Origin of the sequence: Lysinibacillus fusiformis (assembly GCF_002845985.1) — a bacterium.
GTDB lineage: Bacteria > Bacillota > Bacilli > Bacillales_A > Planococcaceae > Lysinibacillus > Lysinibacillus fusiformis_D.
Window position 1 is genome coordinate 1 of record NZ_PDFK01000006.1, and the last position, 57,463, is coordinate 57,463.

The 57,463-nt window shown below is 37.1% G+C and carries 66 protein-coding genes and 1 other annotated feature (1 of these 67 cut by a window edge); of the genes, 42 read left to right on the forward strand and 24 right to left on the reverse strand.

Going from position 1 to position 57,463, the window contains the following annotated elements:
* Positions 1–302: 302 nt before the first annotated feature.
* Positions 303–1,253 (reverse strand): ABC transporter substrate-binding protein, encoded by a 951-nt coding sequence (locus CRI88_RS17110; RefSeq protein WP_058843865.1) that lies wholly within the window; start codon positions 1,251–1,253, stop codon positions 303–305.
* A 159-nt stretch (positions 1,254–1,412) separates the two neighbouring features.
* Positions 1,413–2,597 (reverse strand): MFS transporter, encoded by a 1,185-nt coding sequence (locus CRI88_RS17115; RefSeq protein WP_058843866.1) that lies wholly within the window; start codon positions 2,595–2,597, stop codon positions 1,413–1,415.
* Positions 2,598–2,706: 109 nt separating this feature from the next.
* Here CRI88_RS17115 and CRI88_RS17120 point away from each other — a divergent pair, with 109 nt between their 5' ends.
* Positions 2,707–3,090, forward strand: coding sequence for a winged helix-turn-helix transcriptional regulator (locus tag CRI88_RS17120; RefSeq protein ID WP_036128717.1), 384 nt, complete (start codon positions 2,707–2,709; stop codon positions 3,088–3,090).
* A 55-nt stretch (positions 3,091–3,145) separates the two neighbouring features.
* On the opposite strand, the gene CRI88_RS17125 is transcribed toward CRI88_RS17120, so the two are convergent.
* Positions 3,146–3,991, reverse strand: coding sequence for an aldo/keto reductase (locus CRI88_RS17125; RefSeq protein WP_058843867.1), 846 nt, complete (start codon positions 3,989–3,991; stop codon positions 3,146–3,148).
* A 351-nt stretch (positions 3,992–4,342) separates the two neighbouring features.
* Between CRI88_RS17125 and CRI88_RS17130 the strand changes: the two genes are divergently transcribed.
* The 9 genes from CRI88_RS17130 to CRI88_RS17170 all read left to right on the forward strand — a co-directional run bounded on the left by CRI88_RS17130 (position 4,343) and on the right by CRI88_RS17170 (position 12,124).
* Positions 4,343–4,783: a VOC family protein gene (locus CRI88_RS17130; RefSeq protein WP_058843868.1), complete on the forward strand. Its 441-nt coding sequence runs from the start codon at positions 4,343–4,345 to the stop codon at positions 4,781–4,783.
* 280 nt (positions 4,784–5,063) lie between these two features.
* Positions 5,064–5,732, forward strand: coding sequence for a response regulator transcription factor (locus CRI88_RS17135; protein ID WP_101966882.1), 669 nt, complete (start codon positions 5,064–5,066; stop codon positions 5,730–5,732).
* The gene (locus CRI88_RS17140) at positions 5,729–7,111 is read left to right on the forward strand and encodes a sensor histidine kinase (RefSeq protein ID WP_101966883.1); all 1,383 of its coding nucleotides are present in this window, start codon (positions 5,729–5,731) and stop codon (positions 7,109–7,111) included. The genes CRI88_RS17135 and CRI88_RS17140 overlap by 4 nt, the downstream gene beginning before the upstream one ends.
* Positions 7,112–7,282: 171 nt before the next feature.
* On the forward strand, positions 7,283–8,194 hold the full coding sequence (locus tag CRI88_RS17145; protein WP_058843870.1) for an ABC transporter ATP-binding protein: 912 nt from the start codon (positions 7,283–7,285) through the stop codon (positions 8,192–8,194).
* Positions 8,191–8,901, forward strand: coding sequence for an ABC transporter permease (locus CRI88_RS17150; RefSeq protein WP_036128706.1), 711 nt, complete (start codon positions 8,191–8,193; stop codon positions 8,899–8,901). The genes CRI88_RS17145 and CRI88_RS17150 overlap by 4 nt, the downstream gene beginning before the upstream one ends.
* Entirely contained in the window at positions 8,901–9,638 is a 738-nt protein-coding gene (locus CRI88_RS17155; RefSeq protein ID WP_089933701.1) for an ABC transporter permease, read from the forward strand. The genes CRI88_RS17150 and CRI88_RS17155 overlap by 1 nt, the downstream gene beginning before the upstream one ends.
* Positions 9,639–9,658: 20 nt before the next feature.
* Entirely contained in the window at positions 9,659–10,921 is a 1,263-nt protein-coding gene (locus CRI88_RS17160; protein ID WP_231745009.1) for an erythromycin esterase family protein, read from the forward strand.
* Between the two features lie 69 nt (positions 10,922–10,990).
* Positions 10,991–11,875 (forward strand): helix-turn-helix transcriptional regulator, encoded by an 885-nt coding sequence (locus CRI88_RS17165; protein WP_058843872.1) that lies wholly within the window; start codon positions 10,991–10,993, stop codon positions 11,873–11,875.
* A 90-nt stretch (positions 11,876–11,965) separates the two neighbouring features.
* Positions 11,966–12,124 (forward strand): DUF1540 domain-containing protein, encoded by a 159-nt coding sequence (locus CRI88_RS17170; RefSeq protein WP_004231699.1) that lies wholly within the window; start codon positions 11,966–11,968, stop codon positions 12,122–12,124.
* A gap of 48 nt (positions 12,125–12,172) precedes the next feature.
* Here the strand turns inward: CRI88_RS17170 and CRI88_RS17175 are convergent, their stop codons facing one another.
* Entirely contained in the window at positions 12,173–12,418 is a 246-nt protein-coding gene (locus tag CRI88_RS17175) for a hypothetical protein (protein WP_036128699.1), read from the reverse strand.
* A gap of 73 nt (positions 12,419–12,491) precedes the next feature.
* The gene (locus CRI88_RS17180) at positions 12,492–13,829 is read right to left on the reverse strand and encodes an aminotransferase-like domain-containing protein (RefSeq protein ID WP_058843873.1); all 1,338 of its coding nucleotides are present in this window, start codon (positions 13,827–13,829) and stop codon (positions 12,492–12,494) included.
* Between the two features lie 118 nt (positions 13,830–13,947).
* Here CRI88_RS17180 and CRI88_RS17185 point away from each other — a divergent pair, with 118 nt between their 5' ends.
* Both CRI88_RS17185 and CRI88_RS17190 read left to right on the forward strand, forming a co-directional pair.
* Complete coding sequence (locus CRI88_RS17185; protein ID WP_058843874.1) at positions 13,948–14,856, forward strand: DMT family transporter; 909 nt, start codon at positions 13,948–13,950, stop codon at positions 14,854–14,856.
* On the forward strand, positions 14,856–15,710 hold the full coding sequence (locus tag CRI88_RS17190; RefSeq protein ID WP_058843875.1) for a DMT family transporter: 855 nt from the start codon (positions 14,856–14,858) through the stop codon (positions 15,708–15,710). Before CRI88_RS17185 ends, CRI88_RS17190 begins: the two co-directional genes overlap by 1 nt.
* 120 nt (positions 15,711–15,830) lie before the next feature.
* Here CRI88_RS17190 and CRI88_RS17195 read toward each other — a convergent pair whose 3' ends face one another.
* Genes CRI88_RS17195 through CRI88_RS17210 form a run of 4 tightly spaced genes read right to left on the reverse strand, consistent with a single transcriptional unit; the run spans position 15,831 to position 20,172 of the window.
* Positions 15,831–17,285 carry an MFS transporter gene (locus CRI88_RS17195; RefSeq protein ID WP_101966884.1) on the reverse strand — a complete coding sequence of 485 codons (1,455 nt, stop codon included), beginning with the start codon at positions 17,283–17,285 and terminating at the stop codon, positions 15,831–15,833.
* Between the two features lie 44 nt (positions 17,286–17,329).
* Positions 17,330–18,106: an ABC transporter ATP-binding protein gene (locus CRI88_RS17200; RefSeq protein ID WP_058843877.1), complete on the reverse strand. Its 777-nt coding sequence runs from the start codon at positions 18,104–18,106 to the stop codon at positions 17,330–17,332.
* A gap of 1 nt (position 18,107) precedes the next feature.
* Positions 18,108–19,166 (reverse strand): FecCD family ABC transporter permease, encoded by a 1,059-nt coding sequence (locus CRI88_RS17205; protein ID WP_036128690.1) that lies wholly within the window; start codon positions 19,164–19,166, stop codon positions 18,108–18,110.
* Positions 19,153–20,172 (reverse strand): ABC transporter substrate-binding protein, encoded by a 1,020-nt coding sequence (locus tag CRI88_RS17210; protein ID WP_058843878.1) that lies wholly within the window; start codon positions 20,170–20,172, stop codon positions 19,153–19,155. Before CRI88_RS17210 ends, CRI88_RS17205 begins: the two co-directional genes overlap by 14 nt.
* A gap of 130 nt (positions 20,173–20,302) precedes the next feature.
* Here CRI88_RS17210 and CRI88_RS17215 point away from each other — a divergent pair, with 130 nt between their 5' ends.
* Positions 20,303–20,950: a TetR/AcrR family transcriptional regulator gene (locus tag CRI88_RS17215; RefSeq protein ID WP_058843879.1), complete on the forward strand. Its 648-nt coding sequence runs from the start codon at positions 20,303–20,305 to the stop codon at positions 20,948–20,950.
* A 238-nt stretch (positions 20,951–21,188) separates the two neighbouring features.
* Positions 21,189–21,836 carry a uridine kinase family protein gene (locus CRI88_RS17220; protein WP_036128684.1) on the forward strand — a complete coding sequence of 216 codons (648 nt, stop codon included), beginning with the start codon at positions 21,189–21,191 and terminating at the stop codon, positions 21,834–21,836.
* A gap of 42 nt (positions 21,837–21,878) precedes the next feature.
* On the opposite strand, the gene CRI88_RS17225 is transcribed toward CRI88_RS17220, so the two are convergent.
* The 4 genes from CRI88_RS17225 to CRI88_RS23010 all read right to left on the reverse strand — a co-directional run bounded on the left by CRI88_RS17225 (position 21,879) and on the right by CRI88_RS23010 (position 23,907).
* A complete protein-coding gene (locus CRI88_RS17225; RefSeq protein WP_101966885.1) occupies positions 21,879–22,523 on the reverse strand; it encodes an SIMPL domain-containing protein in 645 nt (214 codons plus the stop codon).
* 47 nt (positions 22,524–22,570) lie between these two features.
* Positions 22,571–23,197: a DUF2238 domain-containing protein gene (locus tag CRI88_RS17230; protein WP_036128680.1), complete on the reverse strand. Its 627-nt coding sequence runs from the start codon at positions 23,195–23,197 to the stop codon at positions 22,571–22,573.
* A 110-nt stretch (positions 23,198–23,307) separates the two neighbouring features.
* Entirely contained in the window at positions 23,308–23,610 is a 303-nt protein-coding gene (locus tag CRI88_RS17235; RefSeq protein WP_036128672.1) for a YunC family protein, read from the reverse strand.
* Positions 23,611–23,784: 174 nt separating this feature from the next.
* Positions 23,785–23,907 (reverse strand): hypothetical protein, encoded by a 123-nt coding sequence (locus CRI88_RS23010; RefSeq protein ID WP_257982952.1) that lies wholly within the window; start codon positions 23,905–23,907, stop codon positions 23,785–23,787.
* A 252-nt stretch (positions 23,908–24,159) separates the two neighbouring features.
* Between CRI88_RS23010 and CRI88_RS17240 the strand changes: the two genes are divergently transcribed.
* Positions 24,160–24,897, forward strand: coding sequence for a polysaccharide deacetylase family protein (locus CRI88_RS17240; protein WP_036128670.1), 738 nt, complete (start codon positions 24,160–24,162; stop codon positions 24,895–24,897).
* Between the two features lie 65 nt (positions 24,898–24,962).
* Here CRI88_RS17240 and CRI88_RS17245 read toward each other — a convergent pair whose 3' ends face one another.
* The gene (locus CRI88_RS17245; protein WP_036128668.1) at positions 24,963–25,223 is read right to left on the reverse strand and encodes a hypothetical protein; all 261 of its coding nucleotides are present in this window, start codon (positions 25,221–25,223) and stop codon (positions 24,963–24,965) included.
* A 105-nt stretch (positions 25,224–25,328) separates the two neighbouring features.
* Between CRI88_RS17245 and CRI88_RS17250 the strand changes: the two genes are divergently transcribed.
* A complete protein-coding gene (locus CRI88_RS17250; protein ID WP_101966886.1) occupies positions 25,329–26,123 on the forward strand; it encodes a DUF2268 domain-containing putative Zn-dependent protease in 795 nt (264 codons plus the stop codon).
* An 18-nt stretch (positions 26,124–26,141) separates the two neighbouring features.
* Positions 26,142–26,654 carry a DNA-deoxyinosine glycosylase gene (locus tag CRI88_RS17255; RefSeq protein ID WP_036128664.1) on the forward strand — a complete coding sequence of 171 codons (513 nt, stop codon included), beginning with the start codon at positions 26,142–26,144 and terminating at the stop codon, positions 26,652–26,654.
* A gap of 13 nt (positions 26,655–26,667) precedes the next feature.
* On the opposite strand, the gene CRI88_RS17260 is transcribed toward CRI88_RS17255, so the two are convergent.
* The 3 genes from CRI88_RS17260 to CRI88_RS17270 form a co-directional block, all read right to left on the reverse strand.
* Entirely contained in the window at positions 26,668–27,462 is a 795-nt protein-coding gene (locus CRI88_RS17260) for a cytochrome c oxidase assembly protein (protein WP_036128662.1), read from the reverse strand.
* 13 nt (positions 27,463–27,475) lie between these two features.
* Positions 27,476–27,949: a DUF2243 domain-containing protein gene (locus tag CRI88_RS17265; protein WP_170829875.1), complete on the reverse strand. Its 474-nt coding sequence runs from the start codon at positions 27,947–27,949 to the stop codon at positions 27,476–27,478.
* A gap of 114 nt (positions 27,950–28,063) precedes the next feature.
* Entirely contained in the window at positions 28,064–28,921 is an 858-nt protein-coding gene (locus CRI88_RS17270; protein ID WP_058843883.1) for an endo alpha-1,4 polygalactosaminidase, read from the reverse strand.
* Positions 28,922–29,053: 132 nt separating this feature from the next.
* On the opposite strand from CRI88_RS17270, the gene CRI88_RS17275 reads away from it, so the two are divergent.
* The 3 genes from CRI88_RS17275 (at position 29,054) to CRI88_RS17285 (ending at position 32,221) form a co-directional block, all read left to right on the forward strand.
* Complete coding sequence (locus tag CRI88_RS17275) at positions 29,054–29,416, forward strand: hypothetical protein (RefSeq protein ID WP_080717174.1); 363 nt, start codon at positions 29,054–29,056, stop codon at positions 29,414–29,416.
* Between the two features lie 344 nt (positions 29,417–29,760).
* Entirely contained in the window at positions 29,761–31,392 is a 1,632-nt protein-coding gene (abc-f, locus tag CRI88_RS17280; RefSeq protein WP_058843884.1) for a ribosomal protection-like ABC-F family protein, read from the forward strand.
* A gap of 73 nt (positions 31,393–31,465) precedes the next feature.
* A complete protein-coding gene (locus tag CRI88_RS17285; protein ID WP_058843885.1) occupies positions 31,466–32,221 on the forward strand; it encodes a hypothetical protein in 756 nt (251 codons plus the stop codon).
* 25 nt (positions 32,222–32,246) lie between these two features.
* On the opposite strand, the gene CRI88_RS17290 is transcribed toward CRI88_RS17285, so the two are convergent.
* On the reverse strand, positions 32,247–32,738 hold the full coding sequence (locus CRI88_RS17290; protein ID WP_058843886.1) for an SRPBCC family protein: 492 nt from the start codon (positions 32,736–32,738) through the stop codon (positions 32,247–32,249).
* 119 nt (positions 32,739–32,857) lie between these two features.
* Between CRI88_RS17290 and CRI88_RS17295 the strand changes: the two genes are divergently transcribed.
* The 13 genes from CRI88_RS17295 (at position 32,858) to CRI88_RS17355 (ending at position 43,565) form a co-directional block, all read left to right on the forward strand.
* Positions 32,858–33,223 carry a nuclear transport factor 2 family protein gene (locus CRI88_RS17295; RefSeq protein WP_036128648.1) on the forward strand — a complete coding sequence of 122 codons (366 nt, stop codon included), beginning with the start codon at positions 32,858–32,860 and terminating at the stop codon, positions 33,221–33,223.
* 203 nt (positions 33,224–33,426) lie between these two features.
* Complete coding sequence (locus tag CRI88_RS17305) at positions 33,427–33,996, forward strand: nucleotidyltransferase family protein (RefSeq protein WP_058843887.1); 570 nt, start codon at positions 33,427–33,429, stop codon at positions 33,994–33,996.
* A gap of 18 nt (positions 33,997–34,014) precedes the next feature.
* Positions 34,015–34,359 carry a DinB family protein gene (locus tag CRI88_RS17310; protein WP_231745010.1) on the forward strand — a complete coding sequence of 115 codons (345 nt, stop codon included), beginning with the start codon at positions 34,015–34,017 and terminating at the stop codon, positions 34,357–34,359.
* Positions 34,349–34,480 carry a hypothetical protein gene (locus CRI88_RS23020; protein ID WP_255358797.1) on the forward strand — a complete coding sequence of 44 codons (132 nt, stop codon included), beginning with the start codon at positions 34,349–34,351 and terminating at the stop codon, positions 34,478–34,480. The genes CRI88_RS17310 and CRI88_RS23020 overlap by 11 nt, the downstream gene beginning before the upstream one ends.
* A 10-nt stretch (positions 34,481–34,490) precedes the next feature.
* Positions 34,491–35,321: a helix-turn-helix domain-containing protein gene (locus tag CRI88_RS17315; RefSeq protein WP_058843888.1), complete on the forward strand. Its 831-nt coding sequence runs from the start codon at positions 34,491–34,493 to the stop codon at positions 35,319–35,321.
* 203 nt (positions 35,322–35,524) lie between these two features.
* Entirely contained in the window at positions 35,525–36,505 is a 981-nt protein-coding gene (locus CRI88_RS17320) for an ABC transporter substrate-binding protein (RefSeq protein ID WP_058843889.1), read from the forward strand.
* 162 nt (positions 36,506–36,667) lie between these two features.
* Positions 36,668–37,675, forward strand: a complete 1,008-nt coding sequence (locus tag CRI88_RS17325; protein ID WP_058843890.1) for a FecCD family ABC transporter permease — start codon at positions 36,668–36,670, stop codon at positions 37,673–37,675.
* Entirely contained in the window at positions 37,668–38,699 is a 1,032-nt protein-coding gene (locus CRI88_RS17330) for a FecCD family ABC transporter permease (RefSeq protein WP_271911233.1), read from the forward strand. Before CRI88_RS17325 ends, CRI88_RS17330 begins: the two co-directional genes overlap by 8 nt.
* A 29-nt stretch (positions 38,700–38,728) precedes the next feature.
* Positions 38,729–39,511 (forward strand): ABC transporter ATP-binding protein, encoded by a 783-nt coding sequence (locus CRI88_RS17335; protein ID WP_036128674.1) that lies wholly within the window; start codon positions 38,729–38,731, stop codon positions 39,509–39,511.
* Positions 39,508–40,278 (forward strand): alpha/beta hydrolase, encoded by a 771-nt coding sequence (locus tag CRI88_RS17340; protein WP_036128638.1) that lies wholly within the window; start codon positions 39,508–39,510, stop codon positions 40,276–40,278. The genes CRI88_RS17335 and CRI88_RS17340 overlap by 4 nt, the downstream gene beginning before the upstream one ends.
* Positions 40,279–40,395: 117 nt before the next feature.
* On the forward strand, positions 40,396–41,949 hold the full coding sequence (locus CRI88_RS17345) for a BCCT family transporter (RefSeq protein WP_058843891.1): 1,554 nt from the start codon (positions 40,396–40,398) through the stop codon (positions 41,947–41,949).
* 367 nt (positions 41,950–42,316) lie between these two features.
* Positions 42,317–42,973, forward strand: a complete 657-nt coding sequence (locus tag CRI88_RS17350) for a hypothetical protein (protein ID WP_082673706.1) — start codon at positions 42,317–42,319, stop codon at positions 42,971–42,973.
* 79 nt (positions 42,974–43,052) lie between these two features.
* Positions 43,053–43,565: a YfiT family bacillithiol transferase gene (locus tag CRI88_RS17355; RefSeq protein WP_036128632.1), complete on the forward strand. Its 513-nt coding sequence runs from the start codon at positions 43,053–43,055 to the stop codon at positions 43,563–43,565.
* A gap of 82 nt (positions 43,566–43,647) precedes the next feature.
* Here CRI88_RS17355 and CRI88_RS17360 read toward each other — a convergent pair whose 3' ends face one another.
* Both CRI88_RS17360 and CRI88_RS17365 read right to left on the reverse strand, forming a co-directional pair.
* The gene (locus tag CRI88_RS17360) at positions 43,648–44,262 is read right to left on the reverse strand and encodes an exosporium glycoprotein BclB-related protein (RefSeq protein WP_058843893.1); all 615 of its coding nucleotides are present in this window, start codon (positions 44,260–44,262) and stop codon (positions 43,648–43,650) included.
* Between the two features lie 167 nt (positions 44,263–44,429).
* Positions 44,430–45,605: a hypothetical protein gene (locus CRI88_RS17365; protein WP_058843894.1), complete on the reverse strand. Its 1,176-nt coding sequence runs from the start codon at positions 45,603–45,605 to the stop codon at positions 44,430–44,432.
* 235 nt (positions 45,606–45,840) lie between these two features.
* Between CRI88_RS17365 and CRI88_RS17370 the strand changes: the two genes are divergently transcribed.
* The 4 genes from CRI88_RS17370 (at position 45,841) to CRI88_RS17385 (ending at position 48,224) form a co-directional block, all read left to right on the forward strand.
* Positions 45,841–46,479, forward strand: coding sequence for a BMQ_0737 family morphogenetic spore coat protein (locus CRI88_RS17370; protein WP_036128625.1), 639 nt, complete (start codon positions 45,841–45,843; stop codon positions 46,477–46,479).
* Between the two features lie 152 nt (positions 46,480–46,631).
* Positions 46,632–47,204 carry a hypothetical protein gene (locus CRI88_RS17375; RefSeq protein WP_036128622.1) on the forward strand — a complete coding sequence of 191 codons (573 nt, stop codon included), beginning with the start codon at positions 46,632–46,634 and terminating at the stop codon, positions 47,202–47,204.
* Positions 47,197–47,478: a hypothetical protein gene (locus CRI88_RS17380; RefSeq protein WP_036128620.1), complete on the forward strand. Its 282-nt coding sequence runs from the start codon at positions 47,197–47,199 to the stop codon at positions 47,476–47,478. Before CRI88_RS17375 ends, CRI88_RS17380 begins: the two co-directional genes overlap by 8 nt.
* Before the next feature lie 8 nt (positions 47,479–47,486).
* Positions 47,487–48,224, forward strand: coding sequence for a hypothetical protein (locus CRI88_RS17385; protein ID WP_257982953.1), 738 nt, complete (start codon positions 47,487–47,489; stop codon positions 48,222–48,224).
* A 336-nt stretch (positions 48,225–48,560) separates the two neighbouring features.
* On the opposite strand, the gene rpmG is transcribed toward CRI88_RS17385, so the two are convergent.
* Complete coding sequence (gene rpmG / locus CRI88_RS17390; RefSeq protein WP_036128616.1) at positions 48,561–48,710, reverse strand: 50S ribosomal protein L33; 150 nt, start codon at positions 48,708–48,710, stop codon at positions 48,561–48,563.
* A gap of 169 nt (positions 48,711–48,879) precedes the next feature.
* On the opposite strand from rpmG, the gene CRI88_RS17395 reads away from it, so the two are divergent.
* Positions 48,880–50,073, forward strand: coding sequence for a GTP-binding protein (locus tag CRI88_RS17395; protein WP_101966887.1), 1,194 nt, complete (start codon positions 48,880–48,882; stop codon positions 50,071–50,073).
* Between the two features lie 19 nt (positions 50,074–50,092).
* Here CRI88_RS17395 and CRI88_RS17400 read toward each other — a convergent pair whose 3' ends face one another.
* Together CRI88_RS17400 and CRI88_RS17405 are read right to left on the reverse strand one after the other, a co-directional pair.
* Positions 50,093–50,635, reverse strand: coding sequence for an isoprenylcysteine carboxyl methyltransferase family protein (locus CRI88_RS17400; RefSeq protein ID WP_101966888.1), 543 nt, complete (start codon positions 50,633–50,635; stop codon positions 50,093–50,095).
* Position 50,636: 1 nt separating this feature from the next.
* Entirely contained in the window at positions 50,637–51,719 is a 1,083-nt protein-coding gene (locus CRI88_RS17405) for a type III polyketide synthase (RefSeq protein WP_036128609.1), read from the reverse strand.
* Positions 51,720–52,121: 402 nt separating this feature from the next.
* Here CRI88_RS17405 and rsgA point away from each other — a divergent pair, with 402 nt between their 5' ends.
* From rsgA to metG, 4 genes are all read left to right on the forward strand, one after another.
* Positions 52,122–53,192: a ribosome small subunit-dependent GTPase A gene (rsgA, locus tag CRI88_RS17410; RefSeq protein WP_058843898.1), complete on the forward strand. Its 1,071-nt coding sequence runs from the start codon at positions 52,122–52,124 to the stop codon at positions 53,190–53,192.
* Positions 53,193–53,209: 17 nt separating this feature from the next.
* Entirely contained in the window at positions 53,210–53,635 is a 426-nt protein-coding gene (gene fosM, locus CRI88_RS17415) for a FosM family fosfomycin resistance protein (RefSeq protein WP_101966889.1), read from the forward strand.
* A gap of 15 nt (positions 53,636–53,650) precedes the next feature.
* Entirely contained in the window at positions 53,651–54,298 is a 648-nt protein-coding gene (locus tag CRI88_RS17420; RefSeq protein WP_101966890.1) for an HAD-IA family hydrolase, read from the forward strand.
* 96 nt (positions 54,299–54,394) lie between these two features.
* Positions 54,395–54,656, forward strand: a binding site (T-box leader).
* A gap of 57 nt (positions 54,657–54,713) precedes the next feature.
* Positions 54,714–56,348, forward strand: a complete 1,635-nt coding sequence (gene metG, locus CRI88_RS17425) for a methionine--tRNA ligase (protein WP_089933745.1) — start codon at positions 54,714–54,716, stop codon at positions 56,346–56,348.
* A 107-nt stretch (positions 56,349–56,455) separates the two neighbouring features.
* On the opposite strand, the gene CRI88_RS17430 is transcribed toward metG, so the two are convergent.
* Positions 56,456–57,463 carry the 3' portion of a 2-isopropylmalate synthase gene (locus tag CRI88_RS17430; protein WP_101966891.1) on the reverse strand. 564 nt of this gene lie beyond the right edge of the window, so the window shows 1,008 of its 1,572 coding nt (coding positions 565–1,572); its start codon lies beyond the right edge, outside the window; its stop codon occupies positions 56,456–56,458.

Here is a 57,463-nt window from a genome sequence, read left to right on the forward strand (position 1 = left end):
GATATGGAGAAGTGATGAATGACAATCATCCTCCATAAAATAAGTAGCAAACACCTTCACTTTATTTGAAAACCTTTGCTAAAAAGGTACCATTTTTGTGGGTTGGAGTGGAAGGCTACTTGACTCCCATGGGATAGCGAGACAGGCGAGCCCATGCACGGAGGAAGTGGCTCAGCGCTCGCCCACAGGAAAGCAAGTAGCCTGCAACGGAAATCCATTTTCATCTTTCACAAAAATTTTATGGATGGTTTTGTTTTTCAACGCTATGCAAAGAAAGCCCTCATAGAGCTTTCTTTTGAAAATTATTTCACGAACCATTTTTCAAGATCATCATATTTCAGCAGGTTAGCTGTGATAGCTCCAGACTGCCAATATGTTCGATCCGCAATATAGACATGCCCATTTTTAACAGCAGGTACTGTTTTCCATAGTGTACTATCTAACCATTTAATCGCTTCTTGATTTTCTTCAGAATCCCAAGTGCCATTTGAAGGGAAAAGGATGATATGATCCGCATCTAGCTCTGGAATAGCCTCTTCAGATAAGACTTCATGAAACTCTGTCATATCACGTGCTAACGGATGTGGTGTCAAGCCCGTTTCTGTGTAAATATAGCCAGTGTAGCGATTTTTAATGCCAAATAAAGCTAATGTATTATCTGCGACATTTAGACGTACAACAGCAACTGTTTCGTCTCCAATTGATTCATCTAATTTTGCTTTTAAATCGAATACACGTTGCTCATATTTGTCAACGATTTCCTTTGCTTTATCAGGAATATTTAAAACATCAGCTATTGTTTTTACAATTTCACGTGGATTTTGTAGAATATCTTCTTTTAAGCGGTAAGTAGGTGCAATCTTTGAGTATTCTTCATATTTTGCCTTATCCGCGGCGCCATCCACAATGATTAAATCAGGCTTAGCTTGTAGTAATGTTTCCATACTACCAGTAATGTCGAACTCAGGAACATCTAATCCTAAATAGTCCTGTTTACCCCATGATGGGTGATACCATTGCACAATAGGTTTTACATCCAAGGCAGTTAAATAATCCTCCATATAGATAGCAGCTACACGCTGTGGGTTTGTAGGAATTTCTACTTTTCCAAACTCATCTTCTACAATTCTTGTATCTTTAGTTGATTGATCTTCTTTCGCTGTATCCTCTTTTACTTCATTTGAGCCACAGGCACCTAACACGAACATTAGTGCAAGTAAAAGGACAAATGAAAAATATCGACCTCTACGCATTGCTATTCACTCCTATTAATTTACTAAAACAGTAAGAATGTCATCTTAACCTAGAATGATAATCATTCTCGTTTGATTCAAGTAAATTATAGGACACAACATATCAACAAACAATACACATTCTCTACTTCTTTTTTATACAAAATGAAATTTGACTTCCTATTGTTTTTTATTATCGAAAATGTACCAGACTAATGTAACAATTGCTGCAAGCATAACCATTAAAAATCCATACAAGGGAGTATGCGCTAATGATTGATGGTGAATAATAAAGCCCCCAATATAGGACCCTAAAAATATACCAATGTTGAAGGCAGAAATATTTAATGCTGAGGCCATAGAAATAGCTGATGGTACATATTTTTCAGACAGTAGAACAGCATATAGCTGCAATCCTGGGACATTCATAAACATAAATAAGCCCATTACTAATACCATGATTAATCCGATAATAGGTGATTCGAGCATGAAGCCAATGCCGAGCAACGCCAAGGCAAGTCCTACAAAAATAATAAAGATAGAACGTAGCGGATTATGATTAGCAAAATGACCACCTAATGTATTACCGATCGCAACGCAAATACCATAGACCACTAAAATAATGACTACTGCATGAGGAGAATACCCCATATATTGCTCTAAAATAGGTGAAATATATGTGTAGACAACAAAGGCACCACCGTATCCAATTGCGGTAATGAACAATATTAAAATCATGCGAATATTGCCTAATACTTTGCCAATATCACGAATAGAGATAGGATTGCTTTTCGACAATTGGTTAGGTACTAAGATCGCATTACTAATTAAACCGATAATCCCAATGACGACGATAAAGATGAACGACATCCGCCAGTCTGTTACTTGACCAATAAATGTACCAAGTGGAACACCTGTTACAGTAGCCAAAGTTAAGCCTGTAAACATAAAGGCAATAGCACTGGCTCGTTTATTTGGTTCCACTACATCAGCCGCTATGACGGAAGCGATGGACATAAACACACCGTGTGCTAATGCTGAAATAATACGTCCGATTAATAATAAAGAGAAATTAGGTGCTAAAGCGACTGCTAAGTTACCTACTATAAAGATGGTCATGACAAGCAATAATACGGTTTTTCGACTAAGGCGTGATGTTAAGGCTGTTAATAATGGAGCTCCAACAGTTACCCCTAGTGCATATATAGAAACGGTTAAGCCAGCTGTGCTTAGAGAGATACCAAAGTCATCTGTAATTAATGGTAGAAGTCCAACGCTGATAAATTCAGTGGAACCTATACCGAATGCACTGATTGCAAGAGCTAGTAAGGTTAATTTAGCACTTGACTCTTTTGATTTTGACATACTATTAAAATCTCCTTTGATTTTTTTTATTGTGTGTAGTACTATTCATACATACCTAAAAGATATGTACGGTACTTTTAGTTACTTTTGAATATTACAGGGGGTCACAATGCAAAAAGTTTATAATATTGGTGTTGAAGCTACGCTTGAAGTTATCGGCGGTAAATGGAAACCAGTCATTCTTTGTCATTTAAACCACCATGGTAAAATTCGAACAAATGAGTTTCGCCGATTAATTCCGGGTATTTCTCAAAAAATGCTTACAAGTCAATTAAGAGAGTTAGAGCAGGCTGGATTAATTCATCGAAAGGTCTTCAATCAAGTACCACCAAAAGTCGAATATTCATTAACGACCTATGGACAAGGGATGGAACCTATTCTGAACATGCTTTGCACTTGGGGCGAAAAGCATGTTGAATTATTACAGGATAAAGGTGAAGATGTACTGTTAAAACAACGTGATGAAGATATCGCAATGCAGCAAACATCGTAATGAGGGGAGAAAGAGACTGTCACATGTAAGACAGTCTCTTTTCCTCTTTTTATGCTTATAGAGCAAAGTCGAATTCATTTGGATTCGGTCCGACACGCTGTTCAAGATTCATCGCATTGATTGTAGCCATTTCTTCGTCTGTTAGAAGGAAGTCGAAGATATCAGCATTTTGTAGCATGCGTTCTCGACGCACAGATTTTGGAATCGCAATAATGCCGTTTTGTACATCCCAGCGCAAAATAACTTGAGCATTAGATTTTCCATATTTTATTGCGATTTTCGAAATCGTTTCATCTTCAAGAAGCCCACCTTGCATTAAAGGTGCCCAAGCCTCCAGTTGAATTTGGTGGTTATTACAGAATGAATGAAGCTCAGCTTGCTGTAAGCGTGGATGAAATTCCACTTGATTGATAACAGGCTTAATGCGAGCAAATGATAGTAAGTTTTGCAAGTGTGAGGCTGTGAAATTACATACGCCAATTGCTTTTATCTTACCTTGATCATATAAGTCTTCTAGAGCCTTCCAAGAGTCAGTATATTTATCTTTACCTGGCCAATGAATAAGATAAAGATCTAGATAATCTAAACCCAGTTTTTCTAAACTCTTTTCATAGGCTGTAATAGTTTCCTCATAGCTTAATCCATCGTTCCACACTTTTGATGTAATAAACAGGTCTTCACGTTGTAAACTAGTGGATGTTAGTGCCTGTTTAATACCTTCTCCTACACCTTCTTCATTGCCATAAATAGCAGCTGTATCGATGCTTCGATAGCCGACCTCGATGGCGTTTTTGACCATTTCTGCAGTAGCGCCATTCGCTACTTGGAAAACACCTAAACCCATACCAGGCATTTGTAAGCCATTATTTAATGTGATTGTATCTTGTAAATGAGTAATCATTTTTATTCCTCCAATATGTGAGTTTGCTTGATTGCTTTTTCATTATGATGTTTCGATAAGGTGAAAAAAAGTACGCACATTTTTGTTTCATAGAAACGTCGAGGTAACTTTTGTGAGTTGACAATGGTTAGAGGAATAAAAAATTTTGCTATTAAACAAAATGGTAAGCCCCTAATTGGTCACGCATCTTCTAATCAGAAAAATATGGGGCGCTATGGAATGACAATTGCCTGTACAAAGAGTATTTGGACTGAAGTAAATGAATGACTTTTTTTCTGTAATAAAGGGAATTTTTGTTGGATAGCGAATTTAAATTAAAAATAGTAAAACTTTATAAAGGGGAATTGGAAGATGAATCGGTTAAATTTAATCACATTAGGTGTTATAGATATGGTGGAATCACTAGCATTTTATCGAGAGGGGCTTGGCTTTGAGATAGTCGTGTACGGGGATGAAACGAATCCAGATGTGATGTTCTTTAATAATGGAGGAACGAAAATATCGCTTTTTCCAATTGAACGCTTAGTCAAAGACATCAATGAAGCCAACCCACCAGAAATTGGCCGTGGCTTTGGCGGAATTACACTTGCCTATAATGGTAAAACAAAAGAAGAAGTGGATCGTGTATTTGCATTAGCAAAAGAGGCTGGAGCGACAATTGTGAAAGAGCCAGAAACTGTGTTTTGGGGAGGCTATAGTGGCTATTTCCAAGATCCAAATGGCTACTACTGGGAAGTAGCCTATGGTGACATGTGGCAGTTTGATGAAAATGATATGCTGATTATTCAATAATAATCCAAAAAGAGAGCAAACTAGAAACATTAGTTTGCTCTCTTTTGCATGAACTGTTAAATATCCTAAGTTTTGAGCAGCTTTAGACAAGTAAAGAATCTTTTCATCCACAGGGCAGTAGGATTTTGTATGTATACCTGCCTATTCCCACAATTAATAAGATTTTACCCTATAATAACCATGTATGGGATTTATATTGTTTTTAATTTCTAATTAAATGTATAATGCAAAATATGGTATTTTAATATAATTTTTAATTAGTAAATAAGGAGGGTGACCATTGATTCGTATATTGTACATAGAAGATGAAAAAGAAATAGGGCAATGGGTCAGTAAGGAATTAACTGAAAGAGGCTATGAAGTAACCTGGTTAGAGTCTGGAGAAGGTCTTGAGCAACATATTGCCTCAAAGGATATTGCTATATTGGATGTGATGCTACCTGGCTTAGATGGTTTTTCCATTGGTAAAAGAATTAAACGAGAAAATAAGGACTTACCAATATTAATGTTATCAGCTCGAACGGCTATTGAGGATAAAATTGAAGGGCTCCACTTCGCTGATGATTATGTAACAAAGCCATTCCACCCCGATGAACTAGTAGCAAGGCTTGAAGTATTACTGAGAAGATATCAAAAAAATGATGATGTCCTAGCATTGCAGCACCTAAAAATTTATACGAAAGATATGCGAATTATCAATACATTGGATGAAGAAGAAATTCTTTTGACTGGTAAACAATTTTATTTATTGCAGTATTTTATACGTCACCTCAATCAAATTTTAACCAAGGAACAACTCTATGAGGGTGTTTGGGGTGAGAGTTATATAGAAGGTGATAAAACATTGATGGTACATATCCGTTACTTAAGAGAAAAGATTGAAGTAAATCCTGCAAAGCCTCTGATTATCGAAACAATTCGAGGTATAGGCTATAGGGTGAAGCTATGAAATTTTTCCGATCACTATTAGCAAAATATATGCTAATTATTTTATTAGCCATATCAATTGTGCAAATATCCTATCTGGGTGTTGCGATTTTCGTGTTAGGCATTACAAAAACAGCATCCGGAGAATTTTCAAGTGATGTTCTTCTGGAAAGTGAAATCGAGGAGCAATGGCATACAGAGGCCAACAGCATAAAACAAGCTTCAGATAATACTATTGCCGAGTTTTTTCAAAAATGGCAAGAGCAATATCCTACAGCCTCTATGTTTTGGGTAAGTGAAGAGGGCAATCTCCTGACTTCTGTCAATGTGAAGGAGCAGTTACCAACAAAATGGACACCAGCCTATACAACTCAATTTATAAAGGAACGCTATGGAGGTAATCCATTTACTGTTATGGCTTTCTTAGGCGGTGATGTATCAAATGGCTTTATTGTATTAGAGATTTCAAGGGAAGCCTTTAATCCACCGCTTATTAAGGTCTATGATAACTATGGTAGCTTCTTACTTTTTGGTGTAATTGCCGTTATTTTATTTTTTATTGTCGTTTCGCTTTTATTTTTCAAAGGAATCCGAAAAAGATTATTACATCTCCAAGAGGCCATGGAGATACGTGATGTAGACGGTCTACCTATTGAGATTCATGTGAAAAAGCGGGATGAAATTGGGCAATTAGAGCATAGCTTTAACAGAATGGTTTGCGAGCTGAGAGATAGTAAACAGCGTCAACAGAAGGAAGAACAGCTAAGACGGGAACTGATTGCCAATTTATCACATGATTTACGGACACCGTTAACAAAAGTAAGAGCTCAGTCCTATACGATTAGCAAAGAAACCTTGTCAGAGGAAGGCAAACAAGCTTTGAAGGCAATGGAAACATCGATAGTGAATATTGATGCTTTAATCGAAAATCTAATGTCCTATACATTGTTAATGGCAAGTAAATATAATTTCGAACCGAAAAACATCAATGTTATTCGGTTTGTGCGGGAACATCTAACAACCTGGTATCCAGTTTTTGAGCGAGAAAGTTTTACGATCGACATTGAACTGCAAGCATTTGAACCTAATGAATGGCGTGTTGATCCATTATGGTTAGGACGAATATTTGATAATATATTCCAAAATGTATTGCGTCACGCTAACAGTGGGAAGTATATAAAGGTGACAACGGAATCAACGGAGAGCTACAGAGCATTTCTGATTGAGGACCATGGTCAAGGGATGAAAAATGAATCGAATGCTAAGGGGGCAGGAATTGGTTTATCCATTGTCGATGTAATGGTAAAGGGTATGTGCTTAGAATGGGACATAAACTCCAATCACTTGGGCACAAAAATTATTATAAAAAATGTGATTCAATCTGCGAAGCTTGGGAAGTAAAAGCTCGCAGATTTTTTTATGTTGATGCAACAATTTTTTTGTATCGAAAGCGTTGCGGCAGAAAAAGAAAGGCTCTTATAAAAAGAGTAGAAGTTTTTTAAACAAAATTTAAACTTGGTCCATACCTGTTTTTAACCTTTTCTTCTTATGATAGTAAATGAGGTGAGAACATTGGAATATATCGTACAAACACAAAACTTATCAAAACACTTTGGGAAAGAGCAAGCTGTATCAAATATGAATTTACAAATACAAAAAGGTGAAATATACGGATTTTTAGGGCCAAATGGAGCAGGGAAAACGACTACCATTCGTATGCTTCTTGGTTTAATGAAGCCTTCCACAGGTACCATTAAAATTTTTCAAAAAGACATTACGAAGGAGCGTATTCAAATCTTAGCCAATGTAGGTTCATTAGTAGAGAATCCTTCCTACTACCCACACTTAACAGCATATGAGAATTTGGAGGCACTAAGAAAAATAGTAGGTGTACCGAAATCTCGAATCGATGAAGTTCTCGAAATTGTCCGTTTGAAGGAAGCTGCTAATAAAAAGGTAAAGGGCTTTTCGTTAGGGATGAAGCAACGTCTAGGTATTGCTGCTTCTCTACTGCATAATCCTGAATTACTTATTTTAGATGAACCAACGAATGGTCTGGATCCTTCAGGAATTATTGAAATTCGTAATTTAATTAAAAGGCTACCAAAGGAATACGGCATGACTATTATTATTTCCAGCCATTTATTATCAGAGATCGATCAAATGGCGACTCAAGTAGGGATTGTTTCTAAGGGGAAATTGATTTTCCAAGATTCTATTGAGGCGATGCGTAGGTTTGCTCAACCAAAGATTCTATTTAAAGTGAACAATGGTGAAAAAGGATGGCGCTCTCTATTAGCCCATGGCATTAAAGCAGATTATCAAGATGGGGTTATTTTATTAGAGGAATGCTCAGATGAAAAAGTTGCTCATATTGTCCATGTTCTTGTTCAGGAGGGTATTTCAGTATTCCGAGTGGAGGAAGAGAAACGCTCATTGGAGGATATATTCCTGCAAATGACGATGGGAGAGCAGGCGATATGATGGGCAAGCTGTTAACTGCTGATTTTTTAAAAATCAAACGCAAAGGATTATGGTTTTTAACGCTCTTAGGTCCCTTAGGTGTTGTCGCTCTACAAATGGTCAATTATGGAGTAAGAAAGGATTACCTCTTACAGCAAAGTGAAGATGATTGGGGCTATTATTTACTAAATGTTCATTCATTTACACCGCTTGCCATTGTGTTGGGCATTGCCATTTTAACGTCCTTCATGGCGAGTATTGAAAACGAGACTAACGCTTGGAAGCAGCTTATCGCATTACCTGTATCCAAATTAACTGTGTATTTATCTAAATATACTGTGTTAGCTATTCTACTATTTTTGTCTTCAACACTACTCATGATTTTTACGCTGAGTTATGGGCTGTTTTTAAATCTAGGTGAATCTATTCCTTATATGGAGTTAGTTAAATTTAGTTACTTCCCTGCGCTTGCAGCATTGCCTATTTTGGCACTTCAATTGTGGATTGCGAGTGTAAGCCATAATCAAGGAATTCCTATTACAGTAGGCATTTTTGGGGTGATATTTGCTTATTCCTCCTATGTTCTACCTGACTGGATGATATGGAAATGGCCATCATTGATGAACCACTGGGATGAGCCGATAATCAATGTCATGCTAGGTGTAGGGATTGGTATTTTACTCTATATTGCTGGCATGGTCGATTTTGCAAGAAGGGACGTGAAATAATGAACGCTTTACTGCAAGCTGAATGGTTTAAATTGCGTAAATCAAAAATGGTACCTATTATTTTGGCGGGGCCCATGATTGGGCTTTTCATTGGACTATCAGCAAATTTAGAGGACAATATGCAGGGACTGGAAATAAATGAATGGTATATTGCCTTATTTTCAATGAATTTAACATACGCATTATTATTTTTACCTCTTATTACGGGCGTTTTTGCGAGTCTCATCTGTAGATATGAACATCAGTCTGGCGGATGGAAGCAGCTTTTAGCATTACCGGTAACGAGAGGGAAAGTATTTGTAGCAAAATATGTGTTAATTATGCTGCTTGTTCTAGCGATGCAGCTCTTGTATTTAGGCTCCATCTTTGCTGTAGGTATGCTGAAGGGCTATACAGATCCTTTTCCAATGGGAATCGTATGGAAAAGTATTGTTGGAGGATGGGTAGCAACATTGCCTTTAGTGGCCCTTCAATTATGGTTATCCATAATGTTTAAAAGCTTTGCTGCTCCATTTGCTGTCAATGTCATATTTACGTTGCCATCAATTTTAGCGGTGAACTCTGAACGAATTGGTCCATATTATCCCTGGGCACAGCCTTTTTCAATGATGTACATAGGTGGCAAGACAGACGATGTATTCTTTGTGCCATGGGAGCAATTATTAACAGTAGTAGGTGGTGGGTTCATCCTATTTTTCCTCGGAGGATATTACTATTTCCAACGAAAAGCCATTTAACACCTTAAAGGAGAATTGACATGAGAATAATGAAACGAAGCTTCCGATTTTTAACTGCATCAATGCTATTAGTAGCTTTAGCTGGATGTGGGCAGGGGGAGTCTATAAAAGATGTCTCGCAGTATACTAGTGAAATAAAAGATATCAATATCCCTGATGATGTAAAAATTATTGGGTTTGGAGAAGCAACACATGGCAATATCGAATTTCAAACATTAAAAAAAGACCTATTTAAAGCGATGATTAAGAATGAAAATGTCCATGTTTTTGTCTTAGAAGGAGATTTTGGTGGAGCCCAGCAGATTAATCAATTTATTTTAAACGGTGTTGGAACGGCGGAGGAAGCTATAAAGGCTCTTGATTATGGCATTTATAAAACAGAACAAATGATTGAACTTGTTCAATGGATGCATGATTATAACTTAACAGTCGATGAACAAGATAAAATTTATTTTTACGGAAATGATATGCAACGCTATGATTATAGCAAAAAGGGATTGCTTGATTATTATGCACAGGTACATGCTGACAATGCTAAGAAATTTACGACTGAGCTAGAGCATGTTTCCAACAAAACGATGAGAGATTTATCGAATAATCAGCTAATAGAGCTTGATAAAACGATTGATACAATCATCAACGATTTACAATCAAACAAGGCGATATATGAGAAAAAATCATCAAAGGATGCCTTCTCCTTTGCTGCTCAATATGCACAAATTATGAAGCAACGTACGCAATTATTTGTAAATGATGGAAACTATATGAATTTACGGGATGAATATTTGGCTGAAAATTTACAATGGATTGTGGAGTACGAAGCAACGCAAGGGCATGATAAAGTGTTAATGTCTGCTCATAACGGTCATATTGAGAAAACCTCTGCTTCGATGGCAGGCTATCAATCAATGGGACAATACTTAAATGAGCAATATAAAGAACACTATTTTGCGATTGGCACAGACTTTGTCAATAATACATTTCAAGCACAAAACGGCTCTGGTGAACGAAAGGAATATTCAATTGAACATCATAATGTGTTAGTGGATGCTTTTAGTGACATCGATAGCAACATCTTTTATGTGGATTTTGAAACTGCCAAACAATCGAAGGAGCTGGCAGATATCCTTTCCCAAAAGCAAAGAATGGGCAATATCGGTGATGATTTCCGTCCGTGGTATAAGCTAACACAAATGCTGTATACCATTAAAATGACACCTGAAGAGGCTTATGATGGTCTCATTGTTGTGCAAGAAGCAACACCAACAAAAATAATTGATTAAGTTAAATTTAGCAACTTCCATCAAAAAATCTCTTTCCTTCTTCAATATAATAAAGATGAGGTGAGTAACATGGAGTATAGTCAGGCAACACAAAGAACGATTGCCTATATCGAGGAGCAATTGATGGAAGAAATTTCACTTGAACGTCTTCCTAATAATGCTGGCTACTCGAAGTTCCATCTAAGTCGTATTTTTAAGCAGGAAACGGGGATTACGATTGGTGAATATATTCGTATACGTCGACTAGCCATGGCTGCGAGTTATTTGATGTACTCTAATGTATCGATATTAACCATTGCATTTACACTTCAGTTTCAATCACAAGAAGCTTTTACAAGAGCCTTTAAAGAAGTTTATGCATTACCACCAGGGAAGTATCGAAAATTGATGCAATCACTTAATATGTTGGAGGAGGAAAATTACATGGAAACAGTTGAACAGGTTAAAGGTTGGATGTTGAGTGGAGCGAATCCAGAATTATATAAATTTCATACAGATGACAAGGTGTTTCATTCAGGGAAGCGTTCAGGCGTATTGTATTCCACAGCTGCATCAGCAAATCAGGGACAATTTGCTACGATGATGCAGGGCTTTCAGGCTACTGACTATAAAGGAAAGCGCTTGAAAATGTCTTGCTATTTAAAGACGGCAGATGCCACAAAGTGTGGTGCATGGATGCGTATTGACAATGGTACGGGTGATACTATTCAATTTGATAATATGGATCAGCGTTCTGTGACAGGTTCTACTGAATGGAATCATTATTCTATTGTCTTAGACGTACCTGAAGAAGGTGACTCCATTTATTTTGGTGTGTTATTAATTGGTTCTGGGAAAGTATGGGCAGATGGTTTCCGATTTGAAGAGGTAGATGACAAAGTTCCAACAACGAATATGCTTTCACAGGAGCATTTACCAACCCATCCAGCTAATCTAGACTTTAGTATGGCTTAATGGAGGCAATGTAATCATCGATTGACTTTGTTTAACAACGTATTGTTTACCTCTAATTTGTTAAAACTAACAAAGAGGAGGTGTGAGACAATGGCACAAGAAATTCTTTGTGAAGTCAATAACTGCACATTTTGGGATTCTGGTAACAAATGTACAGCCGAAAAAATTTATGTTGTCAGCCAAAAGGGACAACATGCTTCCAACAGCGAGGAAACAGACTGTAAAACATTCGAACCTGAAACGCATTAATGCCAAAAGGGTAGCCATGTATATGGTTACCCTTTTTCCCTGTCTTTATTAATAAAAAATATCCACCTTTTCTTTACTAAATAAAAGTGCATGTGCATTGCTCACTTTTTCTTCCACATAATCTAACGAGTATTTACCAACGGAATCTGTTAAATCACCAATGGCCCGAGATAAATTATCGATAATTGGAATGAGTTTGTGTAATTCAGTACGGTCTTTGTCTTTGTGCATCTCATCCATGATTTCATATGCAAGACGCTGAATTTTCCTTAATCGCAATTTTTCAGATTGCATTGAATCCTCCTTATTAAGCAATTTAAGATGTCTCATTATATGAGCTACAATAAGGTTTCATGAATTTTTTTCTTTAGAAGTAATTGCTAGGACTTTGAAGGGCTGATGCAATTTCCCTTATGCCAACGTTGATTTTAGATTCCTCCACATTGGACACATTTAGCTTTAATATTCGCTCATGATCAAATGCATCTAAATAATTGCGGTTAATCGTATCTAGATAAATTTTGTGTTGCATCAAATGCTGAATAAGCTTTTGAGTATTGACCTGTCTTGGTAGAACGATATGGCTATGCATACAGACTTCTATTGATGCCTGATATTGGGCTAAATGCGTTGCTATGGATTGCTGAAGGCTATTCGCTCGGCTTGCATAAGCTTCGGTGACTTTCTTTTGATAACGTTCAAACATACCACTTTTCAAGTAAAGCTCTAAGGCAGCCTGTGAAATCATGGAGCTATCAATATCAGTGGTATTTTTGTACTGCTGAAATGTGTCAGTAAAGACATCTGGTAAAACGGCAAGTCCAATACGTAAGCCAGGAAACATGATTTTAGAAAAGCTTTTTAAATAGATAACATATTGCTGTGTATCATCTGTATAAATGGGATCTATTTTCGAATTTTGCTCGAAATCTGCCAAATAATCATCTTCAACAATGTAAACATTATATTGATAAGCAAGTTTACGGATTAGATCTTTTGTCTTTTTACTATAAGAAGTACCTAGAGGATTGTGCAGACGTGGCATCGTGTAAAAAAACTTTATGTCATGTTTACTAAAAATGCTTTCTAATTCATGTAAATCAATGCCATCCATTGTTCTTTTGATGCCGATTGCCGAAACTCCATAGGTTTTTAAATAATCCATATATAAATGGTAACTAGGTTGTTCCACTAAAATGGTTGAACGACCATTTGGAAATGGCATAATACTTAGCAAAGTCAGGGATTGCTGGACGCCAGAAGTAATAAAAATATTTTCTTCTTTTGCGAATACTTGATAGTTTGCTAATAATTTTTTCGCTTCTGTTATTAAAGATGGTAAGCCTTTTGGTGTTCCATATCTAAATAGATCTGTTTGGTATGTATCAATAGCTTTGTTTATACAATGTTGAAAATCCTGATATGGGAAAGCATTCCAACTGGGTGAAGATGTAGCAAAATCTATGTGATCTCTTTCCTGTGGTTGTAAGGGTAACTGATGGTCAACAACATAGTAGCCGCTTTTCGGTAATACATAGATAAGATGCTGATCCTCAAGTTTTTTTAAAGCAGTTAAAATAGTACTTTTACTACAGGAAAATTGCTGTGATAACTGGCGGATAGAAGGTAGTTTTGCCCCTGATTGAAGAGTACCTGCTTGTATTTGAGTCAGCAGCTGAGAATAAATCCATTCATATTTAAGCATAGACAGCCTCCAGCACATCTGTATCGGTACAGATGTGTTTTTTTCATATCGTCTATAGGTTCTCTTTTTAATACGATAACTATACCGGCCGGAATGATTTGAGAAGGAGCATTATCGTATGTCAGAAAAAAGAAAAGCCTATATAGCAGCGATTTCGTATGCATTTATCATTGGCCTTTCATTCATGTTTGTGAAAGTTACATTAACGGTGGCGAGTCCAACTGATATTTTAGCCCATCGCTTTACGTTTGCCTTCATCGGTATTGTTATTTTAATGGTATTTACGAAAAATAAGCTAACAATAAAAAAATATGATTTACTAAAAATTTTACCGTTAGCCATATTGTATCCCATTGTTTTTTTCACTTTTCAAGTGCTTGGGCTTGCTAAAATTTCCTCTTCAGAGGCTGGAATTATTCAAGCAACGATTCCTATTTTTACATTAGCACTAGCAGGTTTATTATTAAAGGAAAAAGCTACTCGTGGACAGCTCGTCTTCATTAGTTTATCTGTACTTGGAGTTATCTACATGCTAATTATGAATGGGGCCAATGCAACTACAGGAAATGTCATCGGCAGTGGACTTATTTTACTTTCAGCCCTTGCTGCGTCGCTTTATAACGTGTTTGCACGAAGGCTTACAAAGCAATATTCATTACTGATTTTAACGTATGTAATGACATTATGTGGATTTGTCATTTTTAATGGGGTGGCTCTTGGAAATCATCTGATGAATGGTACAATCGATGAATTTTTTCAGCCATTAACACATGTTGATTTTGTCATCGCGATTTTATATTTAGGGCTATTATCCTCGCTCGGTACGTCCTATTTATCCAATTATGCGTTATCTAAATTAGAGGCTTCTAAAATGAGTGTTTTTAGTAACTTTGCTACGCTCATTACAATACTTGCAGGCGTTTTGTTTTTACAGGAAGTCTTTCACCTTTATCACTTTATTGGTGGAATCATCATCATTATTGGCGTCATAGGAACAAATTATTTTGGGCAGAGGCAGGTAGTGTAATGAGAAAATACAGCCTTTTGCTATTAATAAGTTGTATATGGGGCTCTCAGTTTTTCTTCGTAGCATTAGTTACGAATGATGTGGGAGCTGTCACTTTATCTTTGTTAAAAGCTTTAATCGGTGCAATCTGCTTAAGTATTATGAGCTTATTTTTGAAAAAAGAAAACTACTTAGCAAATAGTAAATTATACATTGGGATTGCCATTTTTGAAGTAGTGATTCCCTTCGTCCTCATTGCGCAAGGTCAAAAATATGTATCCAGTAGTATTGCGTCTATGCTCATAGCAATTGTCCCGATTATCACGTCAGTTCTCTTTGTTTTTTTCTTTAATAAAAAAGTTAGTTCGTTTCAAACGATTAGCATTCTATTAGGCTTTTTGGGGATCATCATTCTTTCTTGGCCAATACAAGGGGTGAGTGGTTCAGGGACAGTATTAGGGAATGTGCTGCTACTATTAGCAGCACTGAGCTTTGCATTTTCGTTAATTTTAATGGAGAAGTTAGAGGGTGGTTCACCAATCGTTCATATGAGAAATGTTTTAGGAATTGCCACTGTGATTTTATTACCAATGGCATTTATCCTTGAACAACCATTACGATTAAGCATAAATGGGATTCAGGTCGTCTCCATTGTTATATTAGGCATTTTCCACGCAGGGATTGTGTATATGCTTTATAATCTTTTAATTAAAAGTGAGGGTGCTTTATTTGCCTCTTTTAGTAATTATATCGTTCCTGTAGTAGGTGTTCTACTTGGATATTTGATATTGAAAGAACCGTTATTAATCAAACATTTCATAGGGATATGTATTATTCTTTGTGCTCTTTTGTTGTCGAAAAGAAACAAGAAGTGAACGTTGGTTATAAAAAATCACCTCGATAGTGTACGAGGTGATTTCAGACTGTAGACAAGCTCGAAATAATGAAGAGCTTGTCATACATTATTTGAAAAATCTATAAATCAAAATAGTAATTTATTGTTGCTTTATTTTTATTCTTAAAATCATTTTATGATAAAGTGACAAAATCATATAGGCTATCATAGAAAACAGTCCAATGACAATTAAACTTATAGTAAAAGCATGTATATAATTTAACAAAGAAGCGCTCTCTAAACTTGTTCCTAAATAATAAGAAAATAGTATACTAATACCTGCGACTGCTAAGGAATTTGCTAAGTACATAAAGGTTGTAAATAGACCAGCAGCAACCCCCATATGAATCTTTGGAATGTTACCCAATATGGCATTTGCTAAAGGTGTTGTAGCAAGACCAAGTCCAAGGCCATAGACGAATAAAAGGATTATTGCATCAGTTCTGAGTAAATTATATTGCTCCATCCATAAAAAGAAGACAAGTAAAAAAGTACACATACTCATACATAATGCACCCATTTTTAAAACAATAAAACCATACTTATTAATAATTTTTGAAGAAATAATAGACGTTACAAAAAATCCAATTCCTATTGGTAGAAAAACTAAACTCGTTTCTCCTGTATCATACTTTAGGCCATATTGTAAAAAGTAACTAAGGATAAAGAAAAAGGCAAACATACTTAAGTAAATAGCTAGCACAGAACAAATGCCAAATACAAAAGGGCGATGCTTAAATAAACTTAGGTCTACGAGAGGTGATTGTTGAAGTTTTTGCTTAAATCGCTCAAGATAAATGAACAGAATAAGTACAACAAATGAAAGCAGTAGACAGCTAAAAATCCATGTTTGCCATCCTTGTTGTTGGACTTCGGATAAAGGATAAATAAGTAGAAATATACTAACCATTAATAAAATTGAACCCATCCAATCAATATGATTGGATTTCTTATCCGTTGACTCCGGTATAAAAGGGAGCAAAAGGAGTACTAGCATGCCAATTGGAACATTGAAAAAAAATACAGTTCGCCAACCGCCGTTAAATATATTCCATTGAACTAATAATCCCCCTAATATTAAGCCAAAGGTAAAGGCTACTCCAATGACAGCACCATACAAGCCGAAAGCTAAATTTTTTTCTCTAGGCGGAAAAATTTCCTGGATTGTTGATAAAACTTGAGGCTGAATAAGGGCTGCGGCTAAGCCTTGAACAAATCGAATCCCAACTAATAACAATGGGCTTGAAAGTATTCCTCCTAAGAAAGCAGTAAGGGTAAAGAACAATACGCCAATCCATAATATTTTTTTTCTACCGTAAATATCGCCTAGTTTACCTCCAATTATTAGAGCAGTTGCAAGCCCAACCGAATATCCTGAAAATAGTAATTGAGCGTGAGAAAAGGATATATGCAAGTCGTTTTGAATGGAAGGTAATGCAATTTGTATCATGTAAGTATTTAAGGAGATTAATAATGTTGGAAGTAATATCACCGCTAATGCCAACCATCTATATGAATAGAACGTACTTGATTTTTCTGATGAAATTGGATTCATAGATACTCCTCCTTATATTGATTGGTTGTCAGTCAAAAATAGCTTTAGTGATTAGGTAAAGCTGGATGATACGCAACGACTATATTATTCGTATCATTATTTTGATAGATACAACAGTCAACTTCATAAACCTCTTTTACTAATGAAGGTGTTAGTAGCTTCTCAGGCTTGCCATGTGTTAGTATGCGACCATTTTTTAGTACATATAAATATTCACAATACATGGCAGCAATAGATAGATCATGCAATGCGGCTAGTGTACCAATCTGTAATGATTGCACTAGTGATAAAATTTGAATTTGATATTTAATATCTAGGTGATTTGTAGGTTCATCTAAAATTAAAAACTGTGGTTCTTGAGCTAAGGCACGTGCGAGAATGACACGTTGCTTTTCACCACCAGAAAGATAAGAGAAATGTTTTGAAGCATAATGCTCTAAGTTTACTTTTCGTAATATGTTATCCACAAGTTCAATATCATTTTTTGTATCTGATTCTAACATTCTTTTATGTGGTGTTCTTCCCATCATCACCATATCACGTACAGTAAAGTCAAAATTCGAGTTGTTAAATTGTCCAACAACCCCCATTTTTTTCGCGATTTCTTTGGCAGAGGATTTAACAATATCTATATCATCTAAAAAAATCTTGCCACTAGTGGGTTTTATGACTTTATAAATGTTTTTTAATAGTGTTGATTTTCCACAACCATTCGGTCCAATAATGCCAACAAATTGTCCTTCTTTCACCTTTAGCGAAATACTTTTGATAATTTCAACATCTGATACTGCGAATGAAACATTTTCTACATCTAATTCCATATTAGTTACCCCCAAAACCATATTTCTTTTTTATTAACATGTGCATAAATACTGGGGCACCTAATAATGAGGTTACGATGCCAATTGGTAATTCGCTGTTAGGAATGATTGACCTTGCTAATAAATCTGTCCAGATTAAAAAGATAGCCCCTACTAAAATAACAATAGGTAGTAGTTGTTGATGATTTGACCCTGTAAAGATGCGTACAATATGTGGAATGATAAGCCCAACAAAGCCAATGATTCCACATGTTGAAACTATAATGCCTGTCAAAGCGGCAGAAATAACTAAAAATACTTTTCGATAAGTATTTATATTAATACCTAATGTCATAGCAGCATCATCTCCCATAAGCATTGCATTCATAATGCGCCATTGGGAGAGGAAAAATACAGCTATAATAATAATAGTAGTAGCGATTAAAGGCAGGTCATCCCAATCAGCAGTGGACAAACTCCCCATTGTCCAAAATGATACTGAACGTACACCTTCCGCATCTTTAGCAAAATATATAAATAGATTAGATAGAGCTGTAAATAGTGCATTGACAACAGTTCCGGCTAGAATAAGTTTAATAACAGACATTTTTTCCCCAATACTTGATAGCAGCAATACTAGAAATGTTGCCAATAACGCACCTAGAAACGCCCAAATCATTAAATTTGATTCTCCAAAAAGGCTGAGCTGATACCCTAATATGATAGAGAATGTTGCACCTAGTGAAGCACCTGAGGAGATACCAAGTAAATAAGGATCTGCAAGTGGATTCTGAATGGTTGCTTGCATCACACTACCGCAAAGTGCCAAACCACTCCCGACGAATAGTGCTAATAAAACTCTGGGAAAACGAATTTGCCATATGATTTCAAGTGTCATGTTAGAAATAGTTGTATCTATATGACCTATGTTTATTCCTGTAATTTGATATAAAACAATTTTGCAAGAATCAAGAAATGGTATACTGACTTGTCCTATGGAAACAGAAGCAATTATAGAAATGAAAACTAGCACTATCAAAAATAGAAGTAGGGTAAAAAAAGAAAATTTACTTTTGAGCATTTTTTTTCACTCCATTAACTATTTCAGGGTTGATAAATGCAGCTACTTCCTCATATAAATCAGCAATCTCAATACCACCATTTATAGCTCCTGTATATTCTACGGCCATAACTTCATTATTTTGAATGGCTTTTACAGTTCGAAGCTTTTTATCATTCATTAAATTATTTTTTGTTTTTTCTTGATCAGGCTCTTGGAATTCTGTGATGATAATTTTATCTGGATTTGCTGCAATAATTGCCTCTGTTGAAAGCTCAATATAGTCTTCTTTCGAAAGTTCTAAATATGTAGCGCCTGCACCTTCAATCATCTCGTCAATCATGGCCCATTTTGGTGAGAAGTAGAAATACTTACCTCTAGCGCCACTTATCAATAGGACAGTAGGCTTTTCTTTAGAATCCTTAACTTTAGAAGTAATGGCATCTATGCGTGTTTGTTGTTCAGTTAGATATTTGTTCGTTTTATCTTCTATATTAAAAACCTTCCCAAATGTTTGAATTTCCTCAAAGTAAATATCTATGCTACGTCCTATTGTAAAGTTGGTGGAAGAAACAACAGGCAGTCCACGGTTGTTCCAAGAAGGGATACTTCCAATTAATTCTTCTCTAAATGCAGAAGCAATAGAGTAGATTAAATCAGGTTCTAGAGCCATGATAGCCTCCTTAGCTGGCCACATTTCACTAACTAAAGGTAGTTTGTCAATGTCATCTTTGTAGTCTGAATTTGTTAAATCACTATATGCAAATCCAACGACTTTTTCTTGCTGTCCAAACTTAACTATTAACTCTGCTACAGCTGAACCGATGACCATCACTTTCTCGGGAGCATTGGGGATAGTCTGAGAGATTTTCTGTCCTTCATAAGTGTAGGTATCTAGTGTTAATGGATAGTTTCCATTAATAGTTGTATTGTCTTTTTTCTCAGAAATAGTTTCCTGTGATTGTGCACAACCTAAAATCAGCAATATAAGTGTGAAACCTAATAGAGAAAGGGTTTTTTTTAACATTTAAATCCTCCTAAAAATTAGTATTTGACTGACAGTCACTCAATAATGTTTCACAATATTTCTTCTCACTCTGATCATTTGACTAGTTATTAGTCAAATGCTTAAATGAAAAAAGGGGGTAGTTCAGAAAATGATTAGAGTAACAAAAAGTGCATCAGAACGACGAAATGAGATTTTAGATACAGCAGAGTCTCTTTTTAGTGAAAAAGGTTATGAAAAAACCTCAACTACTGATATAACTAAAAGGATGGGAGTAGCACAGGGAACGCTGTACTATTACTTTAAATCCAAAGAAGCATTGGCAAATGCATTAATTGATAGGCAACTTAAAGGAATAAAGCAAGAATTTACAGAAGTCATCTATAATGAGACACTTACGGCGTATGAGAAAATTGCATGGATTTTTGTTTATGAGCTTGATGATCCAACAGGCCATGTCGAAATCTTTAAATATTTACAACATGATAGTAATGCTACTCTGCGTCAAATATTACATGTACAAACCATTTGTCAGTTTACGCCACTGCTAACAGATTTAAATATACAAGGCAATAAAGAGGGGCTCTTTCACATTGAAAATCCAACGCTAGTGGCAGAATTTTTCCTATCGACAATCCACCATTGGGTAGATTCATCGTTATTTAAATGGAATAAAGATGAACGTATTGCTAGAATTAAAGCCATTCAATCTACGTTCGAACATTTATTCGGAGTCCCTCATGGAAAATTTGATTTATCCCTCCTAAGACAAACTGTGAAAGTTAAATTTAATTATTGAGTGAAAGCATCTTAAATGATAATCAATATCAATTAAGATGCTTTTATTATAATTATTGACTGACAACCTGTCAAATTGTTTTTATTAGATCGAAGCTAGAAATGATATGGAGTTAACGCATAAAAATTTGGAAAATGAACTTCTATGTATTGTAACTGTTTGTTATTATTTTTAAAGTACAGCGAGTATGGTGCAAATTTTCCATCATACCTTTTTAATTAGGGAGGACAACAATACTATGGAGAAGATTTTTCAAGAAATATTGGAATCGATCAGATTTGCTGATAAAAGGATTATTATTGGCATTTCAGGTCATGGAGCTGCAGGAAAAACAACATTTGCTGAAAAGCTTTTAAAAGTTTTAAATCAAGCTGAAGTGAATTATTTGAATACTGATCCTTATATTGTTAGTTCAGATATTCGCAAACAGACAATGATTAATTATACATATCAAAATGTAAATCATCGTTTTAAAATGACCGCTTGTCATCCCGCTGCCCATCACCTTCCTTCATTGGAAAGAGATGTTCAGATGATAAGAGCAGGGCTGGATTTATTGACAATCGGTACACATTATATGAAAAGCACATTAATTTCTTCAAAAAAACAGATCACGATAGTAGAAGGAATGAGTGTAGCATTTATAGATCCAGAGTTATTGGATTTCAAAATTTATTTTTATACAGATGGGGCTACAGAGCTTAAGCGAAGATCAGATCGTGATGTACTTGATAGAGGGACAGATATAAATTATTTAAAACAATCACATGATGAACGACGTATTCAATATGAATTATTTATGCATCCATATTGCCAACATTTTGATATGGTTATTAAAACAGAGGATGATGAAATCCTTATTGAAAAAAATACACTTGTAAAATAAATGAGAGCCTTCTACTAATCAATTAGTGGAAGGCGCCTGTCTTTAGTATTGGAATTTTACGCGGACAGTAGCATCAATAGCAATTTGTCCCTGTTCTATAGGCGTAACTCCTGAGGAAACAGCCATAGAGCGGTAAAGGATCGGTGTGTTAGCTTGCTCTTCCACAATTTCTATAGGGAGTGGCTGTAAAGGAAGGTGCATGGTTTCTGCTATTGTTTTCGCCTTCAGCTGTGCATTCTGAAGAGCAAAATTTAATGCTTGCTGATAGTAAGCGTCTGTATGGTCCAATTTGAACTGAATGTTGGCAATACGATTTGCTCCATTTTCTATGGCTGTATCAATGACTAAGCCCAAATTATCGATGTTTGATACATTGACGGTAATGGCATTGACCACTTCATAGCCATTAAAAATTTGTTTGCCCTCTTCAAAATGATACTGTGGTGTAACCGTATAACTAGCTGTTTGTATTTGTTCTCTTGGAATACCGAGGGCTACTAGTGATTGAATGACTTGATTCATGATCCTTGCATTTTCCTGCTGAGGGCCTTGTACATTATTGCCTTGTGTTTGGACTTCTATTTGTATTTGTACAGAGCTTGGAGTAGCCATTACCTGGCCATTGCCAGTTACCGTAATAACGCGTGATAGATGGGGTACTTGTTGATTGACTTGTGCATAGTACATACAAAACCACCTTTCGTAAGGTATATAATAATGCTATGCAAAGAAATTTATTCCTTGTTTAGTCTTTTTAAATATTTATCATGAAGCTTTGTGAAGAAAAGTAAAGTTAAAATAGTTCCCAACAAGGCTAAAAACATGTCCCATTGTGCATCCCAGCGATCTCCCTGCATGCCTAAAAAATCTTTCGTCCCTTTACTGCCCTTCGAGATTCTTGTACTTAACCATTCGATGATTTCATAAAAAGCAGCAATTGCGAGCAAAATACTAATTGTAATACCTGTTAGCCAAGCTCCTTTAGTAAGCTGCGTCTTTCGAAGTAATATTTCCCTTATCACGATGGCTAATAAACCTTTTAAAAAATGACCGAAACGATCATAGTGATTGCGTTGGAAATGAAATTCTTCTTTTAGCCAATTAAAAAGAGGAACCTCTGAATAGGTATAATGTCCACCTATAAAAGTAAGGATCGACAATAGGGCAATGATGATATAAGAAAATGTGGTGAAGCGAAATTTATGATAGATACAAACTACGACTGTTATTGCCACAACCCCTGGGCTAACCTCAGCCAGCCAATCTAAATAGGAGGATGGTTTAATGACTGACCAGGTAAATACAATTAAGACGATAGCAAGTAAGGTTAGATGTATCTTAAAATGTTGACCATTATTCATAACAACAACTCCCTTTGTCCCACAGTATGTGGAAGGGGATATTTGCTTATTCAACTATCGGTTGGCAAACAAAAAAGAAAAGCGTCTAGTTGACGCTTTTTTATAGCCAATTAGATCATTTTTAAAAGTGCCTCTACGCCAGTCATTCCTTCAGTAATACCAAGTTGTTCTGCTTCATACGTTACCGATTCTAATGGGGCTGTTAATAGCTCATCAATTGTTTTAACACCTACTGCACGACCAGCAACGATTTTCCGATCAACTAAGCGACTATTTAATAGGCCAACATCTAAAGCTCCACACATAATGTAGCCTGTCGTATTAGAAATGGTCAGTAGCGTTGTTTTAGGTAATTGAACAACTACTGCAGTGAAGAAATGCCCTTTAATCATAATAGGTTCAATTGTCACCATCGAAATCACTCCTTTTCTCTATATACATATGGTGATGACTAGCAAGGTGTTCAACATTTCCTTGAAAAAAGTCATCAGATGAATAATGCTGAAAACGAATGAGATGATGGATGAAGTTAATGGAGGCAATTAAAAAGGGAATCTACTCCTGATGAATAGATTCCTTGTATCTCTTTACCTTGTATAAGAAAGCAGAGCAGTTTGTTTAAATTTATGTAATGCAGTTGTTGCCTCACTTTTAGAACGATATTCAAACATTCGATAAGTGTTTTCTTCAAATACTGTAATAACCCACATATATGTCATCCCTTCCATTGTGTTACATAACATTGTGTCTATTTATCGAGTTGTTATATATCATTTATAATTTTATTTTACATCAATAAAGAAAAAAATAAAGCACTATCCCTTGTTTTTCACATATCGTTCAAAATTGTTATGAAATAATTAAAAGGAGAAAACAGACAATCCTTCACAAGTATATTTCATTGCAATTCGTAAATAGTAAGTTGACGGAGTTCTGTGAATTCGGACTTGGGAGGTGATGCTATGACACGTATACATGTATTGGTTTTTACAGTTTGCTTTTTAATCATCTCGGGATTTTTAGGAGAGAAAGGCTATGCTGATAAGGGTCGCCCTTATTATGAGGAAACAGGAGAAGTGGTATGGGATATCAACACAGAGGATAAAATTGTCGCCCTCACCTTTGATGATGGCCCACATCCCAAGTACACTGCGGCAGTGCTTGATTTATTAGCAAAATATGATGCCAAAGCAACCTTTTTTATTATTGGAAAGAATGCAGAAAAATATCCAGAGCTTGTTTTACGTTCTTATACAGAAGGCCATGAATTAGCCAATCATACGTATACACATCCGTTTAAAGTTTCCATCAAAAAATTGCAAGAGGAGCTTCAAAAGACAAATGACACGATTTATAGTATTACTGGTTTTTCCCCAGTTTTATTCCGTCCTGTAGGTGGAAATTATACGGATGCTATGATTAATGCTGCTGTAAAGGATGGCTACAAGGTTGTGATGTGGTCTTGGCATCAGGATACGCAAGATTGGAAAGAGCCTGGTGTAAAGAAAATTGTGCAAAAGGTGATGAAGGGAACGAGGCCTGGAGATGTCATTTTATTTCATGATGGTGGTGGGAATCGTACACAAACCATTAAGGCATTAGAAGAAATCCTCCCTGCATTAAAAAAACAGGGCTACACATTTGTCACAATATCCGAGATGATTGAAAGTAAACAACAGCAACAGGAGCAAGTTCAATAATGAAAAATGAGCCATCTCAACAAGGTTTGAAATGGCTTATTTTTCACATATATTAAAAGTTTGAGTTAGAAGAATATGATTGGAGCTAGTGCAATCCCTAAGATTGTTCCTAAAGCAATTCCATAGCCAAAACCTTCCCCACCAAATCCTCCAAATCCCCAAAAACCTAAACCATAACCACTATGTCTTCTATCAGGTAGAATCCATACCTGTCTTCTGTCTACCTTAGTGATTTCCCCAACATGTACCCTACCAGATGAATCCGAGATTCGAACGCGTTTGCCATGATATTTACAGCAAAGATTATAAGCATCAGCTGGATTCAATATTATCCCTCCTTTCGATGTCATTACAAGCTAATATATGCGATCCGAAGCATTTATCACTAGCCGATTGTCTATTCACGACATATGCTGAGAAGAGGTGATGACATGGCAGTTGTGCCAACAGATAAGTGGTTAGATGAATTTGTTTATGCCAGAAAATCCACAAAAAAAGATGAGTTACATAGTTTGCAATGCTCCATTCTTTGTGATCATTTAGTCGAATTATTTCAAGATGGCTTGTCAGAAGAAATACACTATTCTTTACAGCAACAGGGACTTTTTCTACCAGATGAGACAGTCGATGTAGAGCATTTAAAGCAGCATAATGTGTGGGATTGCGTACAGCAAGAATTTATATACTTGCAAAAGAAATGGAATGGTCCGACTATACCGATTTATATTTTCCCAATTACCCAACAGCAAACGATGACCAATAAAAACGGTGTGGCTTATCCTCAGGCTCTTTTTTTATTTATTGGAGAAGTAGAGACACAGGAACTGCAAGCATTGTTCGCACATGAATATAATCATGTCTGCCGTTTACACAATTTAAAAAAATCCCTCGATGAGATGACTTTGTTGGATGCTCTTATTTTAGAGGGCTTAGCAGAAAGTGCAGTGAAAGATTTATACGGAGAAAAGTGGCTTGCACCATGGTTAAAAAAATATTCAGCTACAGAGCTTTTAGTTTTATGGAAAAGTCATTTTTTGCAGAATTTACAGGTTGAAGGAGTAGAAAAGCATAGGCCGTTTTTATACGGTGGTGAGCTGCCACCTTGGATAGGCTACTGTATAGGCTATAAAATTGTTCAGTCGTATAGGAAGAAGCATTCATCCCGACATCTCCTATTTACGTCAAGCAAAGATATACTTGCTGGTTCAGATTTTCCGCTACAATAGAGGAAAGGAGTGATTGTTGTGTCCAGTGAAATAAAAAATGTATTATTACCAGTCGTAGATTCAGCAACAAAGGTGCTCATTGTAGGCTCAATGCCAGGAAAGCAATCATTAGAAAAGCAACAGTATTATGGCAATCCACGCAATCACTTTTGGCCCATTATGAGTGAGCTGTTAGAGACGGAGGTTCCTGACGATTATGTAAAGAGAATCGCATTGTTAAAACACAATGCAATCGGTCTTTGGGACACGATTGAAACTTGTGAGCGTGAAGGAAGCTTAGACGCAGCAATTCGCAATGAAAAACCAAATGATTTTCAAACCTTATTTGAAGAATATCCTAATATCCAGTTAGTACTCTTTAATGGAGCGAAAGCATTTGAGGTTTTTAAAAAGCATATAGGTCTAGAGCTTTTAGAAGAACGAGCTTATAAAAAAATGCCATCAACCAGTCCGATCCCAGGAAAAAATATAAAATCTTTTGCTGAAAAGCTAGAGGACTGGCGGATTATTCAATCCTATTTATCCTCTTAAGTCAGAGGTAGAATTAGCGTGATGAAATGGTTGTCTTTGTGTGAATAGCATTTCTTGTGCTTTTAAACCATTGATAAAAAAGGATATAAACAAGGATGATTTCAATTGCATCGCCACCATAGTACATGATCTTGGCACCTAGCTCTGCCTGTGTGACAGGGACATGCTGAGGAGGATTTGCATAAATATATTTTGCCAATATAGAATGAGCTGCTAGTGCTACTACTAATATAAGTGATCGAAAGACATAAGGGTATGGATGGGGTGTAGGATCAATATAAATAAAGGCAATGGTAAACACATAGCCTGCTAGAAAAATGTGAAGGTGAATGAAAATATATAGAAGTATATGTTCATGCATAAGATTGAAAAGTGATGTCGTATAGAGTAACCATAAGCCACCTACATTTAAAATAGACGCATTAATTGGGTGAGAAATAAAACGAACATAAGGATTCCTCATTGTACGAGAAAGAGTACGAGCCGTATTCACTGATAATGTCCTTAAAAGGAGTGCCATGGGAGCTGCTAATGCCATAAGTAGGGGGGCAAGCATGCCAAGCAATAGATGCCCTATCATATGTGCTGCGAAGTGGACATGACTAAGAGAAGCCAATGGACCGATTAGTGTCACGATGGCACTTACATTTCCCACAAGCCAACAGATAGTACGAAAATGCGGCCATTGTTTTTTATGTTGATTCGAAACAATGACAGCTACGATATAAAAAATAATGGCTATAAAAAATGGTAAAGCTATTAGTAGCTGTACTATAATGGGAAAGCTTTGAGCATGAGCAGAATGCAAAACGGGCAACCTCCTAACGTCCCTTTTGATTGGTTTGGAGTAACAAGACCACACCAATAACAATTAATAGAGCCGCTAATATGTTCCAAATCACATCATATGGGAGAATATCAACATGATAACGAATTTGATGCAGTTTCATGAATTTATGTTGAATAATCCCGTCGTATAATTGAAATATGCCAGCTCCTAGAAAAATACCACCAAGCCATCTTTTTAGCCAAAATCCATGCTTTCTATGTAGGTCAGCCAATAAAAAAGCAGAACCAATCGTCGCGAAAAAGCTGAATGCATGAAATAAACCATCTGACACTAACCCAATAGCAGCTGTAGATTTATCATAAAAATGATGCCAATGTAATAATTGATGGAAAATGACCTCATCTATAAATGCCACAACCCCAAGGCCGAATAATATGCCTGTCCACATATTACGTTGTTTATATTGAAAGCGGTTTTCGTGTTTATGATTTTGTTCCTCGTACATCTTTGTCATACCCAATCATATCACCTCAAGCTGAATTTCTTTTAGTCTACCCATGAGGTGAGCACTTAAACAAAATCCCCCACAAAAACAGTAGTGTTTTTGTGGGGGATATCGTCACTGCCAGGTGTTATAGTATGAACCAGCAGGGCTATAAAAGAATTTAAAATCAAACTTCTCAGCTAATGCACGACTTTTTGTTGCATCTTCAAAACTAATTGCCATAACCTGTGTACCAAATTCATCTCGTATATGGACGAGTTTTTGCATCATATCGAGTGACCATTCGTCTTTTCCTACCACTGGGTAAGAAAAGTCTTCCCACATAATAAAGTCAACATAGGGTGCTGTATAATCAGCTAGTGTTTGAAACCCCCAATTCTGAGCAACAGATAGTTCAGGATTGTGTTTTTTAATTTGTTGGAGAAATGATAACATGGCTTCATTTTGCCATGTTTGCTCGTCTTGGGGTAAATAAGAATTAATATTACCAACCGTATCTAAAAACACACCGTCTAAGCCTTTCTGTACAATTTGCTTCTGGATTTCCGTTAGTAAAAGTTCTTGATAATGACTCGAAGTCATATCCATTAAATAGGAATCCCATTCAGCAAAATACACTTTTTCACCTTGTTTATTTCGATAAAAGTCTTCTTCGTTTAATTGATGGTAGAGGGCTTTGTTCCATTTATCTGCCTCCATTGCATTAATATAGCCATACACTAAAGTACCGCTTTTTTGGGCACTGTCAATATACTTCTGCTGCATTTCAATAGGTTCTACAATCACTAGATCAAGCTTAGTCATGTCCTTACCAATGGCAGCATTGCCTTTATCTAAGTAGTATTTGTAATCTTTCACGTCAGCAATTTTTGCTTGGATACTAGTGGAAGAAGATACTGGATTTTGAGCAAGTAGCAACCACATACTTCCTGCGATAAGAATGGCTAGTAAGAGTAACAGTAATTTTCTCATAAGGACTCCTTTTAGAAAAATATCCCTTTCATTATACATTAATAGGTAACGGATTACCTTCGATAGATGGGCAATGGCTCAACGGTTAATCGCCCTTTTACATATATTGAGTAATGTAAAAGGAGGGTTTGTGTGTACAATAATCCATTTAGAGAAGATAATTTTAGAAGACCTGGCTGGGGAGATTATGATGATTTTGAAACAACGTCATTTGGGCCAACTCATTTCGGACCTCCTCCGGCAGGACAAATGCCCATGAGCACACCACCAGGTTTTTCGCCACCGATTCCTGCATGGCGAGTAGGATCAAGTGGTATACGTTCTTGTTTGTTTAGAAATACGTATATTTGGATGAACACTGGTCGGAGTTTTTGGTTTTTCCCAACTGCTATAGGAAGGGAAATCATTGCGGGTTTCCGCTGGAGCCGCAGATATGGCTGGTATTTCCGTACCATTTCAAGAAATCAAATTCGCTCCTATGAATGTTTTAGATAAACCTACTCTAGAGTAGAGATTTTTATTTTTTAATAAAAGGTGTTACAATGACGGTAACTAAAAATGAAGGGAAGATGGGTGGCTAATGAATAACTAATCTTATTTTTTGCACATGAAATTTATATTTCACGAAAAACAAAAATAGGATTAGTCTGCCCATTTTCCATAATAATAGCTAAATATTGGCCCATAGTTGCTAATATTTAGCTCATCCAAAACTTGCTTTTGGAGTGATAAATATAGCTATTACAATAGCTTATTTGTGCATGATATTGTAGCGACTAATCCTTCCAAAATAATTGGAGGGATTTTTTTTGTCCCTCCAACTGGAGAGGGTGGATAGTATGAAGGAACTTTTAAAATTACAGGATGTACGTTATGAAATAAAGGATACTTTACTATTTGAACATGTGACAGGCACCGTAAAACAAGGTGAGGTTATCGGCATTATTGGAAGAAATGGTGCTGGGAAATCGACATTGTTACAGTTGATTCAAGGTGCATTATTGCCAACTGCGGGAGTAATACAAGGGTTATCAGCTGTAAAAATCACAATCGTTGAACAGGAGCTAGCTCATTTTGACAAACCAGCAATATCTGCAAGAGAGGCTGATTTGCTGGCAAAATGGCAGGTACCCAATAGATCATTTGCAGCTTTAAGCGGTGGAGAGAAACTTAAAATGCGTCTTGCAGAAGGTTTTGCTCAGAATGCTCAAATTCTATTGCTTGATGAACCGACGAATCATTTAGATGAGCAAAGTACCGCTTTTCTTATAAAACAAGTACAAAACTATAAGGGAACGATTATTGTGGTCTCACATGACCGTTATTTTTTAGATAGGGTTGCTACAAAAATTTGGTCTATTGAGGAACAGAGCTTAATTGAACATTATGGCAATTATACAAGCTATATGGCTGAAAGAGAGCACCGAAGATTGACGCAGCAACGTGCCTATGAGAAACAGCAAAAAAACATTGATCGGATTGAGGCCCAAATGCAGGAACTCACATCTTGGTCACAAAAGGGTCATGCACAGTCAACAAAACTAGAAGGCTTTAAGGAGTATCATCGTGTGAAGGCAAAGCGGCTAGACGCACAAGTGAAATCTAAGAAGAGGCGATTAGAGGCAGAGCTTGCGAAGGCAAGGGTGGAAGCGGTGGAGCCTGAAGCAGACATTCGTTTTTCTTTAAACACGAATCAACGTGTTGGCAAGCGATTATTGGAGAGCAAGCATTTATCTTTATCTTTTGGTGATCGTACGTTATTGAAAGATGTCAGCATCACTGCTCAATTTGGAGATAAAATTGCTATTACAGGAAAGAATGGTAGCGGAAAAACAAGCTTTTTAAAAGTTCTTTTAGGGAAGCTAGAAGCTGAGGGAGAGGTGTGGCTATCCCCTGCAGCAACCATAGGTTATTTAACACAGGAAGTATTTGATTTACCACTAGATCAGACACCAGAGCAATATTTTTATCAAGAAACATTTGAAGAGCGTGGGAAAGTCCGCAATCTGATGAAGAATCTAGGATTTACACCAACACATTGGACATCTGCTATAGGCAAGATGAGCATGGGCGAGCGTGTCAAGTGTAAACTGATGGCTTATATTTTAGAGGACAAAAACGTTCTTCTTTTAGATGAACCAACGAATCATCTTGACCTACCTTCGCGTGAACAGTTAGAGCGAACACTTGCGCAATATAATGGGACATTACTTGTCGTCTCTCATGATCGATACTTTCTAGAAAAAGTAACGAATAGCGTTTGGGAGATTGACAATCAGCACATCAAGAAAAAATGGAGAAAAGATGCTCCGAAGCAAGTAGACGACACAGTCGCACTTCGTTTAAAGCTTGAAACAGAACGACAAGAGATATTAGGTAAACTGAGCTTTTTGACAGCTAAGGATAAGGATTACCCAATGCTTGACCAAAAGTTTAACGAGCTGACGAAGCAAATCAATGAGCTTAAATAGCTAAGCGTTTAAATAAACTGTTGCCAGGGAAAAATATGGATTATAGGTAAACTGGTAAATGGAGGTTTAAGCGATGAAAAAAATAATATTTCTCTTTTTGTTGTTAAGTATGACTATAGCAGGTGCTTGTGCTGATCAAGCTACTAATCATCAAGCACATGACAATAAGAACGATACATCTGTAAGACAATCTAATACTGATACATCGATGACACAGACTGAGGCTCTTCAACAAATAAAGGAGCAAATACATGTGAATGTACCAATAAAAATGCCAACCGCTTTACCCATTGCTAAAGGAAGCTTTTTAACAGCTACAACAAGGACTGATGATGACCTAGTTGAAATTATCTTTTATGAAAGCAAAGAGAATATGCCAATTAATGATATTCGATTAAAGAATTCAGCGACTGTCATTGGAAGATTGTTGGTCAAACAATATAAAAGCGCAGAAGGGGCAAGCACACAGATTGCATTTGATAACTTTAGTCAAAATGGTGGGCAAGAAATTGACCTTGGGTATAATATAAAAGGTTATCAAGATGCGGGTGCTGGCTCATTATGGACTGGTTGGAATGAGGGACGATGGTCCATTGCCTCGCATACACGAACTGATAATCCTGAAGCAGGAGTAAAACTTGCTAAGCAGGCAGTAGAATATTTAGAGAGTCATATGCTGCCTATTCCTAAGCAATATGGCATGGCTCAGCTGGATGTTTATCAATCAGGCAATTTAATCGTGTGGCAGGATGAAAAGCTTGTCTACACACTCGATTCGATCAAAGATCCTTTAAAAGCATTGGAAATAGCCACTGCCTTTTATCCATAATAGTGATCCTAGAGTAATGGTTACTCTAGGATTTTTTATAGCTATCCAGCAGTTCTTTGTATTCGTTGAATCGTTGTTGCCACTCCTCCATTGGAAAGCTATGATGTTCAATGCCATCCAACAAATCTGTTAACAGATCAAGACATATATGCCACCCTGCTAAATCCCTTGAAGTGTGCTGCGTTAGCTCGTGCAAAGTCTCTGCAAAAAGCAATAATGAGCCATTGTCTGTAGAAGACAATTCAAATCTCACTGAATCTGTTCCCCAATCAAATTCGAGTACCTTTTTCTCTATATAATCTGTTATAGCTATTTCCTCATAGGTATTTGTTCCATCGTTCATATTAAAACGCATTTTACCATTCTTACGTAGATCAATGATTTCAAGATTACTCATCCATTTTTGCAATTTTTCATTGGTAGTAATCACTTCCCAAACGGCGTTTACTGAATGTGGTAACGGTCGTTTGTACTTTACGACATGACGATTAGATTGTTTTTCAATAGTTGCTAACATCAGCTTCCTCCTCAATTCTTCGCCTTTAGAGTTTTATCTTCATTATAGGCTGTTAGAGCAAAAAATCACACGACAATCATGAAATTTTAGGATAATATTGTTAAAAAAGGGGAGAAATAATGACACATCAACAGGCATTAGAACGTTATATACAAGCAACAAATACGCATGATTTTAAAGAAGTAAAGGCAATTTTGCATCCACAAGCGGTTTATTGGTTTTCTGATAAAACATGCACAACTATAGAAGAGATTGAGGCATACTTCAAGCATGCGTGGCATGTCATTAAAGAAGAGGTTTACTCGGCTAGTAATGTAAAATGGTTAACAATTGATGAAAAGACGGCTACCTGTCTTTATACATATCACTATGAAGGTTATCATAACGAAAAATTTGTATCAGGTAGTGGTAGAGCAACAAATATTTTTACTTGGGTGAACGATGAATGGAAGTTAATTCATGAACATTTGAGTGGTGCCTATTAAATTATTTTCAATGCGACTTGGACAAACAACAATGAAATAATGAGTGTTAGTAGTATTTTAGCTACTTTTAACGGAATATTTGGCAGTGCTAGGAAACCTAACTGGGAGCCAATAAATGCACCTGTACAGCTTCCAAAGATGAGGACACATGTGAGCTGAACAGCCCTTATATAACTGTGGTATATAAATTGGAGGCTAATGAAGTGAGATTACTACAAACGGAGGAAGAACTAAGAAATTTAATAGTAGCAGATGATTGGATGATGAATATTTTATCAACAATCAATACATTGCAACTCCCCGATTGGTGGGTATGTGCTGGGGTCATTCGTTCCATGGTATGGGATTATCTTCATGAAAAAGAAGAAAGAACACCAATTGCTGATATTGATGTGATATATTTTGATAAAATCAATTTAGCAGAAGACATAGAAAAACAGTATGAACAGAAACTTAGAAAGATATCTCCAAATGAGCCGTGGTCTGTGAAAAATCAGGCAAGAATGCATGTGCTAAATGGTAGTAAGCCGTATCAATCTGCTGTCGATGGAATCGCTCATTTTCCTGAAATCCCAACGGCAATTGGGATAAAATTAATAGATGATTCACTAGAAATTGCTGCACCATATGGCATTAGGCATTTAGGAGCTGTCATTGTAGAGCCGACACCATTCTTCCTCGAAAATAAGGATTGTTATACAATTTATCGCCAAAGAATTCTTCAAAAGAAATGGCATGTAAGTTGGCCAAAATTAGAAATTAATCTTCAGTAAAAAAAGGAGGGGAGTCCATTGCAACGAGATAAAATCTATATCATCAAACATGATGAAAGATCAATTGACTGGATAAATGATTTGAGGAGACTATCGGAGAATCAATGGCGTATGGCGATCGAACCTGAAAAATGGTCAGTTGCTGAGGTCATCGGACATCTTCCGTCATGGGATGAATTTGTCTTGAATCATCGACTTCCTTTTCTTTTTACAGAGGAACCTTTACCAACAGGACCTGATGCAGCACAGTTGAATAAGATGGCAGCTAAAAAAAGTCGTGAACAGCCTATGCTTGCAACATTGACAGATTTTATTTTCCACGAGGAGTCCTTTACTTCAGGCCATACAACAATTGACAGATGAGCAATGGCAGCAGTCGTTTACAATTGGGCAGTCGGAGCTGACAATTGTGGACTATTTTGTAGGATTAATCAATCACGATGTACATCATTTTTCACAGCTTCAGAAAGCTATACAGGTATAGGAGTTTGCCTATGGATATCAAATATTTAATTGATTATTTTGCACATGCTTCTGTAAAATTTACAGATGTGTTTACTAAAAAAATGGAACCTGGTGAAGTTGATAGAGGCAGAACAACAGCACCAGAAAAGTGTGGATTAGTTGTTCCCCTTGCAGGTAGTGCAATCTTTAGCTTTAATGGAACTCCCTATGTGATGGAGCCTGGAATGATTGTCCACGCAGGGCCTCAAATGCCAATCGAAGTGAAAGCGACGGGCCACAAGGGTTGGGAGTATGCAGTCGTTCACTACAGTCTACCAACAGAGGAAGTAGCTCTTTTTCCACTTTCAGAGCAACATTTTTTAATTAATACAGGGTTTAATACGCAAATTATTAGTCATGTTCAGCAATTGATAGAAAGCTATTCCTTTCCGGGGAATATGGCTATATTTAAGTCTAAGACTTTATTTATGAATTTGCTGGAGAATATTCTTTTAGCGGCAAAAATGAAGGTTCTAGATAGTGCCAGTGAGTTAATGGAACAGGCATTACAGTATATACATGAAAATTATGTGGAGCAACTTTCCGTATCAAATATTTCTAAGGAATTTGGTATTGAGCGTCGCCGCTTTGCTTATTTGTTTGAGCAGCATACAGGCATGAATCCGAGCACATATATAACAGAATATCGTATACGACGTGCAAAGGAATTGCTCGAGTATGATGTGATTCCTGTAGCAGAAGTAGCTGAATGTGTCGGATATGTAGATTGTTTTTATTTCAGCCGAGTTTTTAAAAAATGTACGGGCTTGTCACCTTCAGCATACCGAAAGGAAAAAATGGAGGAAGCTAACTATATATAAAAACTGTTTCTTCATAAAAAAGAAGCAGTTTTTTTTTGATGAAATCGGCAAAAATCCATGTCATTTTCGAAATCGTCCATTCACAATCTTTTTTCACTTTGTTAGGATAGTATCCGTAAATGATAATGAGTATCAATTATGTATTGACATACATATGAAAACGATTATCATTATCAATATGAGCTCGTTAGGAGAGAATATCTATGAATAAATATTTTAAAATGTGTGCTCCAGCACTTTTAGCATTATCTTTGGCTGCATGTGGAACAGATAAGGCAGAGGAGTCTACGTCAACTACTAATACAGCAGAAACAAGTGCAACGGAATCACAAACTGAACAATCTAAAACACAGACAATCACGTACTTAGGTGAGAAATATGAGCTTCCAGCAGAAGTGAACAATATTATCGCTGCAAGTCTTGAATCTATGGAAGATGCTGCAATGCTTGGTATTAAGCCAGCCGGTGTACTTGAAGTTGGTGGCAAAATTCCTGCTTATCTAGCATCAGATTTTGAAGGTGCTACACTTGTAGGAAATAAAATGGAGCCAAATGCAGAAGCCATTCTTAATCTGGACCCTGATGTAATCGTGGGTACTTCGAAATTCCCTGAAGAAACGGCTGAAAAGTTGAATAAAATTCAAACAATGATTCCATACTCACATATTTCAACAAACTGGAAGGAAAATTTAACATTGCTTGCACAGTTAGCTGATAAAGAAGAGGATGCTAAGAAAATCATCTCAGACTATGAAGCAAAAGTTGCTGATGCACAAGTGAAATCCAAAGAGCAATTAGCAGATAAGCAAGTGTTAATCATTCGTGTTCGCGGTGGCGTAATGTACATCTATCCAGCAGGTGTGTATTTAAACCCTGTACTATATGAAGATTTAGGAGCACCAGTTCCAGAAATTTTAACAACTGCAAAAGCACAAGCTGAATTATCACTTGAAACATTAGCGCAAGTAAACCCAGATGCCATTTTCCTTCAATTTGAGGAATCAGAAAATACGGATTCTCCAAAAGCGTTAGAGGAGTTACAAAAGAATCCAATTTTCACTAGCTTAAAGGCAGCACAAAATAATCAAGTTTTCGTCAACACAATTGAGCCATTAGCACAAGGTGGTACTGCTTGGTCTAAGGTGAAATTTTTAGATGCCGCAGCTGAAAAATTACTTAAATAAGATAAACAGGCTGGTAGTAGATTTGGTGATATCACCGGGCTATTACCAGCCTTTTGTAAGATATCGTATTTTTTCATTGAAGGTAGTTGTTTTCCAAAGGGTATATCACCTGAGTAATCGACATTGTGTTTCGCGAAATGGATAAAGAAAAAGGTGTGAAAGTTGAAAAAAACAAACATCGTGTCATTTTCAATATTAGCGGTATCTCCTTTCCTGATTGCCCTTATAGCACTCGTTTCCGTTCTGTATGGAACTAAAGATATTAGTGCAATGACAGTGTGGCAGTCAATGACAGCATTCGATCCATCTAATGTTGATCATCAAATTATACGGACAGGACGTATTCCTAGAGTAGCCGCTGTATTGCTAGTTGGAGGATTTTTAGCAGTAGCTGGAGCAGTCATGCAGGGGATTACACGAAATTATTTAGCATCTCCTTCGTTAATGGGGGTCAATGATGGCTCTGCATTTGTCATCACATTAGCTATCGTCTTTTTTCCAGGGCTACCAAATTATCAAATGATTTTATTGTCAATGCTAGGCTCTGCATTAGGGGCAGGGATTGTCTTTGGTTTTGGCTCGTTAATTCGCAATGGTCTATCACCAGTAAGGCTAGCCATTATAGGAACGGTCATTGGTACATTTTTAAGTAGTATTGCTACAGCGATTGCTATGTATTTCCAAGTATCACAAACAGTAAGTGCTTGGTATAACACAAAGGTACATATGGTAGATATGGATATGCTCGTCCTTTCTATTCCGTTTGGTTTGACAGGATTAGTCTTGGCTCTATTATCTGCAAAAGCAATTACCATTACTTCACTAGGTGAAGATATTGCCATGGGACTAGGGCAGAAAACAAAAGCAGTGCGTATTATTAGCATGCTAGCTGTAGTATGTTTGACAGGGACAGCAGTAGCCCTAGTAGGAAAAATTGCCTTTGTAGGGTTAGTCATACCACATATTACACGCTTCCTTGTTGGTGTTGATTATCGCTATATTATTCCTTGCGCGGCTGTCATTGGTGCCTTTTTCTTAGCGCTCTGTGACGTTTTAAGTCGTGTTGTCAATTATCCATTTGAAACGCCAATTGGTGTCCTAACAGCATTGGTTGGTGTACCATTCTTCTTATATCTAGTTCGTAAGCACGGAGGTGAAAAACGTGCGTAAAAATACCTCAAGTGTATTCTTTTTGACTATGTCGATGCTTGTTTTACTGATTTTAGTTGCGAGCTATCTACATATTACAAATGGTGTTTTCGATATGTCTGTAATGGATGTTATCAAAACACTATTGCGTATTGAGCCAAATTCTAAATTTGACCTTGTTATTTTTGAATTTCGCTTACCTCGAATCGTCATTGCCGGACTCGTTGGCATTGGCTTAGGAATGGCAGGAGTAGTTTTACAAGGTATTACACGTAATGGACTAGCAGACCCAGGTATTTTAGGGATAAATGCAGGAGCAGGTGCGGCAGTCGTCATATTTATGTTCTTCTTTCAATTAAAGCTAGTGAGTGCAGATATGAGCAGCTGGCTGTCTATTTTAATGATGCCATTGTTCGGTTTTATCGGTGGAACGATTGCGGCTATCCTGATTTTTTCTTTTGCTTTGAAAAATGGTCATCTCGATATGCAACGATTAATATTAACGGGTATAGCCATTAACAGTGGGTTCGGAGCTTTATCCCTGTTCTTATCCTTAAAAATGAGTGCACAAGATTTTGAATCAGCAGCCATTTGGATGGCAGGTTCAATTTATAATGCGAATTGGATTTTTGTACTAACGATGATTCCTTGGCTTGTCATCTTAGGCATTTATGTGCATAGGAAATCGTATTTACTGGATTATTTTCAGCTTGAAGAGGATAGCATCACGAGTTTAGGGATTGCGGTTGAAAAGGAGAAAATGAAGCTTTTATTAGCCAGTGTCGGTCTTGTTAGTGCTTGTGTATCCGTATCAGGAAGTATTGGTTTCATCGGTTTAATGGCACCACATATTGCGAAGCAACTTGTTGGTATTCAGCATCGTTATGTCATGCCCGTGAGTGCGTTAATTGGTGCAGGTTTGTTAATTTTAGCTGATTTTATCGGCAAAACCGTATTTGCACCATCGGAGCTAGCTGTTGGAATTGTTGTTTCAATTATTGGGATTCCATATTTCTTGTATTTACTGGTGAAATCTAAGGCATAGGAGGAAAAGATGTGCAAACTGCATTTAGAATGGAAAACTTGGCTTCTGGTTATGAGCAGGTTCGTGTCTTTGAGGGATTAAATTTAACGATAGAGGAGGGCAAAGTGACAACAATCATTGGCCCGAATGGCTGCGGTAAATCAACCCTCCTTAAGACGATTGGACGTATTTTAAAAAAGCAACAAGGGACGGTTTATTTGCAGGAGCAAAACATGCAAAATTTATCGACGAAAGATATAGCCAAGAAATTAGCCATATTATCTCAAACACCTGTTGCTCCAGGTCAGTTAAAAGTGGAGGAGTTAATTGCGTATGGTCGCTATCCACATCGAAACAACGTCAATCGTTTAACGAATAAGGATGAGGAAATGATTGAGTGGGCGTTAACGGTCACGAATACGATGGAGTATCGCAATCGGGAGCTTGCACAGCTTTCTGGGGGACAGCGTCAGCGTGTATGGCTAGCGATGGCATTAGCACAAGAAACAAATATTTTGTTGTTGGACGAACCTACTACTTATTTAGATATGGCACATCAGTTAGAAGTATTGGATATTGTCAAAAGTTTAAATGAGCAGCACAACTGTACAATTGTGATGGTTCTACATGATATTAACCACGCTGCCAGATATTCAGATCATCTTATTGCGATGCGCAAAGGTGTTATTATGCAATCTGGAACGCCACAGGAAATTTTAAGTGCAGAGGTGATGCGCAAAGTATTTAATATTGATGCTCGCATTATGGAAGATCCTGTAACGAATACACCTGTGTGCTATGGCTATGACATTTTGAAGGAGGACAACAAATGAGTACAGCTAAAATAGAGTATGCTACACAACAAATAACTTCAAAATTGACAGATTATACGTATACGATTAATATCTTTGTACCAAATGAGGAAGCACCAGAAGAAGGTTTTCCAGTGTTGTATGTACTAGATGGCTCATCTTATTTTAATCTTGTAAAGGAAGCCGTGCGTCTACAAAGTCGTAATGCACCGAAAACAGGAGTTCAACCAGCCATTGTTGTGGGCATTGAACATGGTGATGATATGCGTGAAAGAAGGTTTTACGATTTTACAGCGCCAGCAGAGACGTATATCTATCCCGCACGATTTAAAGGAAAAGGTCATGAAAAGCTTGGAGGAGCAGTAGATTTTAGCCGCTTTATAGAGGAAGAGTTAAAGCCAATAATTGAGGCTCATTATCCAGTAAATAAAACTCAGCAAGCATTATTTGGTCACTCCTTAGGCGGTTATTTTACGCTTTGGCAACTATTTCACCATCAATCTAGCTTCCAACGCTATCTAGCTATTAGCCCTTCTATTTGGTGGAATGAGCACGAATTAGTACAATGTGCGTCAGTATTTTTGAACGAGCATCAAGATATGAATGAAACATTGTTTATTAGCGCAGGTGAACTTGAAACCTTTATGGTGGATGATGCACGACAAATGGCAACGGTGTTAGAAAAAATAATGGAAGTTGATTTTTATGAGGCCTTAGATGAAAATCATGCCTCTATCGTACCAACTGTTATGAGTAGAGCAATTCGTTTTATGCAGAAAACACAATAATAGGTAGACCGCATTGTCTTTTGATAATGCGGTTTCTTTTTTCATTAATAAAATACTTGAATTGTACGCATAATAAAGGAAATTTGGTCATCTGTCTGGGATAAATGGAGGCGCTGTATGCAAAATAAAATTTTAAAGAACCCAGTATTTCTTATTTCTAGTGGGGCAATTTTACTCTTAGTCATTATCGGAGCAACGATACCGGAAAAATTTAAGAACGTAGCAAACAGCGTATTTCATATGACAACGGATTATTTTGGTTGGTTTTATTTAATGGCAGTCTTTATTATCGTTATTTTTCTATTTGGCTTGGCGATTAGCAAATATGGCACCATTCGCTTAGGATCTGAAGATGGTCGTCCAGAATTTAGTTTTCTAACATGGATTTCCATGCTCTTTTCAGCTGGACTAGGTGTCGGACTGGTTTTTTGGGGCGTGGCTGAGCCTATGAGTCATTACTTTTCACCACCCTTTAGTGACACAGAACCTCTTTCAACGGATGCAGCCAGATTGGCAATGGGTTATTCCTTCTTTCATTGGGGATTAAGCCAGTGGTCTGTTTATGCCATATTGGGGCTTGTTATGGCCTATGTTCAATTCAATAAAAAAAGAAATATGCTCATCTCTACCGCTTTAGAGCCTATAACGGGAACAAATCGAGTCGTTAAAGGAACGATCGATATTCTTGCGGTCATTGCTACAGTTATGGGGGTAGCCACATCCATAGGGCTTGGCGTGCTACAAACGAACGGAGGTTTGACTTTCGTCTTTGGTTTGCCGGATACATTTATCTTGCAAGTAGCCATTATTCTTATCATGTTTATTGGCTATATGTTGTCTGCAACGACAGGACTTCAAAAGGGCATGAAGATTCTGAGTAATGTCAATATGACCTTAGCGATTGTCTTACTGTTATTCGTTTTTATTACAGGTCCAACGATTTTCATACTTGAGACGTTTACATTAGCGATAGGTGATTACATTTCTAACTTTATTCAATACAGTTTAAGAATGCAGCCATATGTTGGGGGAACTTGGGTGAAGGATTGGACAATCTTTTACTGGGCATGGGCAATCGCTTGGTCACCCTTTGTTGGCTCCTTTATTGCTCGTGTATCCAAGGGGAGAACCATTCGAGAATTCATTATAGGGGTATTAATTATTCCGCCTATTATTGCTTGCTTTTGGATTGCCACATTCGGTGGAACAGCTATGTGGTTTGATTTACATCAAGATGCAGAAATCGCTCAATCTGTTCATAATGATGTAACTGTTGCCCTATTCCAGTTGTTAGAACACTTGCCAGTTTCAACGCTTGCCTCTGTAATTGGAATACTGTTAATCGTTATATTTTTAATTACCTCTGCCGATTCCGCCACATTCATTATGGCAAGTATGACAACAAAAGGTTCTTTAAATCCGACAATATTATCGAAGCTAGTATGGGGTATTTTAATGGCTGCAATTTCAGGTGTTTTATTGTACACAGGAGGGCTTGAAGCATTGCAAACCGCCTCGTTAATTGCCGCATTGCCCTTTACCGTGATTTTACTGTTACTCATGTTTTCATACATTAAAATGATGAAGGATGAAGTTATTCCTCTGAAGAAAAAGGACATTCAACGTTTAAAAATAGCAAGAAAGCATATTGAAAAGGAAACAAAAAAATAAAGAAAAAAATTAAAGCAGTAAACCGTATTCGTGCATAATACGGTTTCTTTTTGTTTAAATATATGAAGAAAGGTGATTGAAGAGTTGTTGAGCTATGAAGGTAATTTTAGCAGAGATAAAGGATGCACCAATGAATATATAAGTTGATGCTACAGGCTTTGCAAGAGTACGAAAAAGCTCTAGTACACTGAGTGCAACGACAGAGTCAATTGAATATGCACTAATATAATCAAAAAAAGAATTTAGTGTAAAGTATGTATAAGTGTTCTACGAAATATTGAATTATACTGCTCGTTGGGTAATGTTGTAACGAATGAAGAAATGGGAGAGCAGCTAGCTATAGCTGCAATGGAAAGAGGGGGGACAATTGATGAAAAAACTTGGCTGCTTGCATGCTCATCATTCAAATATAGAGTACATAGAGCAAGCTTTTCAAAGTGAGGAAGATTTAGAGTTGCTTCATTTTGTAGATCCTGGCGTTTTACAGCATGTGTCGAAAGGTAGTGATGGTGTAGCATATAAGGTTAAGGAGCAAATAGAATGGATTATTAGCTGTGATGTGGATGCGATGTTAATAACGTGTACAAATTATATTGCTTTATTAGAGAATGAGGCTGTGTTCAATGCCTCGATACCCATTATAAAGATTGACGAGCCTTTTTTTGAAAGCATATGTAATGTGCAACAGCCTCAAATTATTCTTTTTACAAATCCTGCGACAGTAGAAGGAACGATGGCAAGACTTCACCAATATGCTAGGCAGCATGGGAAATCAGTAAATGTTGAGGCAAAAATCATCAAGGGGACATTTGATCTCATTATGCAAGGGAAAAAGAAAGCTTATAATGATGCTATTTCACAAGCTCTACATAAGTTAATGAGTGAGCAAAAGGCCATCTCCGTAGCTCAGCTCTCAATGATGGATGCGGCAAGACAATTTGAAGAGCAGACCGCTCAAACAATTATTCATCCACTAAGGGCTTTGGTTGAGGTCGTAAAGAAGCAAATGGAAGTAACGTTATAAAACAATTTCTATTTTAATAGGCAATACTGTTAATGGTACCATGGAAAAGTAAGAGAATAGAAACGGAGGAGATAGCACTATGACAGATCTACGATACCCTATTGGACAATTTCAATTCCCAAAAGAAATGACTCCACAGCGAGTACAGGAATGGATTGTAGACATTCGTTTATTACCAAAACAACTGGCGGAAGCATTAAGTGGTGCAAGCGAGCATGCATTGGCTAAATCCTATCGTGAAAATGGCTGGACAGTTACACAGCTAGTCCATCATATTGCCGATAGTCATATGAATAGCTATATCCGTTTTAAGCTAGCGCTAACAGAGGATGTCCCAACCATTAAGCCATATAATGAAGCGGAATGGGCACAATTACCAGATTCTGAAATGCCAGTAGCAACTTCTTTTAATTTAATTGAAAATTTACATGAACGTTGGGTTTATTTACTGACAAGCTTAACGGAGGAACAATTACAAAGAGCCTTTCATCATCCTGATTCAGGGCTAACAACATTGGAACATGCAATTGGTCTCTATGCATGGCACGGTAAGCATCATTTGGCTCATATTCAGCATGCTTTGACGAACTAAAGAATAGTATTTTGTGAAAGAAATAAGTGATTTCCTAGTTACTGGAAATCACTTATTTGCTTGCTTAACTTTATAGTATATTTTATACGATAGTAATGCCTGCACTAGCGTTACCAGTAAGAGTTGCAATTACTCCTGTCGAAGTAGCGGAGAACACCATTAATAAACGGTCACCTGCAGATACTGGTACTGGAGTAACATTTGCTGTACCACTTGCTAGAGTACCTAGAACTACTGTTGAAAGAGCTGGTGCTAAGTCAACAAATGCTGTTGTAGGAGTGAAGACATTGCTTCCTGCTACCGCGTGATAAACTTGTGCTCTAACTGTTGCCGAGCCTATTATAGTTACACCAATAGTTGCAGAGAATGTAGCTGAAATAGATGTAATGGAACCTGCTCTAGAAACAGAAAAAGCTTCTGTTCCAACTAATGCTGATAAATCGATATTAGTACCTGCAAGGGATACGCCTGGAATAGATGTACCGAATCCCACAAGGCTTACTGTATCCACTAAACCTGTAGCAAGTGATACTAGTATAACCGGAACTGTTCCAGAAGCGAATGGGATGAGTGAGCCTGTTGCTACTGGTGGAGTAATACATGCTGCATCAATCGCTACAAAAGGTCCAAGTGCACTACATTCACCATTTCCATGACCGTTACCTGAACAGCCACACATTGAGTTATTAAAACACATTTTTACACCCCCTTTCTTCATTATTCTATTCAGTTCAGATTGGGGGTTAAGGGCAATTATCTTCTAAACCTACAAATTCGATGAATTCTTAAAAGACAGTTTTTATTGGAAACAAAAAGACATCCACTATGTGTGTAAATACATAGTGGATGTAAAAAATAAATAAGTTAACTCCATCTTTTAAAGAAATCGAAAAATGAGTTCTTTCCCTTCTTATTTTCTTCAATCGGCTTATTTACAGATTCAGGATGCGTATTCTCCTCTTCAAGGGACGAATGAACCTCATAAGCTGCTCCGGTTTGATACACTTCAACAAACTCCTCTGTTTCTAAAGAAGGAGAATGATAAATGTCAACAGGGTCAGCTATTGTTTCTGAAATGACTTGGTCGAGAGGTTCGCTAACTATTGCTGTAATATCTTGACTAACAGGCTCGCTAGGCAATTCCGAAATAACTTGTTCAAACGATTCTTTAGATATTTGGGAAAACTCAAGATTGTTATCCTCTTTTTCAGAATGCATAACCTCGCTAGGATCGTCTACTATTTCCGTTCCAATGCTAACCGATTCATGAACAATAGAAGAATTATTCTCGATGTTTTCATCACTTGAAGTAGGCTGTACAGCAGATGGGTCATAAATACTTACTGGAACTTCCTTTGCATCCGTGGCATTTTTAAAATGGAAGGTGGATTCAACTGTCGTGTTTCTGTATAAACCATTGTATATTTGGCTTGGGTGCGTATTAATTGATTGAAAATATTGTTGATTAAAATGTCGCTCTTCAGGCTTAGTTGCCTGTAGATCATTGCCAGGAGAAGGAGCGCTATTATTTACATTTAGTTGGTGGTTTGTAGCTTTACCTGCCAAACTTTGCAGTAGTCTATAAGAGGGCTGTGCTGATGTAATCGTCGTTTGATCTGTTGTCTGAGCCATTCTAGGTTGTCTAGGTAAAAGAGTAGCCGAAGTTTGAGAAGGCAATTCAATGGAGGAAGGAATGGTTGTTGTATCATTTTCTTCAACTGTTAATAATTTGTTTAAAACCGCTAAAATCTCTTGATTCATCCCTTCAATGGTTTGATTCAAAGATTCAATCTGTGTTGAAAGAAGCTTTATTTGGTCATCATAGCCTTTTATATACGAATTTTGTTTACTATCTAATGTCTCTGTGATCCCTTCTAAATGGGCCATTTGTGTTTTCAGTCCATCAAACTCCTGCTGCATATAAAGGAAATCTTCAATTGACGTTCCCATCTTTAATGAAGTTAACGATTCTCTGTAGGTTTCAATTTTTTGCTTTAATTTTTCAATTTCTTGAGTGGTATACAATTTTGACTCTTCCATTGTAGTTCACCCCTTTCAGTCCATTATTAGTTTATTAAAAATATTGACTTTCTGTTACAAATATACCGGTCCTTTCAACATTTTAGTCTTCCTATAAAGAAGAAAGTGTGTGAAAAAATGATCCTTTGCTGATTTTAACAAATATCATAAGGAACTATTTGTTAGCCCATGCACTTATAGCTGAAAAACATATGCTACAAACGAAAGATAAAAATTTTATGGAGGTGTCAAAAGGATGCAAGAGCATATGCCATCCCAGGCGCAGGAACTAATTTGTATAAATGTCGATAAGGTATATGACTGGATTGTAAAAGAAATGTCATTTGATATTTCTCCTACTGGAGCAATTACATTCCCAGGCGTAACACCAACGACTGACTTAACTGGTGCAATTGTTACATGTAGAGTAATTCCAGCTGCTACAAACCCAATTGTGATCCTGAACCGTGAGAATCGTCAATTCTCTATTGATGGATCAACTGTTTGTCTGCAACATTTAAATATTCAAAAGAACTTCATTCTAACGATTGTCGTTACTTTACCTAATGGTACTGTTTTCACAAGTGCTGAAATTCCAGTTTCTCGCTGTGAGCAAGTGACATTATGTGCTCCTAAAGGTACAGATGTTGAAATCTTATACACAGATTTAGATTGCTTCGTATGTACAACTGGAACACTTGCAGCTGGAACAGGTACAATTACGTTTTCTGCGTTAACAATTACTGTTGCCGTTTGTCAAAGCATTCAGTCTACATTCCCAGTTACTGTGGAATTCTTAGCAACTTTCTGCGAACCAAGAGCAGACTTACCATTCTCATGTCCAACTGCAGTTCGTCCACAACAGTGCCCTATTATTTTCCCAACTTTAGGTTAACGGTGCTAACAAATAGAGGAAAGTCATATCATGAAGAGAGGATAATCCTCTCTTTTTTTTATTTTAAGTCAGCGGATGTCGCAGATTTCCAAAATAATCTGGATACCATTACGCCTAGGCACAAATGATGGAAAATAGTAAGGAGGTACGGAGTGAAAAATCGTGTAGAAGACAAGATACAGGAATTAAAAGAACAAACAAACGCTTATGTTTATGAAATTAAACAGCTGGTCGAGGGGCTGACCATTCCAAACAGAGTCAACCTCATTAGTTATTTTACAACCTCGTTCAATATTTCTTATGACCCTGAACAAGAAAGTTTATGTTTAGGCTCCTATCATATTCACAATATCGGTAGTACAGCCATTACAAACCCCTATCTGTGTATAACATTACCGAAGGAATCGCCATTTTACTTTTCTGGGAGATATGTTCATGAAAATTTTACGCCAAATTTTAAGACACAGGGACAGAGCAACTGGGAACGTTTTAACGATAAATTAAGCAAAGAGGAGTACTGGCTGAAACCCGTAGGAAAATCAATAATCGAACCGAATGAAACCATTTCATTTACTAATTTTCAAATAAAATGGTCACATAATTTACCATATTCAGGCACTATTATGGGTTTTACATATTGCGATCAGCTTACAGATGGTATTGTCGTTTTAAATCCGATTAATCTCAATGGAATGGGCCAAACACAGGAGGAAGACAATGAGTGAAAATGAAAAACAAGAGTTTGGTAGTGTGCTCCATCAATTATTGAAGGAGCAACTAAGTCGCCGTAATGAACAGGATAATAGCTTTGCATTTCTTGAAAAAAGTACATTACATTTATTAATCGCCTCTCTTGTCTTAGGCGAAAAGAGTGATGCTGAACAATCACAACATCCACAACAAGAAGCGGAGTGGATAAAGCAGTTGGATGAAATACTAGAGGAAAGTAGAATGCAGTTTGAAGAGGTGGTTGATTTACTAAAAAGGTATTCTGGCTAGGGGGTGTGATGATGGACAATGATATTGTAAAAAACAATGATCCGATACAGCTCCAACAAATGATTATTTTTTTAAGGGCCGAATTAGCCAAGTATAAAAATGAAGTGAAAAGGCTTAGAGATAGTGATTATTATGCTTTAGTTCTGCGGCTCGAACGAGAAAATATACAATTAACAAGACTAAGAAAAGATCTTTCGATGGAGCTATTAAAGTTGAAAAGAGACTTTGACAAAGAGCTTCAAGCCTACGATGAAGAAATTCAAAAACGAGAAGGACAAAGAAAAAAACAAATTGCATCCATAGAAGCATTATTAAAGGAAGTTGCCGAATTGCGAGCTGAAAATAAGTCATTGAAGAACAGTGTTCAAGTCTCACATAAAGCTTCGATTGAGACAAATGATAAAGCTATTATTGAAGGTCTAGATAAAAAAATAAGCGACTATACAACAGTAACAGGTAAACAAATGAAGCATATTATAGAGGCGCTAGAAACATATCATAGGGATAAAGTAGAAGCGGACAGCCTTCAACAGCAACTATTAAGAGAGTTGGAGATGAAAAATTTAGAAATTGAAAGATTAACCCATGAATTAGTTGAATTCAAAAATCAAACTGATGATAGTAGCTCATCGATAAAGCAACAAGTCCAGATAGATGAACAAATAAATTTCAGATTAAGGGTGCTCGATGAATTAGATCAAAAATTGAACGAGCTAGCTTTAGAAATCAATAGAAAGCAAGTATAGCTGAAAATTTTATAATGACTGTTTCAAAATGTATACCTTTGAAACAGTCATTTTTTAGTTGCTCGATTGGAAGGGATGTTGGAGGTGCTACGTTTGATGGAAGGGAAAGCTGCTTGAGCTCCGCTCGAGAAGAGCTAAACTTCGTTCTCAAAATAGAGTATGTCGCTCAAAGGTTTGCCAACAGCGCTCTCAAAGTGTGGAAACTGGTGTTAAAGAAAGCCCCATCTGCTCCAAGATTAGATAACCTCGCACATACGATGTTGCCCCTGCTCCAACAATAGAGAAATCCACTCAATAAATGCATCAGCACTACTCCAAATTTATCCCATTGCAAAATTATTTTGTTTCTCTATGGACTGTTACGCGTTTCAGGCGAGGGGAGTATTTTTTAAGCTCCAATCTTTCTGGGTGATTGCGTTTATTTTTAGTCGTTATATAGTTTTTATCACCTGTTTCAGTGCAGGCTAGTGTTATTTGAACACGCATGTATGACCCTCCTTTTAAATAGTAATCGTTACGATTTAAACGATATATTTCTCACCGAATATTGTCAAGTTTATTTTTGTAAGTAATAAAAAGCTTTGCATTTTCCAATATTGTATGATTTAATTACAAATTGTAAATAGTAATGATTACGATTTAAGGAGTTGTAATAATGACAAAGAGAATTCCCGTTACAGTATTGAGTGGTTATTTAGGTTCTGGTAAAACAACTATGATGAATCATGTATTGCAAAACAACAAGGATTTACGTGTCGCGGTTATTGTGAATGATATGAGTGAAATTAATATTGATGCGGAGCTGATTGCTAATGGCAGCGGTATATCGCGTACAGAGGAAAAATTTGTAGAGCTATCCAATGGCTGTATTTGTTGTACATTAAGAGAGGATTTATTGCAGGAGGTGGAACGTCTTGCGAAGCTTGGCAATATTGATTATATTTTGATTGAATCGACGGGGATTAGTGAGCCAATTCCAGTTGCACAAACATTTAGTTATTTAGATGAGGAGCTTGGCATCGATTTAACGAAGTTTTGCCAATTAGATACAATGGTTACTGTCGTGGATGCACATCGCTTTTGGCATGATTTTCAGTCGGGAGAAAGCTTATTAGAACGTAAGGAAGCGGTTGGTGAATTAGATGAACGTGATGTTGCGGATCTGCTCATTGATCAAATTGAATTTTGTGACGTCCTGGTCTTAAATAAGTGTGATTTAGTATCGGCAGAGGAGCTTGAACGGTTAGAACGTATTTTGCGTGCATTGCAACCAGAAGCGAAACTTATTCGTACAACAAACGGTGTCATTGATCCAGCAGATATTTTAAATACAGGTCGCTTTGACTTTGAACGGGTTTCAGAGTCGGCTGGTTGGCTAAAGGAATTAGAGCTTGGTCATGAAAATCATACACCAGAGACAGAAGAGTATGGAATATCTTCATTCACCTATAAAAGCAAAAGACCCTTCCATCCGATGCGTTTTGTTGAGTGGTGTGATCAAATGCCAGAATCGATTGTACGAGCAAAGGGAATTGTTTGGAGTGCAAGACATCAGGATGTTGCACTATTATTATCTCAGGCTGGGTCATCTGCAAAAATTGAACCTGTTTCTTATTGGATAGCAGCCCTACCTAAAGCACAGCAGCAGGATGTATTTCAGCAAAGTCCTGAAGTATTGGAGGATTGGGATGAGGAATTTGGAGATCGAATGACACAGCTTGTTATTATTGGGATTGATTTAAATCGAGAAGATATAATCAAACAATTGGACAACTGTTTATTAACGGATGAAGAGTTCCATAATCCTTGGGAGCGTCTACAGGACCCATTCAACTGGGAATGGCATTAAGAAAAAAAGAAGATTTCGGTTAAGACTCCGAAATCTTCTTTTGAAATACACGATTATAATTAGTAGCATCTCGTAATGCTTTTTCTTCTATAGGAATTCGTACAGAAAGCATTGTAATATTTAATAATGTAAAACAAAATGCTGTAAAGTAAGCCTGAAACATGAGAGGTAGTAAAAGGATTTCCAAACAAACTACCGCATAATTGGGATGACGCATATATTCATATGGCCCTTTACGGACAACTTGAGCATCAGGTAATATAAGAATTTTTGTATTCCAAAAGGAGCCCAAAGAGCGAATACACCAAATCCTTAAGGCTTGCACAGCTATAAATAATAGAAAAAATAATGGGAATAAGGGCGAGATACCATTGTTATTTGTGACGATTTCTACAATTAAAAACAGAAAAAAACTAACATGCATTGTGACCATATAGGGATAATGAGAGGCACCTACTTCATAGGCTCCTTGTGAAAACATCCATTTCTCATTGCGTTTGGCAATGACAACCTCTGTCAGTCTTTGTAGAATGACAATAGTTAAAATAAGATAGAAGATCATGTTACTCCCTCCAGTTTAATAATACAGCTTCTGCACAAAAACCAGGGCCAAGAGCGACGAGTAAACCTGTATCCTCCACTTGTCCTTCATGTAGCATAAATTGCTCTAATACATACAACACAGTTGGTGATGACATATTGCCATGTTGGCGCAATATTTCCCGAGAAATGTCGGTTTTTTGGGGAGACAAATAAAGTGTATCTTCATAAGCTTTTAAAACCTTTTTCCCTCCAGGATGAGCGATGAAATGAGTAAGTTGCTCACTATATAGTCCTTGTTCCATTAAAAATTTTTCAATGAATGGTCCAAGCCAATTAGTAATAATGGCAGGAATACTTTTTTGAAAAATAACATGAAGTCCATTGTTTTTTACATTCCAACCCATCACATTTTCTGAATCTGGCATCCATTTAGAGCCTGTTGCCAAAATAGAAGGTGTTGTTTTTTTTGTATCGATGGTTAAGTCGTCTCCGCAAACGAGAATACAAGCAGCACCATCTGCAAAAAGAGAAGCACCGATTAAATTACTTTTAGAAAAATCATTTGGCTGAAAAGTGAGGCTACATAACTCGACACAAACGACAAGCACCTTCGCGTGTGGATGGGCTTTACAAAAATCAAAGGCTCTACTTACACCTGCTGCTCCGCCAGCACATCCTAACCCCCATAGTGGAATACGTTTCAGTCGATCTGAAAAGGGAAGTTTATTCATCACACGCGCATCAATGCTTGGTGTTGAAATGCCAGTACTACTGACAAAAATGATGGCATCAATCTCTTCGGGAGAAATGGGTGAAGATAAAAAAGCATCATTTTCTAAACATGCCTGGATGACGTTCACGCTGTATTGTGTAGCTAATTCAATATATAAATCATTGCGTTCCTCAAAGGAGTGATTCGTACGATGCCATTCTGATGGAACACAAAAATGGCGGGTGTCGATGCCACCATTTTCAAAAACCTTTAAGTAGCGCTCTAGTTTTGGGATTTTTGCATAGAAAAGCTCTTTCGTTAGTTCCTCTGCATTTGATTGCTGTAATGTGTAAGGTGGTTGATGTGTGCTAATAGAAATGATTTTAGGCAATTCAACATCTCCTCGCATTTAGTGGTCTTGTTTATTCTATGCGTCAAGGATTAGAATAAATGCTTATAAGATTATAATTGACAATTTCTGAAAATTTAGCTATATTGATAACAACTAAATGGAAAGAAGGTGATGTGACATGATGAATAGATCTATTTTTAGCGAACTGCAATTCGGTTTGTTCCATTTCACACGCCTAAAATATACAAAGTGACGCCGTGCTATAACTCGGGGTATTTGTGTATCTTTTAAACGTGCCTGTGAAACCTTGTAACTGCCGAATTGCAGCTACAAGGTTTTTTTCGTGGTTCAAAAAATGCTGAATGACGATAGAGTCTCTGGCGGATATTACAGACATTGCGCTGAGGCGTCAAGGATATGTACGTTTAGGAGGAAAATAAATTGAATTTAACAACAGTAGGTTTTACAACGTATTTTGAAGAGCAAATGATGGAAATGAAAAAACAGCCTAAATTGAAGAATTGTGTGCCAGCGAGGGTTACATTGGAGCATAAGCATTCTTACCGAGTGTTAGCTGAAGAGGGCGAATGGCTTGCGACAATTGCTGGTCATTATGCTTACACATCTTTAGCAAGAGAGGATTATCCAGCAGTAGGTGACTGGGTGCTAGTAGAGAAAATGCCTGGTGAGGAACGTGCCATTATTCATCAATTATTTCAACGGAAATCTGTCTTTTCACGCAAAGTTGCAGGTCTGGAAATTCAAGAACAAATTGTGGCATCGAATGTGGATATTGTGTTACTTGTTATGAGCTTGAACGCTGATTTTAATATTCGACGTTTGGAGCGATATTTAGTAGCTGCCTGGGATTCAGGGGCAAGGCCAGTGATTGTCCTGACGAAGGCAGATTTATGTGAGGATACTGCAAGCTTGGTACAAGAAGTTGAGTCTGTAGCATTTGGTGTAGATATTTTTGTGACGAGTGCTTTATCGGGCGAAGGCTTAATGGAAATTAAGACATTGTTCACGGAGGGAGTGACAGGGGCATTGCTAGGCTCTTCAGGGGCAGGGAAGTCGACCTTAACAAATGCTTTGTGTGGGGAGATGCTGATGAAGGTTGCTGGTATTCGTGAGGAAGATGCTAAGGGTCGTCATACAACTACTCATCGAGAGTTAGTCATATTACCAGATGGGGGCTGTTTAATCGATACACCAGGGATGCGTGAGCTTCAATTATGGGATCAAGGTGATAGTTTAGCTTCCAGCTTTCAAGATATTGAGGAACTAGCAACAGCTTGTCGTTATCGTGATTGTACTCATCAAAAAGAGCCTTATTGTGCTGTCCAGCAAGCTATTGTTGATGGAGAGTTGGATCAATATCGCCTCCAAAGCTACTTTAAGCTCCAAAGAGAATTAGCTTATATGGAACGCAAAACCAATGCACAGGCGAAACTTGAGGAGCAACGTAAATGGAAGCAGATTTCTAAAGGAATAAAAAAAGGTAAAAAATAAGCATTAGGAGCTTAGTTATGACCATTCAACATATTAATCATTTACTATTTTCCGTATCCAATTTAGAGGAATCCATCGCATTCTATGAAAATGTTTTCGATGCTAAATTGCTAGTAAAGGGGAAAAGCACAGCCTATTTTGATGTAAATGGGCTGTGGCTCGCCCTGAATGTAGAGAGGGATATACCACGGAATGAAATCCATCATTCCTATACCCACATCGCCTTTACTATTTGTGAGGATGACTATGACAAAATGTATGATAAATTGCTACAATTAAAGGTCAATATTTTAACAGGGCGTCAAAGAGATGAGAAGGACAAAAAATCGATTTACTTTACAGACCCAGATGGTCATAAATTTGAATTTCATACAGGAACTTTGCAAGATCGTTTGGCTTATTATCAGCAGGAAAAGCCTCACATGACGTTTTTTGATAATTAATCAGGGAGTGATTCTATGAATAAAGCTTTTATTTTTGATATGGATGGCACGTTATTTCAAACAAATCTTATATTAGAGCCTGCGCTCGACGCAACATTTGATGTGCTACGGACAAGTGGCTTGTGGCAAGGAGAAACACCGATAGAAAAATACAGAGAAATAATGGGCGTTCCTTTACCTGTTGTGTGGGAAACATTATGTCCTATGCATGCAATAGAGATACGTGAAGAGAGCAATGTTTTATTCCATGTAAAGCTGATTGAGCAAATACGCAATCATCAGGGAGCTTTATATCCATATGCTGAACAAACTCTTGCAGCATTATCAGAGAATTATCCGTTATACATAGCGAGTAATGGACAGGTTGACTATTTACAGGCGATTGTTGAAACCTATCAATTAGAGCGTTTTATAAAGGGAATCTACAGCATTCAATCTATTGTAAGTGGGCATAAATCAGATCTAGTAAAACGAGTTGTAGAAGAAAATGAAATCCAGAACGGGGTAGTGGTGGGAGATCGTTCGTCGGATATTCAGGCTGCACATGACAATCAACTACAGTCGATAGGCGTTCGTTTTGGCTTTGCACAGGATAATGAATTGCAAAAGGCAGAAATTATAATAGATGATTTAACAGCGTTATTAAACATCACATTCAATTAATTGCTTAAATTTTAATCTTTATCGAAAAATAGAGTTGATTTAACGACAATGATTGCATTTCATCACTAGAAAGCGTAAAATAGTGCCAATCCTATAGGAAAAGCATTGAAAAGGAAAAGTAAATTGGAGCAGCATTTTGTAGAGAGCCTCTGTTGGTGGAAATGAGGTAAATGAACCCTTTTGAAAATGACCTTTGAGCTTCGTACCGAAAGCTTTTTAGCAAGTAGATTACGACGAGATGGGCACTCGTTACAACAGCGGCAGTATCTCTCATTTTGAATGGAGACGTACTGATGGAGACAAATAGTGTGAGCTATTTGTAAATATAGGTGGTAACACGGGTATACTCGTCCTAATCAGATTTGATTAGGACGATTTTTTTTTACCACTTTTTTAGTGAGGGGAGCAAACTAGAATGACAATTGTTATTGGAGGCGCTTGGCCATATGCAAATGGTTCTTTGCATTTAGGGCATGTTGCCGCACTATTACCAGGTGATATTTTGGCTAGATATTACCGACAAAAAGGTGAGCAGGTTTTATATGTATCAGGCAGTGATTGTAATGGTACACCTATTTCTATTCGTGCAGCACAAGAAAATACAACAACAGAGGCCATTGCCAATCACTATCATGCTGAATTTACGCAGTGCTTTCGTGATTTAGGATTTACCTATGATTTATACACTAGAACAGATGCAGAACACCATCATGAATCCGTAAAGGGCCTATTTTTACAGCTACTAGCTAACAATTTTTTATACAAAAAGAAAATTGAACAGGCTTACTGTGAGACAGATCAACAATTTCTACCCGATCGATTTGTTGAAGGAATTTGCCCAAATTGTGGTGCAAAGGCAAGGGGAGATCAATGTGATAACTGCTCAGAAATCTTAGACCCACTGGATTTAATAGATAAACGTTGCAAAATATGTGGCAATGAGCCTGTTATTCGTGAGACAGAGCATTTTTATTTTACCTTTAGTCAATTTCAAGGTAGATTGGAGTCTTATGTGGCAGAAGCGAAGGCCCATAAACGTTGGCGAGATAATGCTTTAGGTTTAACGGAGCGTTACTTGGCAGAAGGGGTTCCTGACCGAGCAGTAACAAGAGATTTACCAAACGGCATAGATGTCCCAGTGCCAGGCTTTGAAGGGAAAAAAATATATGTATGGATTGAAGCAGTAGCTGGTTATCTATCAGCAAGTCTAGAGTGGGCAAAAGAGCATCAAATAGCGATTGAGGATTTATGGAATGAAGAGACCATTTCGTATTATGTCCATGGGAAGGATAATATTCCTTTCCATACGGTTATTTGGCCAGCTATTTTAATGGGAATTGGGGCGCAAGCATTACCAACACATATCGTATCGAACGAATATTTAACATTAGAAAAACGAAAATTATCAACTAGTCAAAATTGGGCTGTGTGGGTTCCGTATATTTTAAGTCGTTATGACGCAGACGCCATTCGCTACTTCTTAACGATGAATGCGCCAGAAAACCGTGATACTGATTTTTCATGGCGAGAATTTATTTACAGTCATAATAGTGAATTACTCGGTGCCTATGGTAATTTTGTCAATCGTACATTGAAGTTTATTGAGAAATCCTTTGCCAGCCAGGTGCCACAGGCTGAAGTAGATAGCAATATTCGTAAACAAACCGTTCAGCTGTTTAATGAAGCGGGCAGGCTGATTGAAGGAGGGCATTTTAAACAAGCGTTAGAAGCCATTTTTGAGTATATTCGAGGGGCTAATCGCTATTTTGACGTACAACAGCCATGGCAACAAGTAAAAGAAAATGTGGAGGCTAGTAATCGTACACTAGCAACCTGTGTCTATATTATTGCTAATTTAGGACAGCTACTGCATCCTTTCTTACCATTTTCAGCAGAGAAGGTAAGGAATATGTTAGGCATACAGGAAATGATGTGGCATGAACAAGTAGAATTGCCTCAAATGATTCAAGCAGTAGCTCCTTTGTTTGAACGTCTTGACATTGAACGAATTGAAGAAGAGTATCAAAAATTAGTGAGGGACAGTCGTTAGATTTGAAAAAGCAGTATGACTCATATGATCTGACCCCAAAAAGATAGATTGATGTCTAATTTTTACGGGGTAGTTCACATACGACATACTGCTTTTTTCAATTCAATTTAATTCATCACAGGTGTTAATTTTGCTACAACAATGCTATTGATAGCATTAATATAGGCTAAGGCACTTGCCTTTAGAATATCAGTATCAGCTGCTTTGGCAATATACTTTTCGCCATCATACTCAATCGTAATTTTCACCTTACCTAAAGCCTCTTTGCCTCGTGAAACACTATTGATATTGTATTCCACTAGTTTTATATCTATGTTTGTAATTTCTGCAATGGCTGAATATAAGGCATCGATTGGGCCAGAGCCTACTGCACTTGCTTTAAAGACTTCGCCGCCTTTACGAACTTTCACACTTGCAGAAGGGAAGCTAGTATTGCTGACGACTTGTAGATCGTCGATATCAAAGAATTGGTCACTATAATGTGTGGCATTTTTATTATTGGCATCATGTTTTTCATAATAGCTTTCCACAATAACGTATAAGTCGTGATCATATACTTCCTTTTTCGCATCCGCTAGCTTTAAGAAGCCTTCAAAAATGCCTTCAAATTCATCTGTAGAAAGATTAGTAAATCCTAATTTTTCAAGGGCATTTTTTACTGCATGGCGACCAGAGCGAGCTGTTAGTACTAGCTCCATATCATCAAGACCTACATCTTCAGGGTGAACAATTTCATAAGCATCACGGGATTTTAGCAAACCATCCTGATGAATACCAGAAGAATGCGCAAACGCATTATCTCCCGTAATAGCTTTATTGACCTGGACATCTAGGCCCATAAAGCTAGAAACAAGGCGTGAAGTATTCATAATCTCTTTTGTATTGATACGTGTCTCAGCGTTGTAGACAGAGCTACGAGTTTTTAGCGCCATGACAACTTCCTCTAATGCAGCATTACCTGCACGTTCACCGATACCATTGATTGTACATTCCACTTTATCCGCCCCATTTTTAATGGCAGCAAGTGTATTAGCCGTTGCCATCCCTAGGTCATTGTGACAATGAACGCTTAGAAGAACGCTATCGTTTAAATTTTTCATACGGTCATTTAATTT

Excerpts from the sequence above, each read along its gene's own strand:
- CRI88_RS17240 (WP_036128670.1), top strand. The coding sequence starts at position 24,160 with ATGACACGTATACATGTATTGGTTTTTACAGTTTGCTTTTTAATCATC.
- CRI88_RS17155 (WP_089933701.1), top strand. The coding sequence starts at position 8,901 with ATGAACGCTTTACTGCAAGCTGAATGGTTTAAATTGCGTAAATCAAAA.
- CRI88_RS17165 (WP_058843872.1), top strand. The coding sequence starts at position 10,991 with ATGGAGTATAGTCAGGCAACACAAAGAACGATTGCCTATATCGAGGAG.
- CRI88_RS17120 (WP_036128717.1), top strand. The coding sequence starts at position 2,707 with ATGCAAAAAGTTTATAATATTGGTGTTGAAGCTACGCTTGAAGTTATC.
- CRI88_RS17140 (WP_101966883.1), top strand. The coding sequence starts at position 5,729 with ATGAAATTTTTCCGATCACTATTAGCAAAATATATGCTAATTATTTTA.
- CRI88_RS17210 (WP_058843878.1), bottom strand. The coding sequence starts at position 20,172 with ATGTTAAAAAAAACCCTTTCTCTATTAGGTTTCACACTTATATTGCTG.
- CRI88_RS17110 (WP_058843865.1), bottom strand. The coding sequence starts at position 1,253 with ATGCGTAGAGGTCGATATTTTTCATTTGTCCTTTTACTTGCACTAATG.
- CRI88_RS17315 (WP_058843888.1), top strand. The coding sequence starts at position 34,491 with ATGGATATCAAATATTTAATTGATTATTTTGCACATGCTTCTGTAAAA.
- CRI88_RS17295 (WP_036128648.1), top strand. The coding sequence starts at position 32,858 with ATGACACATCAACAGGCATTAGAACGTTATATACAAGCAACAAATACG.
- abc-f (WP_058843884.1), top strand. The coding sequence starts at position 29,761 with ATGAAGGAACTTTTAAAATTACAGGATGTACGTTATGAAATAAAGGAT.
- CRI88_RS23010 (WP_257982952.1), bottom strand. The coding sequence starts at position 23,907 with ATGTGGGTTATTACAGTATTTGAAGAAAACACTTATCGAATGTTTGAA.
- rpmG (WP_036128616.1), bottom strand. The coding sequence starts at position 48,710 with ATGCGTGTTCAAATAACACTAGCCTGCACTGAAACAGGTGATAAAAAC.
- CRI88_RS17335 (WP_036128674.1), top strand. The coding sequence starts at position 38,729 with ATGGAAAACTTGGCTTCTGGTTATGAGCAGGTTCGTGTCTTTGAGGGA.
- CRI88_RS17200 (WP_058843877.1), bottom strand. The coding sequence starts at position 18,106 with ATGGAATTAGATGTAGAAAATGTTTCATTCGCAGTATCAGATGTTGAA.
- CRI88_RS17235 (WP_036128672.1), bottom strand. The coding sequence starts at position 23,610 with ATGGTGACAATTGAACCTATTATGATTAAAGGGCATTTCTTCACTGCA.
- CRI88_RS17340 (WP_036128638.1), top strand. The coding sequence starts at position 39,508 with ATGAGTACAGCTAAAATAGAGTATGCTACACAACAAATAACTTCAAAA.
- CRI88_RS17400 (WP_101966888.1), bottom strand. The coding sequence starts at position 50,635 with ATGATCTTCTATCTTATTTTAACTATTGTCATTCTACAAAGACTGACA.
- CRI88_RS17360 (WP_058843893.1), bottom strand. The coding sequence starts at position 44,262 with ATGTGTTTTAATAACTCAATGTGTGGCTGTTCAGGTAACGGTCATGGA.
- CRI88_RS17190 (WP_058843875.1), top strand. The coding sequence starts at position 14,856 with ATGAGAAAATACAGCCTTTTGCTATTAATAAGTTGTATATGGGGCTCT.
- CRI88_RS17205 (WP_036128690.1), bottom strand. The coding sequence starts at position 19,166 with ATGCTCAAAAGTAAATTTTCTTTTTTTACCCTACTTCTATTTTTGATA.
- CRI88_RS17150 (WP_036128706.1), top strand. The coding sequence starts at position 8,191 with ATGATGGGCAAGCTGTTAACTGCTGATTTTTTAAAAATCAAACGCAAA.
- CRI88_RS17130 (WP_058843868.1), top strand. The coding sequence starts at position 4,343 with ATGAATCGGTTAAATTTAATCACATTAGGTGTTATAGATATGGTGGAA.
- CRI88_RS17395 (WP_101966887.1), top strand. The coding sequence starts at position 48,880 with ATGACAAAGAGAATTCCCGTTACAGTATTGAGTGGTTATTTAGGTTCT.
- CRI88_RS17170 (WP_004231699.1), top strand. The coding sequence starts at position 11,966 with ATGGCACAAGAAATTCTTTGTGAAGTCAATAACTGCACATTTTGGGAT.
- metG (WP_089933745.1), top strand. The coding sequence starts at position 54,714 with ATGACAATTGTTATTGGAGGCGCTTGGCCATATGCAAATGGTTCTTTG.
- CRI88_RS17285 (WP_058843885.1), top strand. The coding sequence starts at position 31,466 with ATGAAAAAAATAATATTTCTCTTTTTGTTGTTAAGTATGACTATAGCA.
- CRI88_RS17180 (WP_058843873.1), bottom strand. The coding sequence starts at position 13,829 with ATGCTTAAATATGAATGGATTTATTCTCAGCTGCTGACTCAAATACAA.
- CRI88_RS17115 (WP_058843866.1), bottom strand. The coding sequence starts at position 2,597 with ATGTCAAAATCAAAAGAGTCAAGTGCTAAATTAACCTTACTAGCTCTT.
- CRI88_RS17385 (WP_257982953.1), top strand. The coding sequence starts at position 47,487 with ATGATGGACAATGATATTGTAAAAAACAATGATCCGATACAGCTCCAA.
- CRI88_RS17185 (WP_058843874.1), top strand. The coding sequence starts at position 13,948 with ATGTCAGAAAAAAGAAAAGCCTATATAGCAGCGATTTCGTATGCATTT.
- CRI88_RS17420 (WP_101966890.1), top strand. The coding sequence starts at position 53,651 with ATGAATAAAGCTTTTATTTTTGATATGGATGGCACGTTATTTCAAACA.
- CRI88_RS17345 (WP_058843891.1), top strand. The coding sequence starts at position 40,396 with ATGCAAAATAAAATTTTAAAGAACCCAGTATTTCTTATTTCTAGTGGG.
- CRI88_RS17220 (WP_036128684.1), top strand. The coding sequence starts at position 21,189 with ATGGAGAAGATTTTTCAAGAAATATTGGAATCGATCAGATTTGCTGAT.
- CRI88_RS17380 (WP_036128620.1), top strand. The coding sequence starts at position 47,197 with ATGAGTGAAAATGAAAAACAAGAGTTTGGTAGTGTGCTCCATCAATTA.
- CRI88_RS17290 (WP_058843886.1), bottom strand. The coding sequence starts at position 32,738 with ATGTTAGCAACTATTGAAAAACAATCTAATCGTCATGTCGTAAAGTAC.
- CRI88_RS17160 (WP_231745009.1), top strand. The coding sequence starts at position 9,659 with ATGAGAATAATGAAACGAAGCTTCCGATTTTTAACTGCATCAATGCTA.
- fosM (WP_101966889.1), top strand. The coding sequence starts at position 53,210 with ATGACCATTCAACATATTAATCATTTACTATTTTCCGTATCCAATTTA.
- CRI88_RS17215 (WP_058843879.1), top strand. The coding sequence starts at position 20,303 with ATGATTAGAGTAACAAAAAGTGCATCAGAACGACGAAATGAGATTTTA.
- CRI88_RS17370 (WP_036128625.1), top strand. The coding sequence starts at position 45,841 with ATGCAAGAGCATATGCCATCCCAGGCGCAGGAACTAATTTGTATAAAT.
- CRI88_RS17320 (WP_058843889.1), top strand. The coding sequence starts at position 35,525 with ATGAATAAATATTTTAAAATGTGTGCTCCAGCACTTTTAGCATTATCT.
- CRI88_RS17225 (WP_101966885.1), bottom strand. The coding sequence starts at position 22,523 with ATGTACTATGCACAAGTCAATCAACAAGTACCCCATCTATCACGCGTT.
- CRI88_RS17265 (WP_170829875.1), bottom strand. The coding sequence starts at position 27,949 with ATGTACGAGGAACAAAATCATAAACACGAAAACCGCTTTCAATATAAA.
- CRI88_RS17125 (WP_058843867.1), bottom strand. The coding sequence starts at position 3,991 with ATGATTACTCATTTACAAGATACAATCACATTAAATAATGGCTTACAA.
- CRI88_RS17230 (WP_036128680.1), bottom strand. The coding sequence starts at position 23,197 with ATGAATAATGGTCAACATTTTAAGATACATCTAACCTTACTTGCTATC.
- CRI88_RS17355 (WP_036128632.1), top strand. The coding sequence starts at position 43,053 with ATGACAGATCTACGATACCCTATTGGACAATTTCAATTCCCAAAAGAA.
- CRI88_RS17195 (WP_101966884.1), bottom strand. The coding sequence starts at position 17,285 with ATGAATCCAATTTCATCAGAAAAATCAAGTACGTTCTATTCATATAGA.
- CRI88_RS17175 (WP_036128699.1), bottom strand. The coding sequence starts at position 12,418 with ATGCAATCTGAAAAATTGCGATTAAGGAAAATTCAGCGTCTTGCATAT.
- CRI88_RS17365 (WP_058843894.1), bottom strand. The coding sequence starts at position 45,605 with ATGGAAGAGTCAAAATTGTATACCACTCAAGAAATTGAAAAATTAAAG.
- CRI88_RS17270 (WP_058843883.1), bottom strand. The coding sequence starts at position 28,921 with ATGAGAAAATTACTGTTACTCTTACTAGCCATTCTTATCGCAGGAAGT.
- CRI88_RS17250 (WP_101966886.1), top strand. The coding sequence starts at position 25,329 with ATGGCAGTTGTGCCAACAGATAAGTGGTTAGATGAATTTGTTTATGCC.